This is a genomic window from Achromobacter mucicolens, from assembly GCF_902859725.1.
Lineage (GTDB): Bacteria > Pseudomonadota > Gammaproteobacteria > Burkholderiales > Burkholderiaceae_B > Achromobacter > Achromobacter mucicolens.
Genome location: NZ_CADIJP010000021.1, coordinates 1 through 54731, shown reverse-complemented (window position 1 = coordinate 54731; position 54731 = coordinate 1). Strand labels below are relative to the sequence as shown.

Here is a 54731-nt window from a genome sequence, read left to right as displayed (position 1 = left end):
GGCGACGAATTCTGTACGGACGATGCCGCCTATCAGCAGTTCCGCCAGATGGTCCGCAATCCGCAATGGCAGGCCGAATTTTTGGCCAAGACCATCCCCGAGCGGCTGGCCATGGCGCAGCAGGCGCGCGGCGAAAGCCAGGCGGCCAACCAGACGAAGTCCATGGAGATCATGGACGTCAACGCGGGCGCCATCGAATCGATCTTCCGCGAATCGGGCGTGCGCGTGCTGGTGCATGGCCACACGCATCGCCCCGCGCGCCACGTGCTGCAGGTCGACGGCGAAAAACGCGAACGCTGGGTGCTGCCCGACTGGGACTGCGACCACGTGTCGCCTCCGCGCGGCGGCTGGCTGGTCATCGACCGCGACGGACTGCAGTTCTACGATCTGGAAACGGAAGCGTAGACGCCGCCGTACCGCGCAAGTCAAACACAAGGGCCGCTTGAAAAAGCGGCCCTTGTGTTTTCTGCGCCCCGCCGTGGCGGGAAGGCATCAGCGTGTGAAGATCCACGCGGCCACGACGCCGCCGAAGATGATCCGGTACCACGCAAAGACACGGTACGTGTGGTTGGCCACGAAGCGCAGCACAGCGCGCACCACCACCATGGCGCTCAGGAATGCGGCGATAAAGCCCACGGCGATGCCGGACAGGTCATGCTGGGTCAGGAGGCCAAAGTTCTTGTACATGTCGTAGGCCGCCGCGCCCAGCATGGTCGGCATGGCCAGGAAGAACGAGAACTCGGTGGCCGTCTTGCGCTGGATGCCTGCGATCATGCCGCCGATGATGGTGGCGCCCGAGCGCGAGGTGCCGGGAATCATGGCAAAGCACTGGGCCACGCCCACGCCCAGCGCCTGCTTCCAGGTGATCTGCTCCAGCGTGTGGGCCGATGCGCGTTCGTCGGACGCGGTGTCGTCCGCCGCGCCCGGCGCGTCGCCCGGCGTGTGGCGCGTGCGGCGTTCGACGTACAGCATGATCAGCCCGCCCAGCACCAGCGTCACCACCACCACTGCCGGGTGGTAGAACACCGATTTGATGGTCTTGATGAAGATCGCGCCGATCACCGCCGCGGGCAGGAAGGCCAGGATCAGGTTGCGGGTGAAGGCGACCTCGCTGGGCACGCCGGTCAGCGTGCCGCGAATGAGCTGGAGCAGTCGGGCCCGGAAGACCCACATCACGGCCAGGATGGATCCCAGCTGGATGACCACCTCGAACACCTTGCCGTCGCCCGAATCGAAATTCAGCCAGTCGCCGACCAGGATGAGGTGGCCCGTGCTGGACACGGGAATGAATTCCGTCAGGCCTTCCAGGATGCCCAGGATGAATGCTTTGATCAGATAGAGCGCGTTCTCGGTCACGGGCTGGGGTCTCTTTCTGTTAGTCGTTGGCTAGGGAGGATTCGTCAGGGAAATGCTCTTGCGGGCGCTTTTCGACGCGCACGAGCGCGATGCGGCGGCCGTCCATTTCCAGGACTTCGAAACGGAAATGCTGGTGGTGGATCTGGTATTCGCAGACGTCGCCCGGCTTGGGCAGATGTCCGAAGCGTGAGAGCAGATAGCCCGCAAGTGTGGAGAAGTCCTGGGCGTCGTCGACCAGGCCTTCGGTTTCCAGCACCTGTTCGACGTGGTGCAGGTCGGCCGCCCCATCGATCTTCCAGGTGTTTTCGCCGTCCGCCACGATGTCGGGTAGTTCGTCCTCGTCGGGGAATTCGCCGGCGATGGCCTCGAAGACGTCGATGGGCGTCACCAGGCCTTCGATGGCGCCGAACTCGTCGGCCACCAGCACGAGCTGGCCGCGCGAGCGCTTGAGGGTGTCCATGAGACGCAGGATGCCGATCGACTCGTGCACGATGATGGGATCGCGCAGGCGGTTGCGGCGCACCCTGCCCTCGGTGATCAGGTCGGCGATCAGGTCCTTGGCGCGGCCGATGCCCAGCACTTCGTCGAACGAGCCGCGGCACACCGGGAAAAAGCTGTGGGGCGCCTCGGTGAGCTGGCGGCGGATGTTCTCGGGATCGTCGTCGATGTTGATCCAGGACACGTCGGTGCGCGGCGTCATGATGGACCGGATGGAGCGCTCGGCCAGGGTCAGGACCCCGCTGACCATGTTGCGTTCCTCGACCCCGAAGGCCTGGACGGACGGGCCGTCGGCGTGCGGCAGATCGGGTTCGTCGCTGGCGGGCGGCCGCTTGCCCAGCATGCGCAGCACGGCCGACGCCGTGCGTTCGCGCATCGGACGGCGCGCGTCCAGCTTGAGCAGGTTGCGGCGGGCCACCTGGTTAAGCGCTTCGATGGCGACCGAAAAACCGATGGCAGCGTACAGGTAGCCTTTGGGCACCTTGAAGCCGAAGGCTTCGGCCAGGAGCGAAAAGCCGATCATCAGCAAGAAGCCCAGACACAGCACCACCACCGTGGGGTGGGCGTTGACAAAGCGCGTCAGCGGCTTGGAGGCGATCAGCATGATGCCGATGGCGATGATGACCGCGATCATCATGATGGCCAGGTGATCCACCATGCCGACGGCGGTAATGACCGAGTCCAGCGAGAACACCGCATCCAGCACCACGATCTGCGTGACGATCACCCAGAAGCTGGCATAGACGCGCGGGCCGGAAGCGCCAGCGTGCCCGCTGCCTTCCAGGCGCTCGTGCAGTTCCATGGTGCCTTTGAACAACAGGAACAGGCCGCCCACCATCAGGATCAGGTCGCGCCCCGAGGGCGACAGGGGACCGATATTGAACAAGGGGGTGGTCAGGGTGACCAGCCAGGACATGACGGACAGCAGGCCCAGGCGCATGATCAGCGCGAGGCTCAGGCCCATGATGCGTGCGCGATCGCGCTGCGCGGGCGGCAGCTTGTCCGCCAGGATGGCGATAAAAATCAGGTTATCAATGCCCAGGACGATCTCTAGGACGACCAGGGTAAGCAAGCCGACCCACGCAGCGGGGTCCAGCAGCCACTCCATCAGGAGCTCCAGAAGTTACACGACCGGTAATCGTACATGGAAAATCCGTGACATGCCGGTGACGTATCCCCTCCGTAAGCCTGATGGACAGAGGCTTTGGCCCGAAAGGACTAAGGCTTGCAAGCGCCTGAACGGGGCGGCAAGCAGGCTTGCGCAACCGGTGCGGCGGCGCTGCCCCCCGAGGGGGCGTTTTTCATTTTGGGGCGGCCCGGCAATGAAAAAGCCGGCCCCCCGGCCGGCTCTTGCTTGTCTCAACAGACCCGTCGGCGTATCAGCCGCCGACTTTCAGCGTGCCCTTCATCATGGCCCAGTGGCCGGGGAAGGAGCAGAAGAATGCGTAGTTTTCGCCCGCGGCGAGCTTGGAGACATCGATCTTGACGGAGTCGGATTCGCCGCCGCCGATGACCTTGGTGTGGGCGATGACACGGGAATCGCCCGCCTTGACGTAATCCTGTGCGAGGCCGGCGCCCATGCCGTCGGTGGCGACGCCCTGCTTGTCGGCTTCCTTGGTGAGCACCCAGTTGTGGCCCATGGCGACCTTGGCCATCTTGCCGACGTGCTTGAGGGTGACCGTGAATTCCTTGCAGCTCTTGTCGACGACGATTTCCTTGACGTTGAACTGCATGGCGTCGTTGCTTTCGACGGTGGCTTCACATTGCGCGGCCAGCACGGGCAGGCTGGTGGCAGAAAGAAGGATGGCGAGGGTGGCTTTTGCCAGCATGAAATTCTCCGATGACACAGCGGTCGATGCACGTACGCCAGCCATATGCAGACGCCGTTGCCGCCGCGGACCAGTGTAGGACCGCCTTCCCATCGATCGCTTGACATCCATCAAGCCCTACCCCGCATACCCCTCAAAACTAAGGAACTTCCCCTACATTTCGTAGGGCTATTAAGCATTCAAAAGGCCAAATTGACAAACCGCAATCCGCCGCCGGGTGCATGTTCGTAGGATGCCTGTAAGCAAACACGACGAATAGAGTTCAGCATGCGCGGCAGTACCGAAGTACACCACCGGGTCGCACGATACGTTCAAGCCGCGTTGATTGCATTTTGGCTTTCCTGTCTGTTCCTGGCGCAAGCGGCGCAGGCGCAACGCCTGCCTGAATTCCTGGCCGCCACGCCCATCACCGAGGTCTTTCCCGGCGCCGACCGCACCGGGCCCGTCGAAGGCAAGCCCGCCGCCGCTCGCGTCTATGCGGGCGGCAAACAACTGGGCCTGGTCTATCTCACCACCGACGTGGTCAACACCCGCGGGTACTCCAGCAAGCCGATCGACGTGCTGGTGGGGCTTTCAGACAACGGCCGCATCATGGGCGCAAAGCTCGTCGAGCACCACGAGCCCATCGTGCTGATCGGCATTCCCCAGTCCAAGGTCGATCACTTCATCCAGGGCTACGTCGGCCTGAACTTCGTCGAGTCCCCGCCCCGCCACGGCGCGCCGCCGCCCGTGGACATCGTCAGCGGCGCCACCGTCACGCTGATGGTGATCGGCGACACGATCACCCGATCGGCCATCGCGGTGGCGCGCGCGCACGGCATCGACAAGTCCGGCGCGGCGCGCCCGGCGGCGCAACCGGCCGCCACGCGCGTCGTGGACGAGGACAAGGACACGGTGCAGAGCTGGCAGGAGCTGCTCGACGCGGGCGCCGTGAAGAACCTGCGCCTGACGCCCGACGACGTCAATCAGGCGTTCCTGCGATCCGGCCGCAAAGACGCCGCCGAACACGGCGAAGGCGGCCTCGACGACACCTTCATCGATCTGTATGCGGCGCTGGTCAGCGCACCGTCCATCGGCCGCAGCCTGCTGGGCGACATCGGCTGGCAGCGCCTGAAAGAACGCCTCAAACCCGGCCAGCAGGCCGTCCTGGTAGCGGGCAACGGTCTGTATTCCTTCAAGGGATCGGGCTACGTGCGCGGGGGCATCTTCGACCGCATCGAGGTCATCCAGGACGAAAGCGCCTTCCGCTTTCGCGACCGCAACCACCAGCGTCTGGCCGACGTCAACGCCAAGGGCGCGCCGGCGCTGCGCGAAGTCGCCCTCTTTGTGGTGCCCGAAGACGCGTCCCTCGACCCGGTCAAACCCTGGCGCCTGCAACTGATGGTGCAGCGCGTGCTCAGCGTGTCGGACAAGGCGTTCGTCACGTTTGATCTGCCCTACGAACTGCCCCAGGCCTATACCCGCTCCATCGCCCCCCCGGCCGCCTCCGCGCCCAGCCCGGCGCAAGCCTCGCCCGCGTCCGCGCCCGAGGCCGATTCCGCGCCCGCGCTATGGAAACAGATCTGGCACGGCAAGGCCGGCCAGATCGCCATCCTGACCGTCGCCCTGACGGTGCTCGTCGGCATCTTCTTCTTCCAGGACCAGCTCACGTCGCGCCCGCTGCTGCACGACCGCCTGCGCCTGGCGTTCCTTGCCTTCGCGCTGTTCTGGATCGGCTGGTACGGCCAGGCGCAGTTGTCCATCGTGAACGTGCTGACGTTCTTCTCTGCCCTGCGCACCGACTTTCGCTGGGAATACTTCCTGATGGACCCGCTGGTGTTCATCCTGTGGTGCGCCACCGCCATCTCCATGGTGTTCTGGAACCGCGGCGCGTTCTGCGGCTGGCTGTGCCCGTTCGGCGCGCTGCAGGAACTGACCCACCGCCTCGCCCGGCGGCTGGGCGTGCGCCAGCTGAAGATCCGCCACGGTGTGGCGCAGCGGCTGTCCACGTTCAAGTATGTGATCTTCCTGCTGCTCTTCGGCTTCTCGCTGTATGACCTGGCGGTCGCCGAGCAGCTCGCCGAAGTCGAGCCCTTCAAGACCGCGATCATCCTGCACTTCGTGCGTCACTGGCCCTTCGTGCTGTTCGCCGTGGCGCTGCTTGTCGCGGGCCTGTTCATCGAGCGCTTCTTCTGCCGTTACCTGTGCCCGCTGGGCGCTGCCCTGGCCATCCCCGCCCGGCTGCGCATCTTCAACTGGCTCAAGCGCTACCGCGACTGCGGCAACCCCTGTCAGCGCTGCAACATCGAATGCCCCGTCCAGGCCATCGACCCATCCGGCGAAATCAACCCGAACGAGTGCATTCAGTGCCTGCATTGCCAGCTGCTGTACCACCACAAGCAGAAGTGCCCTCACCTGATCCAGAAGCAGGCCAAGCGCGAACGGCGCCCGACGCCGCCCCCGGAGCCGGCGGTGCACGAAGTCGTTCTGCACCGCATGCCCAGCCCTAACACGGCGAATCGCCCCAACCCGGAATCGTGAAACACGATTTTCGTACCGCGGCGCACCGCGCCGCCACTACCTAGGAGTTATCCATGTCCGACAAGACCCCCGAAAAAGCCGGCCTTACCCGCCGCAGCTTCCTGGGCACCGCAGCCATCACCGGCGCGGCCGGCCTCGTTGCCGGGGCGCAGATGTCCACCGCGCACGGCAAGGACGCCAAGTCCGGCAACGGCGGCGTGCTCGGCCACGTCGCGCCGGGTGAACTGGACGAATACTACGCGTTCAACTCCAGCGGCCAGTCGGGCGAGGTCCGCGTGCTGGGCCTGCCGTCCATGCGCGAACTGGTGCGCATCCCCGTCTTCAATCAATGCAGCGCCACGGGCTGGGGCCGCACCAACGAAAGCCGCAAGATCCTGACCGACGGCCTCACGCCCGAAACCCGCGAATTCCTGAAGGACAAGGGCGGCGTATTTCCCAACGGCGACGCCCACCACCCCCACCTGTCGTTCACCGACCAGACCTACGACGGCCGCTACCTCTTCATCAACGACAAGGCCAACAACCGCGTCGCGCGCATCCGCCTTGACGTGATGAAGACCGACAAGATCACCGAGCTGCCCAACGTGTCGGGCGTGCACGGCCTGCGTCCGCAACGCTATCCGCGCACCGGCTACGTGTTTGCAAATGGCGAGCACATCATTCCCCTGCCCAACGACGGCAAGGTGCTGGACGACCCGAAGAAGAACTTCTTCTCCGTCTACACGGCGCTGGACGGCGACACGATGAAGGTGGCGTGGCAGGTGCTGGTCGACGGCAACCTGGACAACGGCGATGCCGACTACCAGGGCAAGTATTCGTTTGCCACCTGCTACAACTCCGAGAAAGGCGTCACCGTTGAAGAGATGTCGGCCAACGAGCAGGACTGGGTCGTGGTCTTCAACATCAAGCGCATCGAGCAGGCCGTCAAGGACGGCGACTTCAAGACGATGGGCGGCGTGCCGGTCGTCGATGGCCGCCACGGTTCCAAGTACACGCGCTACATCCCGGTGCCCAACTCGCCCCACGGCTGCAACGCCGCGCCCGACGGCATCCACCTCATGCTGAACGGCAAGCTGTCGCCCACCGTGACCGTGATCGACGTGCGCAAGCTGGACGATCTGTTCGCCGACAAGATCAAGCCGCGCGACTGCGTCGTGGCCGAACCGCAGCTTGGCCTGGGCCCGCTGCACACCGCGTTCGACGGACGCGGCAATGCCTACACCACGCTGTTCATCGACAGCCAGATGGTCAAGTGGAACATCGACAAGGCCAAGCGCGCCTACAAGGGCGAAAAGGTCGACCCGATCATCCAGAAGCTGGACGTGCACTACCAGCCCGGCCACAACCACTCCACCATGGGCGAAACCAAGGAAGCCGACGGCAAGTGGCTGGTGTCGCTGAACAAGTTCTCCAAGGACCGGTTCCTGAACGTGGGCCCGCTCAAGCCCGAGAACGACCAGCTCATCGACATTTCCGGCGATGAAATGAAGCTTGTGCATGACGGCCCCAGCTTTGCCGAGCCGCACGACATGTGCCTGGTGCACCGCTCCAAGATCAACCCGATCAGCGTCTGGAAGCGCGACGACCCCATGTGGGAAGACGCCCGCCAGATCGCCAAGAAGGACGGCGTGTCGCTGGAAGACGCCGCCAAGGTCGTGCGCGACGGCAACAAGGTCCGCGTGTACATGATGGCGGTCGCGCCCATGTTCAGCCTGAAGCAGTTCGAGGTCAACCAGGGCGACGAAGTCACGGTGTTCGTGACCAACATGGAAGTGATCGAAGATCTGACGCACGGCTTCACGCTGGAAGGCCATGGCATCGCAATGGAAATCGGACCCCAGGCCACGTCGTCCGTGACGTTCAAAGCCGACCGCCCGGGCATCTACTGGTACTACTGCCAGTGGTTCTGCCACGCGCTGCACATGGAAATGTCCGGCCAGATGATCGTGCACCCCAAGAAGTCTGCGTAACGATCCATGGCTGCCATCGCAACCTTGCGACTCGCGGCATGGGCCGCGGCCGGCTTCGTGCTGGCCGGCTTCGGCCCGGCCCTGCACGGGGCCGCCGCGGCCGCCACGCTGGACGTGGCGGCGGGCGCGGACCTGGCGCAGGCCGTCGCCGCGGCGCAGCCAGGCGACACGCTGCGTCTGGCGCCGGGGTCTTACGCGGGCGCCGTCGTCATCGACAAGCCGCTCACCCTTGAAGGACCGCAGGACCGTTCCGCGATCATCGCCGGCACGCGCCAAGGACGCACGCTGTGGGTCAAGGCCGCGGACGTATCGCTGCGCCATCTGACCGTCACGCGCTCGGGGCTGGATCTGCCCGCCATGGACGCGGGCGTTTTCCTGGACCGCACCGCGCATCGCGCCGTGGTGGAACACAACGACATCCTGGACAACCTGTTCGGCGTGTATGTGTGGGGTCCGCAAGATGCGATGGTGCGGGGCAACCGCATCGTGGGCAATCAGGAACTGCGCGTGGCCGAGCGCGGCAATGGGGTGTCCCTGTGGAACACGCCCGGCAGCGCGGTGGTGGACAACGACATTTCCGCCGGCCGCGACGGCATCTTCGTGAACACCAGCAAGCAGAACCGCTTCACTGGCAACCGCTTCCACGACCTGCGCTACGGCGTGCACTACATGTACACGAACGACAGCGAGATCAGCGGCAACGTATCCACCGGCAACGACATCGGCTTTGCCATCATGTATTCGCACCGCTTGGTCGTCACCGGCAACGAGGCGGTGAACAACGTCGAGCAGGGCCTGATGATGAACTACGCCAACGACTCGGACATCTCGGGTAACACCGTCGATGGCGCGGCCAAATGCGTGTTCATCTACAACGCCAACAAGAACCGCTTTGCGGACAACCATTTTTCCAACTGCGACATCGGCATCCACTTCACCGCGGGCTCCGAAGGCAACCGCATCTCGGGCAACGCCTTCATCAACAACCGCAACCAGGTCAAGTACGTGGGCACGCGGGTGATGGAATGGTCGGACGGCGGCCGCGGCAACTACTGGAGCGACAACACTGCCTTCGATCTGGACGGCGATGGCATCGCCGACACGGCCTACCGTCCGAACGACGTGGTGGACCAGCTGCTGTGGCGCGCCCCGGCCGCGCGCATCCTGCTCAACAGCCCCGCCATCTCGGTGGTGCGCTGGGCGCAATCGCAGTTCCCCGCGATCCTGCCGGGCGGCGTGATCGACAGCGCTCCGCTGATGAAGCCCGCCAGGCCGCGCGGCGCAAAAACCGGCGCGACGCGCGCCGAGGACATCCAATGAGCAATCCACTGGTGACGCTTTCGGGCGTCAGCAAACACTATGGCGACCACCGGGCCATCAGCGTCCTGGACCTGGACCTGCGCGAAGGCGAATGCGTGGCCCTGGCCGGTCACAACGGCGCAGGCAAAAGCACGCTGATCAAGCTGATCCTGGGACTGATCCGCCCCACGCACGGGCGCGTCACGCTGTTTGGCCAGGACGCGCACAGCCCGGCTGCCGCGCGCCTGAGAGACCGGATCGGCTACCTGCCTGAAACCGTGGCGCTGCATCCCGCGATGACGGGCGCCGAAACCCTGGCGTTCTATGCGCGTCTGAAGCGCCAGCCCTTGAAGCGCAACGCGGAACTGCTTGAAAAAGTGGGCATTTCCGGCGCGGCGCATCGCCGCGTGGGCGGGTATTCCAAAGGCATGCGCCAACGGCTGGCGCTGGCGCAGGCGCTGCTGGGCGCACCGCGCGTCCTGCTGTTCGACGAGCCCACCACCGGCCTGGACCCCGCGTCGCGGCTCAAGTTCTACGAGATCGTGCATGAATTGCGCGCCAGCGGCGCAACCATCCTGCTCAGCACGCACGCCTTGTCGGAACTGGCTGGACATGCCGACCGCATCGTCGTCATGAAGGCGGGCGTGAAGATCGCCGACGGCGGCATGTCCGCGTTGCGCCGCGATACCGGCCTGCCGATCCGCATCAGCGTGACGCTCGGGCCGGACGATGCGTCCGCCCCGCCCTCCTCGGCCTGGCGGCAGGTCGAGGCCGGCCGCTATGAGCGGCTGTGCCACGAATCGGACAAGGTCGAGGCCATCCGCAGCATCGGCGCCATCCGGGTGCCCATCGGCGACCTGGACATCCAGGTTCCCGGGCTGGACGACATCTACGCCCACCTGCTTGAACGGGAAGACGCATGAACGCCGTAAGCACAATCATCGGCAAGGAAATCCGCGACGGCCTGCGCAACCGCTGGGTCCTTGCCACCTCTGTCCTCCTGGCCGCGCTGGCGCTGGCGCTGGGCCTCTTGGGAAGCGCCCCCACCGGCGCAGTCAAGGTCGATCCCTTGACCGTCACGGTGGTCAGCCTGTCCAGTCTTTCCATCTTCCTGGTGCCGCTCATCGCCATGCTGCTGGCCTATGACGCGATCGTCGGCGAGGTCGACCGCGGCACCATGGCCCTGTTGCTCAGCTACCCGGTGTCGCGATGGCAGGTCATCATGGGCAAGTTCATCGGCCACCTGGCCATCCTGGCCATTGCCACCGGCGCGGGCTACGGGTCTGCGGGGCTGGCGCTGCAATGGGTCTATGGCGGCATGGATGCCGGCGCGTGGCGGCCCTTCGCCATGCTGATCGGGGCCAGCGTGCTGCTAGGCGCGAGCTTTCTGGCGATGGGCTACCTCATCAGCACGCTGGTGCGCGAACGCGCGACGGCCGCGGGCATCGCGCTGGGCGTGTGGCTGTTCTTTGTCGTCATCTACGACATGGGCCTGCTGGGCGTGCTGGCGGCGGACCAAGGCCGTCACGTCACGCCGGGCATGCTCAACGCGCTGCTGCTGGCCAACCCGTCCGACGTGTACCGCCTGCTGAACCTGACGGGCTTCGAGAACATCTCCATGTACGCGGGCATGGCTGGCGTCAGCGACCAGGCCCAGATGCCCGTGCCGCTGCTGGTGGCGGCGCAATTGCTGTGGATCGCGGTGCCGTTCCTTCTGGCCGCCTTCTGCTTCCGGAGGAAACAGCTATGACGCTGCAACGTTGGGCCGCCATCGGGGCCATCATGCTGGCGCTTTCGGCCTGCGGCGGCGACGAACCCGCCGCGCCGCCGCCCGCGCCTCAGGCAGTGTCCGCCGATGCCGTCGGCCACTACTGCGGGATGATGCTCAAGGACCATGCGGGGCCGAAGGGCCAGATATTCGTCAAGGGCCGCGGGGCGCCGGTGTGGTTCTCGTCGATCAAACAAGTCTTTGCCTACACCCGGCTGCCCGAGGAACCCAAGGGGCTTGCCGCTATCTACGTCAACGACATGGCGGCCGCGGGGCCTGATGGCGCCGCCGACCCGAAAGCCTGGGTGGACGCCCGCCAGGCGTTCTATGTCATCGGTTCCAGCTTCCTTGGCGGCATGGGCGCCGAAGACGCCATGCCGTTCTCGGATCAAGCCCGGGCGCTTGCCTTCGCCCAGACTCACGGCGGCCGCGTCGTGCGCTTTGCCGACGTGCCCGAGGACTACGTGTTTGCCCAATAGCGATCGGCCGCCGCCCTGCCTCGAAGCGTCCCAGCCCCTCGCGCCCTTTCAGTAGATAACGCCATGAACCGTCCCACCCGCCGCCGCTTCCTCGGTATCGTCGCCGCGTCTTCCGCGCTGACCCTCGCCCCCAGCTTTTGGCGCCGCGCGCAAGCGGCCATCGCCCCCACGCGCTGGCACGGCGTGGCGCTGGGCGCCGATGCGGAACTGCGGCTGTACCATCCCGACCGCCAGGCGGCCGAACGGCTCATCGAGCGGGCGCTGCAAGAGCTTCGGCGGCTGGAAGGGGTATTCAGCCTGTATCGCGACGACAGTGCGCTGTCGGTCCTGAATCGCCAGGGGTATCTGGCCGATCCGCCGTCTGATCTTGTCCGGCTGCTGAGCGAAAGCCGGCACTACGCCGATCTGACCGGGGGCCTCTTCGATCCCTCCGTGCAGCCCCTGTGGCGTGTGTACGCCGATCACTTCGCGCAGCCGGGGGCATCGGCGGCCGGGCCGACGCAGGCCGACATCGCAGCGGCCCAGCAGCGCGTGGCTTACCAAGGCATCGAGATCGACCCGCAACGCATCCGCCTGAAGCCGGGCATGGCGCTTACGCTGAACGGCATCGCCCAGGGCTACATCACGGACCGCGTGACGGACCTGCTTCGCAATGCCGGGCTGGAGCGCGCGCTGGTCGATATGGGCGAAATCCGCGGCCTGGATGAATCTGCCGGCGCAGCGGGCTGGCGCGTCGGGCTGGCGGACCCGTTGTCCCCGGAACAGATCCTGACGCAGGTGCCCATCAGCAACCAGGCGCTTGCCACGTCCGGCGGCTACGGCACGCCGTTCGATGCCGAGGGGAGGTATTCGCATATCTTCGATCCGCACAGCGGCCGGGCGCGGCCGCTGTACCGCAGCGTGTCGGTCATGGCGTCCACGGCAACCGCGGCCGATGCGTTGTCGACCGCGTTCTCGAACATGCCGCTGGACCGCACCGCGCAGCTGGTGCGCCGCCTGGGCCTGCAAGCGTGGATGGTGCTGCCCGACGGGCAATTGATTACGCAGACCGGCGACGCCTGATCGCCCCGTCCGATAAAAAGAAAACCGGCCACGAGGGCCGGTTTTTCATTGCGCCGCGCCGATCAGGCGGCGGACGGCGGGTTCAGCGTGGCAAGCATCTGCGTGAAGATCTTGGGGCTGGCGGCCAGCACGTTGCCGCTGTCCATCCAGCCTTGTTCGCCGTCGAAATCGGCGACCAGGCCACCGGCTTCCAGGACCATCAGGCTGCCCGCGGCCAGATCCCAGGGCTTGAGCCCGACGCCGCAGAAGCCGTCCAGGCGGCCGGTGGCCACGTAGGCCAGATCCAGCACGGTGGAACCCAGGCGGCGCACGCCCGTGGCGCCTTCGGCCATCTGGCGGAAACGCTGCGAACCCTGTTCGGGGTCGCCGGCGTTGGGCCAGTGCGCGCCCAAGAGCGCGTCGTGGTAGCGGGTACGGCCCGAAACGCGCACGCGGCGGTCGTTCAGGAACGTGCCGCTGCCGCGGCTGGCCGTGAAGAGTTCGTTGCGCGAGGGATCATAGATGACCGCTTGCGTGACCTGGCCGCGCTGCGTCAGCGCGATCGACACGGCGTAGTTGGGCAGGCCGTGGATGAAGTTCGTGGTGCCGTCCAGCGGATCGATGATCCATTGGAATTCCGCCTGGTCAGGACCCTGCAGGCCGAACTCCTCGCCCAGCACGGCGTGGTCCGGATAGGCCGCGTGCAGCGTTTCGACGATGGACTCTTCGGCGGCCCGATCGACTTCCGTGACATAATCGCGCGGACCCTTGCGAGCCACGCTGAGTCGTTCCAAATCCATGCTGGCACGGTTGATAATGGTGCCGGCACGCCGGGCCGCCTTGATGGCGATGTTGAGCATCGGGTGCATAAAATTCCGTACGTATGCGATGAGTTGGCTTGATGATAGGCCGCTTGCCGCCCCCCGCCGCGCCGTCGCCCCCACGGGGAAATCGACCCAAAAAACCAGGAAGGCACGAAGCCAAACGTGCCATTTTAAATGACTCAAGCATTTTCACGTGTTCGCTTCGTAATGGTGAACCCCAGCCACCCCGGAAACGTCGGTTCCGCGGCCCGCGCAATCAAGACAATGGGCTTCTCGGAACTGGTCCTGGTGGACCCCAAATTCCCGGATGTAACAAGCCAGCCCGAGGCCGTGGCGCTGGCCAGCGGCGCGCTGGACGTGCTTGAAAACGCGCGCATCTATCCGACGCTGGAGGAAGCCCTGGCGCCCGTCACGCTGGCGTTTGCGCTGACGGCCCGGGTCCGGGACCTGGGTCCTCCACCTTGCGACATCCGGCAGGCGGCCGAACTGGCCTGCGCACATCTGGCGGACACGGCCGAGGGCGTGGCCGCCGTGGTGCTGGGCACCGAGCGCGCCGGCCTGACGAACGCGCAGATCGCGCTGTGCCACCGTATCTGCCATATCCCGGCCAATCCCGAGTACAGCTCGCTGAACGTCGCCCAGGCGCTGCAATTGGCCGCCTGGGAGCTGCGTTACGCCCTGCTGGTGGACCAGGGGGCCGAGCTGCTGCCCCGTTCCACCGCCCAGGAGCCCGCGCGCGGCGCGGCCCCGGCCTCCAGCGAGGCGGTCCAGGCCTTTCTGGCCCACTGGGAAGAAGCGCTGGTCGGCGTGCAATTCCTGGACCCCGCCCATCCCAAGAAGCTGATGCCGCGCATGCGCCATATGTACTCGCGCCTGTCGCTCACCCGCGACGAGGTGGACATGATGCGCGGCGTCTGCACGGCGATGCTGAACGCGGTCAAAAAGAAATAACGCGTCGGGCGCGGCACTGCCGGCAGCAGAACCCGCCACAAAACATCGGTCACGCAAACAAAAAAAGGGACAGGCATTGCCTGTCCCTTTTTATCTGGCCCGTCCGCCGGCAGATCGCCGGCGGCCATGCCGATCAGTCCACCTTGGCGCCCGAGGCCTTGACCACGGGGGCCCACCCGTCGACTTCCGACTTGATGAACTGGCCGAATTCGGCCGGCGTGGTCTTCACACCCACGGCGCCCAGCTTTTCAAAGCTGGTCTGCACAGAGGGCTTGTCCAGCGCCTGCTGCATGGCGGCGTTGAGCTTGTTGATCACTTCCGGCGGCGTGCCGGCCGGGGCCAGCAGGCCGAACCAGGACGACACGTCGAAGTCCGCAAAGCCCGATTCCTGCATGGTCGGCAGGTCCGGCGCGCTCTTGGAGCGCTCACGCGTGGTCACGGCCAGCGCGTTCAGCTTGCCCGACTGGGCGTGCGGCCAGGCCGACGGCATGTTGTCGAACATGAACTGCACCTGGCCGCCGATCAGGTCGGTCATGGCCGGGGCGCTGCCCTTGTACGGCACGTGCAGGACGTCGATGCCCGCCTTCATCTTGAACAGCTCGCCCGCCATGTGGATGGAGGTGCCGCTGCCGGACGAGGCGAAAGCCAGCTTGCCCGGATTCTTCTTGGCGTAGTCGACCAATTCCTTCACGGACTTGACCGGCACCTGGGGATTGACCACCAGGATGTTCGGCACCTTGGCGCCCAGGGCGACCGGTGCGAAGTCCTTCGTCAGGTCGAACGAGACGTTCTTGTACAGGGTCTGGTTGATCGCGCTGGTCACCGCCACGAACAGCAGCGTGTAGCCGTCGGGCGTGGCGCGCATGACCTGGTCGGTGGCGATATTGCTGCCGGCGCCCGGCTTGTTTTCAACCACGAACGACTGGCCGAGCGACTCGGTCAGTTCTTTGGCCATGATCCGGGCGATCACGTCGGTGGTGCCGCCAGCCGAGAAACCGACCACGATACGGACGGGCTTGTCGGGATAGGCAGCGTGGGCGGAACCCATTGCAAATGCGCTTGCGGCGGTGGCCAGAAGGGTGGCGGCCAGACGCCGCATGCCAGGCTTGTGACCTGTAGTCATAGTGTCTCCGTGCAGGTACTGTCCATTAGATGGACGATTCGAATTATTGGATGAACGCATTCTGCGCTATACATGCGGATGGCATCAAGGTAGAGTCCACCCTACGGACAATGGTTTTCCCTCGTCCGTTCGTTGATAACCCTTAGTTTTCAGAGATTTGCATGCAAGACAGCGATGCCGCGTCCGCCGGCCCACGCACGCTACGCCGTGGTTTGGCCGTACTGGCCGCCCTGCGTGACCAAGGCCCGGACGGCCTGAGCGTGACCGACATTGCCCGGTTGACCGGCATTCAGCGTCCCACCATCTATCGGTTGCTGGCAGCGCTGCTGGACGCCGGCCTGGTTTTGCCGGTCACGGGCACCAAGAAGTACCGCGCCCAGCTCGCCGTCGACCCGGACACGCGTTCGCGCGACCCGCGCGTGCGCCAGCTGCTGCCTGTGCTGCGACGCCTGGCCGACCGCACCGGCGACGCCGTGTTCCTGGTGGTGCGCGAAGAAGACGATTCGATCAGCCTGCATCGCGAGATCGGCAGCTATCCCGTGCAGATCCTGGCCACGTACGCAGGCAAGCGCCAGCCGCTGGGCGTGGGATCGGGCGGCATGGCGCTGCTGGCCGCGCTGCCCGACGACGTGGCGCGCGGCATCGTCGAGCGCAACTCAGGCAGGCTGGACGAGTACGGCGGCATGACGCCGCAAGAGATGTTCCGCCTTATCGAAAACACCCGTGCGCGCGGCTATTCCGTGGTGGGCAACCATGCGGTACGCGGCGCCCTGGGCGTGGGTTGCGCGCTGCTGGACGCGCAGGGCGCGCCCCTGTTGGCGGTCAGCGTCACGGCCATCATCGACCGCATGCCGGCGCAGCGTCAGCGCGAGATCGCGGGCTGGATCAAGACGGAACTGGCGCGGCTGGCGATGCCGGCCTGAACCGGGGATCGGCCGCGTCGCGTTCATGCACTGAAAAAAGCCACGAAGCCGCGACGAAAAAAAATGGGAGCCCCGCGAGGCTCCCATTTTCATGCCTGACGCCCTGCGTGTTCCGTTCAGGAAGCCGCGGCGCCGGTTTTGGGGTTCTGGATCTCGCGCAGCGGGATCGGAGCTTGGAAACCGGCCTCTTCGAGCGCGCGGCGGATTTCCTGGTACAGGCTCCAGCGCAATTCCCAGTACTTGCCCGACTCGGCCCACACGCGCACGTTCACGGTGACGCCGTTTTCCTTGTAGTCGAACACCTTGACCTGCGGCGCGGGATCCTTCAACGCATCGGGACGCGCGTCCACGATCTGCTGCAGTTTGGCGACCACAGCATCCAGATCGTCGCCATAACGCACCGGCACCGGGATATCCAGGCGGCGCGTCTTGTTGCGGCTGTAGTTGGTGATGGTGGCGTTCCATACCGTGCTGTTGGGCAGCGTGAGATGAATGCCATCGCCCTGCACGAGACGCGTGAGAAACAGGCCCACCTCCTCGACCGTGCCGTCAGCGCCAGAACTGAGGGCGATGTATTCGCCGGCGCGGATGGGGCGCAGGATCAGCAGCATGATGCCGGCCGCGATGTTCTGTAGCGTGCCCTGCAGGGCCAGACCGACGGCAAGACCGGCGGCGCCCAGCACCGCGATCAGGCTGGCCGTCTGCACGCCAAAGCGCGCCAGCACCGCAATCACCGTGAAGATGCGTACCGCCCAGATCACGGTCGTGGAGAACATGGGAACGATCGTGGGATCGATCTTGGGCGACCTCGTGGCGGCCCGGCGAACCCAACCGCCCAGTAACGACGACACCCACCAGCCGATGCCCAGAATAAGCAAGGCAACCAGCAGATTGATGCCCATATCCATCAGCCTGGGCGCCCACAGATAGAACTCTTTTACGGCCTCATCCATGGAGGAACCTCCTGCGAAAAAAAATCGACGGAAGAATGTATCAGAAGCGGCTTGCGCAAAACGGCGCGGCGCCTGGCGGGAGTGTCAGGCTTTGTAAAGAGAACCGACCTGCAGCATAGGTCTTCCGCCGCCAGCAGGCAAAGCCGCGTTACGCAGGCACGATGCGAAAGTGGTTGTCCCAGGAGACATCGCGCGTCGGCGGCAGGACTGGTTTCTCCTTGCCTTGGGCGTCGGTGCGGATCATCGCGCCCAAACCGCTCGTGACCAGAAAGCCCGCTTGCGCGGCGGGCGCGACGCCGCAGCCGTCGGCAAGCGCCGTGGTCCCCAGGCATTTGCCGCTGGCGGCATCCCAGTAGATCACCTGCCCGCCGACCGGGCTGGACGTGGCCACGATGCCGCCTGCGGCATCGACCGCGACGGAGCCGACGTAGTTGCGCATGTTGCGCAGCGTCTCGGGAGGCCCTTCGAAGAGTTCAAGCGCCGCGCCGCGGCGGTGCCGTCCGACCAGCGCGGGCCGGTCGGCGGCCGGCCCCATGTATTGGCAACCGAACCACACCGCGCCATCGGCCGCCAGCGCCAGATGCCGGATCGACAGCCGATGCAGCGAAGGCGCGAGCTCCACCTTTTCCAGCAGTAGGCCGGTGGCCGCGTCGATATACGCGAGCGACGGCCGCATGGTGTCCAGGTTCAATTCCAGCTTGCCGTAGTCCGGATGCGTCAGGATGCCGCCATTGGCCACGCATAGCGTCTTGCCGTCCGGCAGCAGCACGACTTCGTGCGGACCGATGCCGCCGGAATCGAACTCGCCCACGCGCCGGTAATTACCACCCGGCGTGGCGTCGTACAGACCCAGCACGCCGCGCCCAGCCTCGAAGTCGTTTTCCGTGGCGGCCAGAAGCCGCCCGCCTTGCACGAACGCGCCGTGGCCAAAGAAGTGGCGGTCATCAGGCAGCGCCAACGCCACCGGCTCGCCCCCGGCCAGCGAAAACCCCAGCGCGAAGAAACCCGGCTGGCGGCCGAATACGACCGCGCGGCCTGCGGCGCCATCGATCGCGAAACTGTGCCCGCGGGCGGGCATCGGGATGGCCAGGCGGTCGCGGCCGGTCTCGTCCAGCACCACGGCCTCGTCGCGCCCGCCGCGCTTGCGCGCGGTCAGGTACAGCGGCCCGCCATCGGCTGGCATTGCGGCGCGCGCGGCGGCGGGCGGCAATCCAAGCGCGGCAGCCAGCGCCAGGAACCGGCGCCGGTCAATCACCATCGAGCGCATTGAATCCAATGGTCACGCCCAGCGCAGGCGCCAGGTTCTCGTCAACGATGGCCTTGGCGTTCTTGAGCGTCAGCGATGCCAGCCCCAGCAGACGGCGTCCCTCTTCACTGGCCAGCGCCGCATCCAGCGGAACCGGCACATCGCGCAGCGTCTGCGCCGCGCTGGACAACTCGCCCCGCACCGACGCATCCATCCAGCCCTCGCCCGCCGGCAACGGGTATGCGCCCGCCGCATAGAACGCCTTGAGCGCATCCACGTTGGCGGCCAAGAGGCTGGTCGACAGATTGCTGCGCCAGAACGCAGCCCGCTTGGGCCGCGCGGCCTGCGGCGAATCGCCCAGAACGGGTTCGATCTTGACGTCGCGCGCGAACTGCAGTCCGGTCGACAAGGCCTTCATGGCCTCGGCCGCCACCTCCTGCGAACTGCGGTACAGGTCATTGCCTGGCTTGGGCGCGGCGAACTGACGGCCGAACGCGCCCTGCGGGCTCCAGGCCTCGCCCACATCGCGCGAGATGCTCGCCACGTTGGATGCGATGGCCGTGGCATAGCCGCAAGCGTAGGCAAAACCGGGCGCGCCGGTCTGCTTGAGCAGATCCGGTTCGCCATAGAGCACATATTCCAGCGCGGGCAGCCCTTGCACCGCCACGCTGCGTCCGGCCAGCGCGCCGGGCTGGAGCAGCGCGTCGTCCTTGGCCGCGATCAGCGCCTGCACCTGGCGGGGCATCACGCCACGCGTATCGGGCCAGAACGCCAGCCGCTCGAAGCGGTTGGCCTGCACCAGCGGGCCGAAGCGCAGGATCTCGACCCCCGACCACGCGTGCGCCAGCGTGCCGAAGGCATCGCCGACGCGCTTGGCGCCCACCGCGTCAGGCTTGGCGCACCAGGCGCCCAGCGCCCCTTCCAGGGCCACGGCGGCGTCCGTCATCTTGGCCACCGCGGGCCGCGCGTAATCGCGCGCCAGGCGTTCACCCAGGTCGGCGGGCAATGCGGCCTGCGCGGAAACCGGCGCAGACAGCGGTGCCGCCAGCATCAGCGCCACGGCCGCGGCGCGCTTGAACTGAAGGCGGACAGAACGGGCCATCACAGCGACTCCAGGAAGCGGATCAGGTCCGCGCGTTCGTCGGGCGTCATGTTCACGACGCGGTCGCGCGCGGGCTTGGCCGCGCCGCCATGCCACAGCACGGCTTCCAGCAGCGTGCGGGCGCGCCCGTCATGCAGCCAGGTGGCGTTGGGATTGACGGTCTTGGTCAGGCCGATGCCCCACAGCGGCGGCGTGCGCCATTCGCGGCCGGTGGCCATGCCGTCGCTCACGCCGTCGGCAAGGTCGTCGCCCATGTCGTGCACCAGCATGTCGGTGTACGGCCAGATGAGCTGGAAGCGGTGTTCCGGCTGCTTGGCATTGCGGCTGGTCACGTACTTGGGCACGTGGCAGGCCACGCAATTGGCCTCGTAGAAGAGCTTCTTGCCGGCCAGCACGCGCGCGTCGTCCGCATCGCGCCGCTGCGGCACCGCCAGGTTCGTCGAATAGGTGGTGATGAAGTCCATCAGCTTGGCCGGCACTTCCTCCGGGCCGAAGCGCGGCTGCGCGCCATGCGGCATGTCCAGGCATTGCGGCTGCGCGGCGGTGCAGTCGCCGGAATGCTTGGGGAACATCGGCGTGGACAGGCCCATGTCATTGGAGAACGCCGCGGCGCTTTGCTGCTCGACCGTCGGCTGTCCGGCTTTCAGGTTGAAGCGGCCCAGCGCCCGCTCGCCGGTGCGCGCGTCGGTGACCCAATTGGCTTTGCCGACGATGCCGTCGCGCTTGTCCGCGCCGATGTTCGCCAGGATGTCGGCCTCGTGGATCGATTCCAGCAGGCCCAGGCCGATCATCGGCGGCGCCAGCCGCGGCGAGATCTGCGTGTCCGCGCGCATGGGCCCGTAGCCCAGGTTCTCGATGCGGTAGGTGGGCTTCATCAGCGTGGCGGTCTCGCCGCCGCGCAGCGCGACCGGCACGGGTTCGTACTCGATCTCCATGCGGCCCTCGGCGGGCAGGCCCGCGACCGCGAAATTCTGAAGCTGCACGCCGTAGACGGGTTCCGGCAAGGCTGCGATCTCGCCGGCACCCAGTTTGGGATGCCCCCGGTCCGCGCCTTGAGGCACGGCCAGGCGCAGCAGCAAGGCGACGGCGTCGGTGCGTTCCAGCGGATCGAAGCCCGGCACCGTGCCGCGGCCGTCCTTGGTGTGACAGGCCTGACAGGAGCGTGCATTGAAGAGCGGTCCCAGGCCGTCGGACGCCTGCGTGGAGGCTGGCGCGGACACCCAGTCCTTGCGGAACAGGCCGTTGCCGACCTGGAATTCCTGGCGGCCTTCGAAGCTCATGTTGGCCGACGGCTGGGAAAAGATGTCGGCGTTGATGAGCTTGTTGGTCGTGGCGGCGCCGGCCTGCATGGTCTCGAACGATTCGATCTTCGAGAAATCCTGCGTGGGCGCCGTAATGGCGGTGACGCGCTTCTGGTCTTCGGGCGTCAGGTCGTCACGCCCGCCGGAAGCGGCGGGCGCGGCGGCGGCGCCGGCATGGGCCGACGCCGCCAGTACGGCGGCTAATACGAGTTTCACTTGAATACGGCGTCAGGTTTGTCCAGGCTGTCGGAACCTTCGATGGCGACCTTGCCCAGGTCCAGCAGCGTAATCACGCGCTCCAGGCTGCGCGTCTGCGCCACCAGGCTGTCGATGGCTGCCTGCACCACCGCGTTGCCCTCCTTGTTGCCGTCCGCGATCATCTGGTCATAGGTCTCGACCGTCTCGGCGCGGGTCTTCATGGCCTGCATGGCCGCGACCGTGGCGTCCAGCTTGGCGCGCACCTCGGCGTCCAGCTTGGGATCCTTGGCCTTGACCAGTTCCGACAGGCTCGCGCCCGACACGGTCTTGCCGTCGATGCGGGTGTACGAACCCAGATAGACATTGCGGATGCCGATCTGGTCGTAATAGTGCGAGTTGTGCGTGTTGTCCGAGAAGCAATCGTGCTCTTCCTCGGGATCGTGCAGCATCAGGCCCAGCTTCATGCGCTCGCCCGCCAGTTCGCCGTACGACAGGCTGCCCAGCCCGGTCAGCATGGCGATCAGGCCCGCCTTCGGATCCTCTTCTACGGCCTTGCGCGCGGCGCCGTCCTTCTTCCAGTTGCCCACCATTTCTTCCAGGTCGGTCACCAGCAGGTCCGTCACGGCCTTCAGGAATTCGATGCGGCGTTCGCAGTGGCCGCCGGTGCACTGCTTGGGATCGAAGTCGGTGTGCGGGCGGTTGCCCGAATGCCGCTCCTGCGGCGTGCCCTTGCGGTCCTTGGGCGCGGCGCCGGTGCCGTTCAGGTCCTGGCCCCACAGCAGGAATTCGATCGCGTGATAACCCGTGGCCACGTTGGCTTCGTTGCCGTCGGCCTCGTGCAGCACTTCGGACAGCAGCTCGGGCGTGATCTTGCTGACGTCGACCGTCTTGCCGCCCACCGAGATCTTGGAATTGGCGATGACGTTGACGGCGTAGAACGCGTTCTCGTCGTTCTCGGTGCCGTAGGACGCGTCGACATAGTCGATCAGGCCTTCATCCAGCGGCCAAGCGTTCACGCGGCCTTCCCAGTCGTCGACGATGGGGTTGCCGAAACGGTAGGCCTCGGTCTGCTGGTAGGGCACGCGCGCCACGATCCACGCTTCGCGCGCGGCCTTCAGGGTGTCGGCGCTGGGCTTGGCGACCAGCGCATTGATGGCCTCGCGCAGCTTCTTGGCTGCCGTCAGCGAATCCTCGTAGCCGGCCAGCGCCAGATCGGAATACGTGGCGACCACGGCCTTGGGCTCGACGGCGGCCAGCGCCGTTCCGCCATACACCGCAGCAGCCAGCACCGCCCCCAAAAGCAACTTGCGCATCGAATCTCTCCCGTAATCCGGACGGCTCGCCCCCGCGGCGGACCGTTCCGGCTTGAATTTTGTAGATGCGAGTGTAAACAATTTTCGTTTGTTATTCAGGCCCTGTTCAGATAGCTGACAACTTTTTGAACAAAAAAAGTATGCTGCGGCAGGCCGCAAATGGTCTTGCCGGCCCCGTTTTCAATCTGGAATTCGCCCTATGGAATTGCGCCAACTCCGTTACTTCGTCCGCGTCGCCGAACTGGGCAGCATTGGCCGGGCCGCGAGAGACCTGGGCGTGGTCGCCTCGGCGCTCAGCCAGCAGATCAGCCGGCTGGAAAGCGAGCTGGCCACGCGGTTGCTCACGCGCAGCACCACGGGCGTGACCACCACGCCCGCCGGCGCGGCCTTCCTGCGGCAGGCGCAGTTGACGCTGCGGCACGCGGAAAGCGCCGTCGCGGCCGCGCGCGAGGCGCGGTTGGCCGGTACGGTCAGCATCGGTTTCGCGCCCACCACCGCGTCGCTGCTGGCGCGTCCGTTCTATGCCGCCATGACCGAGCGCTATCCCAATGTGCGCCTGCATCTGGTCGAGGGCCTGTCGGGCAACCTGGGCGACCTGCTCAACGCCCGCCGGCTGGATCTGGCCGTCCTATTTCAGAACGACAGCGCGCAAGGCCGCAGCGTGGTGCCGGTGCTGGACGAACGCCTGTTCCTGCTGGCCCCGCGCGGCATGATGGAGCGTCCCGATGGCGAACCCGTCCGCATGGCCGATCTGGCGGGGCTGCCGCTTGCCGTCACCAGCAAGGCGCATGGGCTGCGCGCGTGGGTCGAGGCGGCTTTCGAGCGGGCCGGCATCGAGCCCTGGATCGGCGTCGAGGTCGACGGCCTGACGACGCTGATGGACCTGGTTCAGGCCCATCCGATCGCGACGATCCAGCCCGGCGCTGCCGTGGCCCGCGTCGAAACCGGGCTGCTCAGCATGCACCCCATCGACGACCCGTATCTCTTTCGCCGCAACCAGATCTACTGCATCAGCGACGACGAGCTCTCGCCCGCCGCGCTGGCCGCGCGCGTTGTGCTGCTGGACGCCATGCGCGCGCTGGTCCGGCACGGCGGCTGGCCAGGCGCCACCCTTCTCGATTCGTGATGCCCCCATACGCTTAGGATCCCTAGGCGGTCGGTTTTCTAGAAGATAAATTGATCCACATCAAGTCGCGACAGCGTGTCGCGGCGATTTACCTTCACGAAATCCGATGACCACTACTCCGAATCGTCCCGGCCAGCTGGGCATTTCCTCCATGCGCCCCCACTGCTCCGACGCCGAGTGGCAAGCCCGCGTGGATCTGGCGGCCTGTTACCGGCTGGTCGAGCTCTACGGCATGGCCGACATGATGGCCAACCACATCTCGGCCCGTGTGCCCGGCGAGGACAACGCGTTCCTCATCAACCCCTACGGCATGATGTACGAGGAGATCACGGCCTCCAGCCTCATCAAGGTGGACCTGGACGGCACCATCCTGTCCAAGCCCGACTTCGGCGATCTGAACTACGGCATCAACAAGGCCGGTTATGTGATCCACAGCGCGGTGCATGCCCACCGCCACGAAGTGGACTGCGTCATCCACACCCACAGTTGGGCGTCGATGGCCGTGTCGTCGCTGGAATGCGGCCTGTTGCCGCTGACGCAGACCGCCATGCGCTTTCTGAAGATCGGCTACCACGATTACCAGGGCGTGGTGCTGGGCACCGACGAACAGGCCTCGCTTCTGGCCGATCTGGGCCAGGGCGAGGCGCTGATCCTGCGCAATCACGGCGCGCTGACCGTGGGCCGCACCGTGGGCGAGGCCTTCAACTGGATGCACCGCCTGGAACTGGCCTGCCGTTCGCAACTGGCGGCCATGGCAACGGGCGCCCGGCTTCAGCCCGTGCCGCAACCGGTGCTGGAAGAAACCTGGAACAACTACCAGCCTGGCACCCGCCGCCCCTACGGCGTCATGGAGTGGCCCGCGCTCTTGCGCAAGCTGGACCGGATCGATCCCGGCTACCGCGACTGACCTTCCGATTTTTCAGCGTCCCGGCCGGCGTGGCGGCACGGGGCCCTCATCACACGACAACGACCACGCGAGGAGACATCATGAAAACTGCCCAAGCCCTGCTCGCTTGCGCGGCGCTGGCGGGCGCCTGTACCGCGCCCGCCGCCATCGCCGCAGGCTATCCCGACCGGCCGGTCAAGGTCATCGTGGCCTTCTCGCCCGGCGGCACCACCGACACGCTCACTCGCAGCGTCACGAACACGCTCACGCAGAAGCTGGGCCAGCCCTTCGTCGTGGAAAACAAACCCGGCGCGGGCGGCAACATCGGCACCGAGTACGTGGTGCGCGCCGCGCCCGACGGCCACACGCTGATCGTGAACTCGGTCGGCCCCATCGCCGTCAACCCGTCGCTGAACAAGCTGTCCTACGATCCGCTCACCGACCTGGTGCCGATGGTGCAGATCGCGACCGTGCCCAACGTGTTGGTCGTGCCGCCCTCCTCGCCCGCCAAGGACATCCAGGGCTTTCTGAAATACGTGAAGTCGGCGCGCGAGCTCAACTACAGCTCCACCGGCGTGGGCACCTCGTCGCACCTGTCCAGCTACATGCTGATGGACGAACTGAAGGTGAACGCCACCCACGTGCCGTACAAGGGCGCGGACGCCGTGAACGACCTGCTGGCCGGCCGCATCGACTTCATGTTCGCCACCATTCCGTCGGTGATCGGGCACATTCGCGCCGGCAAGCTGCGCGCGCTGGCGGTCAGTACGCAGCAACGGTCCGCCACCCTGCCCGAACTGCCGACCATCGCCGAATCCGGCTATCCGGGTTTTGACGCGGGTTCGTGGTTTGGCTTCTTCGCCCCCAAGGGCACGCCGCAGCAGGTGGTTGATCTGGTAAACCGCGAAGTCAACGCGACGCTGCCCGCCTTGAACGAGCAGATGCTGCGTGAAGGCGCCGAGCCGGTGGGCGGCACGCCGGCGCAGTTCGCCACCTTCATCAAGAGCGAACACGACAAGTGGGCCGTGCTGGTCAAGAAGTTCGATCCGCAGGCGCATTGACGCGCTGGGCCGCAAGCGGCAAGCCGCTAGGCGAGGTCCGCCGCCTCCAGCTTCCACCCCAGCGCGTACAACCACGCCGCGGCGGGATCGGCATCAAAGGCCGCTGCGGCCCCATCGCGCAAGGTTCGCGCCGCGGCTGGCGTGCTGGCCTCGACGACAAACAGGGGCGACAGCACGCGGCCGCTGGCGGACTCTCGCGGCAGCGGCGTGCTGAGCGCCGCGTCGGGCACCAGCAGACAAGACCGCACGAAGCCGTCGACCTCACGCAATTCCGCGCCGGCGTTGCGCGCCCGCCCCACCGGCGCACCCGCGCAGCCCACCGGCAAGGGCAGCACCACAAGCTCGCTGCCGCTGCCCGCGCCGGTCACCGCTTCCACCGCGCACACGCGGCGCATCGGATCGCGCATGCGGTCCAGGTTGGCCACCGACCAGGCGGTCTGGCGCTCGAACGCGGCGCGGTAAGCCGCCGTGGTGAACGCACCCAACGACTGCGTGCGGTACAGGCCCAGATACTTGCGCCCGCCCTGCACGGACACATAGCGCGCGCCCGACAGGAAGCCAGGAATCCGCACGCGTTCCTCGACATGCTCTCGGTCGTACCAGCGGTTGAAATCGGGTTCATCGGCGGGATCGACGTCGGTCGCGACGAAAAGCAGCCCGTTGGGCACAAGCGGGAATTCGGAATCAGGCGTCATGGCGGCAGGGGGTCGGGATGAGCAAGGCCTCATCTTCGGGCGCAGGCCGCCGCGCGGCAAACCAATAAATCTTTCGCCCGACAACAGAATTACTGAAAGCGATCCGGGGTTTTCACCCTTGCCAACGGGCGGATTCCGCCTGCGGGGCCACCACCGCGGCCGTGAACTGATCCGACGCGCGACAGGCCAGCTCGGCGACCAGCCGGATGGCGTCGGACCCGCCGCTTTCCAGGTAGCTCACCACCAGCAGTTGCGGCGGCGCCGGCAGATCGGTGCGGATCACCTGGATCTCGCCGCGAGCCACGTATTCGTAGATGGGGGGCAACGGCACAAGCGCGCGGCCGAACCCGCTGCGCACCAGCCGCGCCAGCGCCGAGATCGAGCTGACGAAATGCACCTTGCCTTGCGGCATGCCCACCTCTCGGTACAGCGCCTTGAGCGCCTCGTGCGGCTGCGAGCCCGGGCTCATCGTCAGCACCGGCTCGCCGAGCAGGTCATGCACCGTCATGGCGTCTTCACCCCCCGCCGGCCCGACCCAGCCCATTTCCATTGGCAGGCACGGCATGCTGATGATGCCCGTGTCGTTCAGCACATCCGTCTGAAACGCGATGTCCAGCGTGCCTTCGCGCAGGCCGCGATGCAGGGCACGCGTGGTTTCCGACGTGAGCTGCACCTCGATGCCCGGATACGTCGACCGCAGGTTCGTCAGAAAGCCGATCAGCCACGTATGCACGACGGTTTCGATCGCGCCGATGCGCACCAGGCCGGCTACCTCGTCGCCCCGCTTGCCCAGCGACAGGATCTGCTGGCGGATCTCGAGCAGGCGCTCGCCGTAGTCCAGCAGCCGTGTGCCGACCGCCGTGAGCTTCAGCTCCTTGGCGTCGCGTTCGAACAGGCGCGCGCCGATGTCTTCTTCCAGCGACGCGACGCGGTTTGCCACCGCCGCCTGCGTGATGTGCAGGCGGTCGCTGGCGGCGCGGAAACTGCCCAGCCGGGCTGACCACAGAAAGGCTTCGACAAAACGCGTGTTCATGGGCCAGATGCTACTGCCATCCCGGCGGACGCGCGCATGCCGACCCCACGGCAAGCCGCTATGTCCCCTTATGTGGTGCGCCTTGCACCATTTTGGTTCACGGCGGGCACCAGCCTGAAGCGGCAAGCGGGCGTGCCACGGGGCAAACCCTCCCGCGCGCAACCTGGCACGGGTATTGCTTGATGACTGGTATGCAAGCTTGTCTACAAGCGCCCCCACTCAAGCAGCCCAGGAGCCCCACATGATCGATCGCAACGCACCCTACGCCTTCAACGCCACCCGCCGCCGCCTGATCCAGGGGGCCGCCATGGGCGCCGCGGCGCTCGCCGCCCCGGCGCTGGTGCGCGCGCAGTCGGGTCCGGTCATCCGCATCGGCTTCTGGCCCGTGGCCGCGGGCCTGCCGTTCTACGCCGCCATCGAGAAAGGCTACTTCAAGGAAGCGGGCCTGAACGTCGAGGCGCTGAAGTTCGCCGGCGCGCAGCAGGTCATGGAAGCCATGCTCGCGGGCCGTGCCGACGGCAGCGCCAACGGCACGGGCTCGGCCAACCTGGCCATCGGCGAGATCGCCTCGCCCGGCCTGTTCAAGATTTTTGCGTCCAACCCCAGCAACGTAAAGAACGTGCTGGACGAGTTCATCGTCGCGAAAGACAGTCCCATCAAATCCATCGCAGACCTCAAGGGGAAAAAGGTCGGTTCTGGTCCCGGCATCCAGAATTCCACGCTGGCCAAGGCAGTACTGGAGCGCGCCGGCGCAACCGGAGCAACCGTGGTCGAGTTGGCGATCAGCCAGCACGTCGCCGCGGTTGCCGCCGGCCAGTTGGATGCGTGCTACACGCTTGAACCCACGGGCACGGTGGGCCGCCTGAACGGCACGACCCGCGTGCTGGAAACGGGCGTGATCGCCAAATACGTGCTGGGCGACCCCATGGCGCCGTGGTTCGGCGGCTCGGCCTCGCTCACCACCGCCTTCCTGAAAAAGCATCCCGAGGAAAGCAAGAAATTCATCGCCGCGTACGCGCGCGGCATCGAACTGATCCGCACCAAGCCTGCCGAGGCGCGCCCGTTCCTGAAGGGCTACACCGCCATCGAAGGCCCGATGACCGAGGAAGTGCCACTGGCCGCCTACACGATGCACAACGAGTTCACGCCGAGCGACGTGCAGTACTTCCAGAAGTTCTTCGACCTCTTCACCGACAAGGGCATCTTCGCGCAGAAGGTCGACGTCTCGACCATGCTTTACAAGGGCTGATCCATGACCGCGACCACGGCTACGGGCGCCACGCCCGCCCCTTCTGCGGCCTCCACCGCCGCGCCGCCCAAGGCGCAGCCGGCCATGTCCAAACCGCCGCGCAAGTTCAACAGCGCACGCCTGCTTCCCCTGATCGGCCCGCTGGCGCTGTTCATCGTGTGGGACCTGGTGTTACGGCTGCAGCTGGTCAGCCCCGTGCTGCTGCCCACGCCCAGCGCCACCATTGTGGCGCTCGTCAAGGGCATGGCGGGCGGACCGCTGCTGGCCGACTTCCTGTCCTCGCTGAACCGCACGGTGCAGGCCTTTCTGATCGCCGGCGTGATCGGCGTGCCGCTGGGCGTGCTGTTGGGCAGCAATGAAAAGGCCTACCGCAGCGTCGAGTTCCTGGTGGACTTCTTCCGCTCCACGCCGTCCTCCGCGCTGATCCCGCTGTTCCTGATGATCTTCGGCGTGACCGACATGAACAAGATTGCCATCGCCGCCTTCGCGGCCGTGCTGGTGATCCTGTTCAACAGCGCCTACGGCGTCATCAACGCCCGCAAGCAGCGGGTGATGGCGGCGCGCGTGATGGGCGCCTCACGCTGGCAGATCTTCAAGGACGTGCTGATCTGGGAAAGCCTGCAGCCCACCTTCGTCGGCCTGCGCAGCGGCGTGTCGATGGCGCTGGTCATCGTGATCGTCGCGGAGATGTTCATCGGCTCGGACAGCGGCCTGGGCAACCGGATCATCAATGCGCAGCAGGTGCTGAACGTGCGCGAGATGTACGCCGCGATCCTGGCGGCCGGCGCGCTGGGCTATGTGCTCAACATTCTCTTTCTCGTGCTGGAAAAGCGCGTGGTTCACTGGAGCGGCCGATAATGTCCACCGTCATCAATCCCGCCATCGCGCCCGGACCGGCCGCCGCGCCCTTTCAACCGGGCCCGCTGGGCACGCACATCACCATCCGCGGCCTGACCAAGTATTTCGCCGGCTGGCCGCTGTATGAAGACTTCAACCTGGACATTCCCAAGGGCAAGATCGTATCGGTCTTCGGTCCCAACGGCTGCGGCAAGTCCACGCTGATCAACATGATCGCGGGCCTCATCCCCATCGATTCCGGCGAGATCCTGTTCGACGGCAAATCGCTGGCGCAGACCAAGATCGGCTACGTGTTCCAGAACTACCGCGAAGCCATGTTCCCGTGGCTGCGCACCATCGACAACATCGCCTATCCGCTGCGGCTGGAAGGCCGCAGCAAAGCTCAGGTCGACGCGCGCGTCGAGGAACTGGTGGCCTCGTTCGACGTGAAGTTCGATCTGAACCGCTATCCCTACGAACTGTCCGGCGGCCAGCAGCAGACCGCCTCGATCATGCGCGCGCTGGCGCCAGGACCCGAGGTGCTGTTCCTGGACGAACCGTTTTCGGCGCTCGACTTCGAGATGACGCTCTTCATCCGCGAGAAGCTGCAGGAAGTCTTCCTGCAGACTGGCACCACCATGCTGCTGGTCTCTCATGACCTGGAGGAAGCCGTCTACCTGGCCGACCAGGTGCTGCTCCTGACCAAGCGCCCCACGCGCGTCGCCGAGATCCTGGACTACACGGATCCGCGCCCTCGCACGGTCGAGACGCTGTCCGAGCCCAGCTTCATCCAGATGAAGAAGCTGAGTCTGGAGATCTTCCAGCGCGAAGTGCGCAAATAACCCACGCCATCACCGGGAGCATCCGCCATGACACAGGAAACCATCGACCAATACGTGCGCAGCGCGCTGGCGCTGTCGGGGTATGCACTGCGCGAGTCCGCCACCGAGCAGGTCGCGCAGCAGTTCGCCCGCATCCACGACATCGCCGCCGCGTTTGCGGACGAGCCGCTGCCGGTGGAACTGGAATCGGCTTCGGTGTTCCGCCCGTGACCGGCCCCGCTCACGATATCGCCCGCCAGGTGCGCAGCGGCGAACGCAGCGCCGTGGCGGTGCTGGACGCCACCCTCGCCCGCGTGCGCGAGCGCGATCCCCGCTACAACTGCTTCACGGCTCTGACGGAAAGCCGAGCGCGGCAGGAAGCGCTGGCCATCGATGCGCGCCGGGCGCGCGGCGACACGCTGCCGCCGCTGGCCGGGGTGCCTTACGCCGTGAAGAACCTCTTTGATGTCGCCGACGAAGTCACGCTGGCCGGCGGACGCGTCAACGCGTCCAATCCGCCCGCCAGCCGCGATGCGCTGCTGGTGGCGCGGATGCGCGAGGCGGGCGCCGTGCTGATCGGCGCGCTCAACATGGACGAGCACGCCTACGGCTTCACCACGGAAAACACGCATTACGGCGCGTGCCGCAACCCGCACGACACGGCCCGCATCGCGGGCGGCTCGTCCGGCGGCAGCGCCGCCGCCGTGGCCGGCGGTCTGGTGCCGCTGACCCTGGGGTCGGACACCAACGGCTCGATCCGCGTGCCGGCCTCGCTATGCGGCGTCTTCGGCCTGAAGCCCACCTTCGGCCGCCTGCCGCGCACGGGCTCCTTCCCCTTTGTCGGCAGCCTGGATCACCTGGGGCCCTTCGCGGGCACCGCCGGCGATCTGGCCGCAGCCTACGACGCGTTGCAAGGCCCGGACGAGGCCGACATCGCCTGCGCGCAGCGCCCCGCCACGCCCACGTTGCCGGCCCTTGCCGAGGGCGCGGGCGCGCTGCGCGTCGGGGTTCTGGGCGGCCACTTTTCGGAATGGGCCGGACCGCAAGCGCGCCGCGCCGTTGAGATTGCCGCGCGCGCGCTGGGCGCCACCGATGTGGTCGACTTTGCCGCCGCGGCGCAGGCCCGCGCCGCCGCCTTCGTCATCACCGCGGCCGAAGGCGGCGCGTTGCACCGCCGCCGGCTCGTCACGCACTACGACTACTACGAACCGCACTCGCGCGACCGCCTGGTGGCCGGCAGCCTCGTCCCCGCGGCCTGGGTGCAGCAGGCGCAGCGCGTTCGCCACCGCGCCTATCTCGAAGCGCTCGCCCTCTTCGAACACTACGACGTCCTCATCGCCCCGGCCACGCCCGTCAGCGCCACGCCCATCGGCGCGGACTGGCTGACGCTGGCGGGCAACCAACTGCCGGCCCGCGCCAGCATGGGCCTGCTGACGCAACCGATTTCCGCCATCGGCCTGCCGGTCTGCACCGCGCCCACGTGGCCGGAACTGGACGAGGACGGCCATCTGCCGCTGGGTGTGCAGCTTATCGCCGCCCCGTGGCGCGAGATCGACTGCCTGCGCGCGGCGCACGCACTGGAACAGGCCGGCGCAGCCCGCGTCCGGCCAGTCTGACCGACCACCCTGCCCCACCACCCGCAACGCCTGGAGCCTCGACATGGACACCGCCTTCGCCGCCATCGACATGCCGCGCACGCTGGCCGACTCCGCGTACACCACGCTCAAGCGCGACATCCTGGATTTCCGCCTGGCCCCGGGCGACCGCTTCACCGAGACCGAGATCGCGGATCGCCTGCACATCAGCCGCACGCCCGTGCGTGAGGCGTTGTTCCGGCTGGAGCGGGAAGGCTACCTGGAGGTGCGGCAGCGCAATGGATGGCTGGTCAAGCCGCTGGATTTCGAAACGCTGGATCATTTCTATGAGCTGCGCAGCGTGCTGGAAGCGGCCGCGGTGCATGCGCTTTGCGCGCCGGGCCAGTCGCCCGATCCGCTGCTTGCGCTGCGCCCGCTTGCCGAGACGTGGCTGGTGGACGAAAGCGAGCGTTCCAGCGATTGCGAATGGCTGGCGGATCTGGACGAACGCTTTCACGTCGAGCTGGTGGCGGCCGCCGGCAACCCGGAGATCGCGCGCGTGCACCGCGCCGCCACCGAGCGGATCCGCATCGTGCGGCGGCTGGATTTCACCCAGCCCGACCGCATCGGCACCACGTACCGGGAACACGCCGCGATCCTGTCTGCCGTCCTGGCGCGCGATGCCGCAGGCGCGGCCGAGCTGTTGCGCGCGCATATCCAGGACAGCCAGAACGCCGTGCGCAAGATCACGCTGCACCGGCTGTACTCGACCCGCCGCGCCAAGGCCGCGTGAAGGTGAAGAACGCCGCCGCGCCCGGCGCGCGGCTCAGCGCCCTCGCGGCCTCAGCCGGCGCGCAGCCAGCGATGCAGCACGCGCGAGATGAATGGAATGCAGAAAAACACCATGATGGGCGTCAGTATCACGCTCGTGATTAGCACGCGCCAGAACACCGGCAGGATATTCAAGTGTTCGCTCACCAGCATCGAGAACACCAGCAGCACCGGAAAGTAGGCCAGCCAGATGCTGACCGCCTGCTTCCAGCGCGGCGGCGTGCTGGCCTTGGGCGCAAACCAGCCTTCCGTGCCCTTCACGCGATGCTCGTGGCTCGCCCGCACCAGGCTGGCGCCGCGCTCCAGCCACATGCGGCGCGGCAGGGATTTCTCCCACCGGTTCAGGCTCGCCTCGTCCGTGAAGCGCAGCAAGATCTGATATTCGTCGCCGCCTTCGGGCGGCTGCAGCACGCCAGATCCCAGAAACCCCGGAAAGCCCGCCGCCAGGATTTCGCCCTGGCGCATCCAGGACAGGAAATCGCTATAGCGTTCGGGCGCGATGTGCCGCGTCACCATCATGGTGACCGGAACGGAAACGGCGGATGCGGACATGGTGATACTCCTGGGGCAGCGTGCAGCGTGTTATGCACGTTAACCCTAGCAAACGGCGTGCCAGCCTTGCAGTGCAGCAATCCCGCCTTGCGAGGGCATCCGTGGTCCGGCGCGTGGATATTTGCGCACCGCAACACACCCCATATTGGTGATTACCCCTACCTCACGCACCAAGCTGGTGCATATCGGAGATACGCAGCAATGGACATCAACCTGCCCGACGTCGTGGCCGAGGTCACCGCGGTTGTCGAACGCTATGAAGCGGCGCTGGTTTCCAACGACGTGGAAGTGCTGGACACCTTGTTTTGGAACAGCCCTCATACCCTGCGTTACGGCGCCGGCGAAAACCTCTACGGTTACGACGAGATTCGCGCCTTCCGCGCTCAGCGTTCGCCGCAAGGCCTGGCAAGACAGGTCCTGCGCACCGCCATCACCACCTATGGCCGGGGCTTCGCCACCGCCAACCTGGAATTCCAGCGCGACGGCAGCGCCCGCACCGGCCGCCAGAGCCAGACGTGGATGCGCACCGCCGACGGGTGGCGCGTCGTTGCCGCCCATGTCAGCCTGATGACGTGACATCGTCAATCGCCCGCGTACCGTCAAGGCGCTTGGGAGCCTGCGGGTAAGGCCAACATTGCCAAACGCCATGTGAATATTCGCAAACGGCATTGAGCCCGGACTTCTGCAGGTCTACACTGGCCGTTCCCTTTTCCTTGTTGGAGCCCCTGCTCATGAGCACATACAAGATTGCGGTTTTCGTCGGAAGCCTGCGCGCCGCCTCGATCAATCTGCGCGTGGCGCGTGCGCTCGAAAAGCTGGTTCCGGCCGACTTCAAGTTCGAGTATGTGAGCCTTGGCGACATCCCGCTGTACAACCAGGACAACGAAAACAACCTGCCCGCCCCCGCCGCCAAGCTCAAGCAGCAGATCGCCGACGCGCAGGGCATCCTGTTCGTATCGCCCGAGCACAACCGCTCGGTCCCGGCCGCCATCAAGAACGCCATCGACTGGGGTTCGCGTCCGTGGGGCCAGAACTCCTGGACCGGCAAGGCCGTCGGTATCCTGGGCGCATCGCCCAGCGCCGCGGGCACGGCCATGATGCAGCAGCACCTGCGCAACATCCTGGCCGCCGAAGGCGCCAACGCGCTCACCACGCCGGAAGCCTTTCTCCAGTATTCCGAAGGCCTCGTCGACGACCAGTTCACCATCACCAACGAAGGCACCCGCAAATTCCTGCAGGGCTGGGTGGACCGCTACGTCGACTGGATCAAGAAAATGAACGCCTGATCTGCCGCCGACGCCGGCCACGCCCCGCGCGTGCCGGCGCCGATCGCCCGATCTACCTCCGGGCGATCAAGCCCCTCGATGCGTCGAGGGGCTTTTTTTATGGTTGGGTGTCAGACACCATCGCATTTTCCAGCTCGCCCCCACTTATCCCCTCCAACTGTGGAGAAAGGTGAGGACAGCCTTGGGGCAGATCCAAAATTCCCTGTCTCGCCAAGCACTTGCGATGCGCGGTCAATAAATGCGCAATCATCCATATGGACGATTTCTGGCGGAGTTATCCCCGCTTTTCGGTGCTGTGGGGACCCTCAGGGCGACGGCGCACGCCCAAGTGTGGATTGTCCCCGCGTTCTGTGGACAAGGATGAGGACAGTATGAGGGCAGGTGGAAAATCCTGTTTCATATCAATGCCCTGCAGAGCGTGGTCAAGAAAGGCCCAAACGCGGTTTAACCGTGCTGGGGTTGTCCCCGCCAAATGTGGATAAGCCTGAGGACAGTCTGCGGGTACTCTGCCAAAAGCCTTGTAGATCATCGACTTGCAGGGTGCGGGCAAGAATCGCTCACCGCGCCGCCGCCGCAGAGCGCGGGATGAGGATGAGATGGGACGGTGGACAAGCGGACAGGCTTGTCCCCATGGAATGTGGACAAGCCTATGAACAGTCGCACAACAAGTGCAGAAACTCGTTATGCGACAGTCACTTGCGAGGCGTGGTCAAGCAATGACCAGCGGCGGGATCAGGAATCGCCTTCCAGGCGCATGCCGATCTTCAACCCTACCTGCCAGTGCGCCACCTTGCCGTCCTTGATGTGGCCGCGCACTTCGGTCACCTCGAACCAATCCAGGTTGCGCAAGGTTTCGGACGCGCGCTCGATGGCTTTCGCGATCGCATCGTCGGTGGACTTGGTGGAAGAGCCCACCAACTCGATCTGCTTGTAGACATGATTCGACATAGCTCGTCTCCGCATATGGGGGTGAGTCGTGAATCGTCGGTGCTTTCGCCGTGTTCCGGCGCTTACGACCGGCAATCCATTCGAACATACAGGATACCTGCGCAGCGATAAGGTGGTGTTACGAGTTCCGTCGCGCGGTCTCGACCGGCGACGGAATCGCTTTTGCAATGCGAAGCAAAGGAGATCACCCCTGACCGAAAGACCATCGAGCGCGCGAAGCGGGACAAGCGCGAAGGCAAATCAGCATCCACGCAAGCCGGCGAAAAAGCAGGCAGCAGGCGGGCATCATGCGGCGCATTGATATGGCGGACTGACAAGGCGAACGGATGCGGCGTGGATATACCGCTGCCATTCTTGAACGTGCGGCTAGCCCGCCTCGAATGCCTTGAACCGTTCCTGCAGAAATTCCCGCAAGCGCCGCACCGCGGGCGATAGCAGCATGCGATGCACGCACAGCAGATAGAGCGGCGACGGCTCGCTGCCATACCCGGCCAGCAATTCGACCAACCGGCCCGCGCGCAAGTCGCTCAGCACGTCGTAGCGCGATTTGTACGCGATGCCGTGCCCAGCCAGCGCCCAACGCCGCACCAGGTCACCGTCGTCGCCCACGCGATCGCCTTTGACCGGAATGGTGAGGCTGGTCCCCTCATGCTCGAAGGTCCAGCGATCGTGCAGCGTTTCGCCCAATACGAACGACAGGCAGTTGTGGCGGCGCAAGTCGGCCGGCGTTTGCGGCACGCCGTGCCGCGCAAGGTACGCGGGCGCCGCGCATACGACACGCCGGTTGTGTTCGGATAGCGGCAGTGCGACCAGACTGGAATCGTTCGGCGTGCCGTACCGCACGGCGATGTCGACCGGTTGCCGGTACAGGTCCGCCAGCCGGTCGCTGATGCGTAGCTGGAAGTTGACGCGCGGGTGCTGGCGCTGGAATTCGTCCAGCCACGGCAGCAGCACGTGGCGGCCCAGGTCGGACGGGATCGATACCGACAAGGTGCCGGCAATGTCCGTCTTGTCGCGCGCCATTGCGTTCTTGCCGGCTTCCAGAGTGGATATCGCCGAGCGCGCATACTCCAGATAGCGTTCGCCATCGCTGGTCAACCGCAGGCTGCGCGTGGAGCGCACGAAGAGCCGCGTTTCCAACTCTTCTTCCAGCCGCTTGAGGGCGGCGCTGGCCACGGCTGGCGTCAGGTCGAGCTCGCGCGCGGCGGCGGAAAAGCTGCCCAGATCCGACGCGGCAACAAAGATCTTCAAATCCTCGAATCGGACCACTTCGCCCTCATTTTCAAAAATTTATTGAAACTGCCTGCGATGCTAGCCCGTTTTTCATCGGTTCGGAGTGGGTAATCATGCATTCATTCCCCAACACGCAAGGAGTTCCCGCATGAAAATCGAACTGAACGGCAAGAAGGCGCTTGTCACCGGATCGTCCGGTGGCATTGGGCTGGCGATTGCCATTGGACTGGCCGAGGCCGGCGCGCAGGTCGTCCTGCACGGCCGCAATGCAACCAAGCTGGCGCAAGCCGCTGAGACCGTCACGCAGCAAGTTGCAGACGCCCAGGTCACGACCGTGCAGGCGGACCTGGCCACCGCGGACGGCGCCGCCTCGGTATGCGCCGCGCATCCCGACGTGGACATCCTGGTCAACAATGCCGGCACCTTCACGCCCAAGTCCTTCACCGAAATCACCGACGACGACTGGCAGTCCATGATGGACACCAACGTCATGAGCGGCATCCGGCTGTCGCGCTACTACCTGCCGCGCATGCTGGCCGCCAACTGGGGCCGAATCGTGTTCATTTCCAGCGAATCCGCCGTGCAGATTCCCGCCGAGATGATCCACTACGGCGTCAGCAAGACCGCCCAGCTCGCGGTCTCGCGCGGCCTGGCCGAGCTGACCGCCGGCACCAACGTCACCGTCAACGCCGTGCTGCCCGGCCCCACCCGGTCCGACGGGGTCGCCGACTTCTTCGCGGAAATGGCCAAGGAGCAAGGCGTCTCGCAAGCGCAGATGGAGCGGGACTTCATCGCCCAGCATCGTCCCACCTCGCTGCTGCGCCGGCTGGCCACCGTGCAAGAAGTGGCCAACATGGTCGTCTACACCTGCTCGACCCAAGCGTCGGCCACCAACGGCGCGGCCCTGCGCGTGGACGGCGGCGTAGTCCGCTCCATCATCTGAATCCCTGAACCGCCGGACGCTCCCGCCATGAAAGCCATTGCCTACTTCAAGAACCTGCCCGCCGACAACGCCGACGCCCTGCAGGACATCACCGCCCCCGAACCCGTGCCGGGCGACCACGACCTGCTGGTGGACGTGCACGCCATCTCGGTCAACCCCGTGGATGTCAAGATCCGCGCCAACCGCAAGCCCAAGGACGGCCAGCCCGAAATCATCGGCTGGGACGCCGCCGGCATCGTGCGCGCGGTCGGCGCGCGCACCAGCCTCTTCAAGCCGGGCGACCGCGTCTGGTATGCCGGCGCCCTGACCCGTCCGGGCGCCAACAGCGAACGCCATGTCGTGGACGAGCGCATCGTCGGCCACATGCCCAAGAGCCTGGATTTTGCGCAGGCGGCCGCCCTGCCCCTGACCACGATCACCGCTTGGGAACTGCTATTCGACCGCTTGCGGGTCCTGGACAACGCCGCGCCCAGCCAGCGCAGCCTGCTCGTCATCGGGGCGGCCGGCGGGGTTGGCTCGATCCTGGTGCAGCTGGCGCGACAGCTCACCGGCCTGACCGTGATCTGCACGGCCTCGCGTCCCGAGACCCAGGCCTGGGTGCGCGACCTGGGCGCGCATCACGTCATCGATCACACCCAACCGCTGGCCGGCGAACTCAAGCGCATCGGCTTTGACAATGTGAGCTACATCGCCGGCCTGACGCACACGGACGCGCATTTCCCGCAGATGGCCGAAGGGATTGCGCCGCAGGGCAAGATTGCGCTGATCGACGACCCGGCCGCGATCGATGTGCGGCTGCTCAAGGGAAAGTCAGCCTCGCTGCATTGGGAATTCATGTTTGCCCGGCCGCTGCACAACACGCCCGACCTCATCGCGCAGCACGAACTGTTGAATCAAGCTGCCCGCCTGATCGACAACGGCACGCTGCGCACCACGCTGGGCGAGCACTACGGCAAGATCAACGCGGAAAACCTGCGCCGCGCCCACGCCTTCATCGAAAGCGGCAAGGCGCGCGGCAAGATCGTGCTGGAAGGGTTCTAGAAACGCGGCGATCCCGAGCGGGATCGCGTGCGCCGGCGCCCCGCGCCGGGCGCGATCAGGCCAGTCAGCCTCGGCCTTCGCGCTTGGCGCGCGCGTGCGGGTCGTTGATTTCGGCTTCCAGTTCGGCGATCAGCCACTGGAACCAGCCGTTTTCCGTGCGGGCATAGACGGCGGCCGCCGGCGTCTTGCCTTCGCGCCAGCCCGGCTGGTGCGTGTCCATCCAGGCCGACAGGCTCTTGTGCGGCGCCAGCAGACCGGACAGCCAGGACCACACATAATCGGGCACGTTGCGGCGAAAACCCTTGGCGCTGGCGTAGATGGTGGGCTCAAGCGGCAGGTTGCCCGCGCGAGCCAGCTTGGCCTGTGTCCGGCGAAGCGTCTCGACCGCAGCCTGCAATTGTTCGGTGCTGAGCTTTTTCACGTAACGACTCCTGATTCTGGTTTGAGCGGATTATCGCCGCAGGGTGCGGCGGTTACCAAGCTGCCATTCACTTTTTCCGCGCTGGCGCAAGCCCCAGCAGAAGCGTGGCGGCAAAACGCTCTCCAGGTTCCAGCACCTGCATGCCGGTCCGGGTATCGCCGGCCGCCGCCAGATTGAAGGCATCGGCCACGTTGCTGACCGGTTCCACACAAAGAAAATCCGAGCCCGGCGCCGTGTACACAACCAGATGCGCGAACGCCGGGTCGGCATGCAGCGCCAGTTCGTGGCCGTCGGGCCAGTGCAGCGTCGCGCGGCCCTGCCATTGCGACAGGTACGTGTCGCAGCCCTCGGCGGACTGGCGCAGCTCTCGCACCGTCGTCGTCTTGCTGCCCGTGGGCAAGCCATTCTCGTCCGACGGCCAGATGCGCCGGGCGTGCAGCGTGACGCGCTGCGCCGTGAAATACGGATGGATGCCCATCCCGCACGGCATCGGCGTGTCGCCTCGATTGGTAATGGCCATCTTCAGGCTCAGCCCGCGGCTGTCCAGCCGCCAGCGCTGCACGCATTCAAACGGCCAGGGCCACCCCAGCACGCCGGCCGGCTGCTCCAGCACCAGATCGACACTGTCGGGCGTCAGATTGCGAACCTGCCAGGACTGGAACAGCCCCGAGCCATGAATCGCCTGCGGCCGGTTGGGCACGGACTGCAATGCGTAGCGGGCGCCATTGAACGTGAAAACGCCATCGCGGATCCGGTTGGAATACGGCGCCAGCGGGTAGGATCCGGCGCGCGGCCATCGGCCCGCCGGCCATTCGGTGGCGGTCAGCGGCACGATCCAGTCGTGTCCGCCGGTGGACAGCCGCGTCAGCCGCCCGCCGCCGCCGGGCGCGAACTCGGCCTGGTGGTCGCCGCTGGAAATGGAAACGCGCTCGCTGGCATCCAGCACGTCAGGAACGGCAATATCGGGCATGGCGTTGAAACTCCCGCGGCGTCCACACGCGCCACGCCGTGCAGATTGTGCCCGGCGGCGCGTTGGGGCTGCAAGTTGGCGTAGCCGGGGCGCCGCTCACGCGCCTCGGGCATCCCACCCATAAGTCCCACCCCAAACAGCAATGCCGACCGTGATCCAAAGTCAAAGGGCCGAATCCCTTGCTTCAAAGGATTCGGCCCCACTTGCTAGGTGCCAGCCCGCTTGCCTTAAGGCAAGCCAGCCAGTTCTTAAATCGGTTTGATCATTGTCGCCTGAGGACCTTTCTGTCCTTGGCCGGCGACGAACGTCACGCGCTGGTTCTCTTCAAGAGATTTGTGCCCGCTGCCCTGAATCTCAGAGTAGTGAGCGAAGAGGTCCTTACCGCCCAGCTCCGGCATGATAAAGCCGAAGCCCTTGTCGTTGTTGAACCACTTCACAATACCAGTTTCAATCTTCAATGTAAGTCCTAGATTTTCCAGGGAAAAGTATCCCTGTACGCACTATGGGTCATTAACGGCCACAAAGATACGACCGTTACTAAATGACGCATGTGCCTGCGATGCCACTAAACGCAATCTTGGAAGCCCTGGGCGCTACGCTTCTTGCTCCCGCAGGCCCGGGCGACCGTCGCCGTGTCAGCCACCGACATCAATCAGCGGCCGCCAACCGGCCGGCGCGTATCGGCCTTGCCGTCCTTGCTGCGCCGGAAATTCGTGTCCAGCGCGCCGTTGTAGTTTTTCCGGCTGGAAGACGATGAGCCATCGCTATAGCGGGTGTCGTAACCGCCCGTGTAATTCTTCCGGCTTGAAGAGGAAGAGCCGTCGCTGTAACGGGTATCGTAGCCGCCGGTGTAGTTTGACCGGCTGGTGGAGTTGCTGCCATCGTTATAGCGGGTGTCAAAACCGCCAGTGTAGTTTTTCCGGCTGGTGGAGGTCCTGCCATCGCTGTAGGTCGTATCGAAGCCGCCTTGGTAGTTGGAGCGGCTCGACGACGTGGTGCCATCGTCGTATCTGCAATCTTCCCCGCCTTGGTAATTGGCTCGGCAGCTGTCTGCCTGCGCGCCCGCGGCGGCGAGCAAGGAAAGCACGACGAAAGACAGCAGGGATTTGACTTTCATTTTGTTCCCGATGGCGTGGAGGTCAATGTCATCGCACCGCGTTGTTGTGCGGCCAGGCGACCAACATAGCGACATTTGCCGCGAGCAACTGCGCATCCATTTCCAAATGCGATTTCAGCCGGTTTCGGGGCGATTCAGCCTATTTCGTGTGCGCATCATTCGTCCATGTGCCCCGTCATGCGAAAAATCGCAACCCGCCGCCAAATCGCCACCCGACGGCTCGGCGGGGACTTGCCCGCCCCGATACAATCACGGGCATGAATTCTGCACTGCAAAATACCGCCGCCGACGCCCACGCGGGCCACACCCCCATGATGCAACAGTACCTGCGCCTCAAAGCCGAGGCCGGGCCGTTGCTGTTGTTCTATCGCATGGGCGACTTCTATGAAATGTTCTACGAAGATGCCGAGCGTGGCGCGCGGCTGCTCAATCTGACACTGACCAAGCGGGGCTCGTCCAACGGCGTGCCCATCCCCATGGCTGGCCTGCCGGTGCATGCCATGGAGCAATACCTGGCCCGGCTGGTGGCCATGGGCGAGTCCGTCGCCATCTGCGAGCAGATCGGCGATCCGGCCGCGTCGAAGGGGCCGGTCGAGCGCCGCATCGTACGCATCGTGACGCCCGGCACCTTGACCGACGACGCCCTTCTGCCGGCCAAGGCGGATCGCGCGCTGGCGGCCATCTGCGTCAGCGGCAGCGCTCGCGCGCCGCGCGCGGGGCTGGCGTGGCTGAATCTGGCCAGCGGCGAATTCCGGGTGACCGAATGCGCGCCCGCGCAGCTGGAATCCGAATTGCACCGCATTGCGCCGGCGGAGATCGTTTGCGCCGACACCGCGGAGTTCGACTTTCCGTTCGAGGGCGCCCGCTCCCGCGTGCCGGACTGGCACTTCGAAAGCGACGGTGCGCGCGCACACCTGCTGGCGCATTTCAAGACGGACACGCTGGCGGGCTTTGACATCGAAGACATGCCGGCCGGCATCTGCGCGGCCGGCGCCTTGCTGCGCTATGCCGCGCGCACGCAGTCGCAGGCACTGGCGCACGTGCAAAGCCTGTCGGCCGAGCGGCCCGGGCAGTTCGTGCTGCTGGACCCGGTCACGCGGCGCAACCTGGAACTGACGCAGACGCTGTCGGGCGAAGACTCGCCCACGCTGTTTTCGCTGCTGGACGGCTGCCGCACGCCGATGGGCAGCCGCCTGCTGCGCCGCTGGCTGCATCACCCCTTGCGCGAAAACGACCAGGCGCTGGCGCGCCAGCAGGCCATTTCGGCGCTGCTGGCCGGGCGCATGGACGTGGAGCAGACCTTTGGCTCGGCCGGTCTGCTGGAAGCGCTGCGCGCCGCCCTGAATGCCTTTCCCGACATCGAGCGCATTGCCGCGCGCCTGGCGCTGCGGTCGGTGCGCCCGCGCGAACTCGCCAGCCTGCGCGACGCGCTGCAGGCCTTGCCCGCGCTTGCCGACCTGGTCGAACCGATGTCCGCCTCGCCGCGCATCGGCGAACTGATCTCGCATCTGTCCGTGGACCCTGCCCTGGCCGCCCTGCTGGTGCGCGCCATCGCGCCTGAGCCTGCCGTGGCGATTCGCGATGGCGGCGTACTGGCCGCCGGCTTTGACGCCGAACTCGACGAGCTGCGCGCATTGGCCGCGGACGGCGGAGACTTTCTCGTCCAGCTCGAAGCGCGCGAGCGCGAGCGCACCGGCATCAGCAACCTGCGCGTGGAGTTCAACCGCGTGCATGGCTTCTATATCGAGGTCACCAAGGGCCAGACGGCGAAGGTGCCTGAAGACTACCGCCGCCGCCAGACGCTCAAGAATGCCGAGCGCTACATCACGCCCGAGCTCAAGACCTGGGAGGACAAGGTGCTGTCCGCACAGGACCGCTCGCTGGCCCGCGAAAAATGGTTGTTCGAGCAATTGCTCGACGTGCTGGCCGAGCACGTGCGTCCGCTGTCTGACTGCGCCGCGGCGCTGGCCGAGCTGGATACGCTGGCCGCGCTGGCCGAACACGCGCAGCGCCACGACTGGATCGCGCCCGAGCTGTCCGAGCAGGCCGACATCGACATCGAGGCCGGCCGCCATCCGGTGGTGGAACGCGCCATCGAACGCTTCACCCCCAACGGCTGCCGTCTGGATCCCGCGCGGCGCATGCTGCTCATCACCGGCCCGAACATGGGCGGTAAGTCGACGTACATGCGGCAGGTGGCGCTGATCGTGCTGCTGGCGCGCATTGGCAGCTTCGTGCCGGCCTCGCGCGCCCGGATCGGCAAGATCGACCGCATCTTCACCCGCATCGGCGCCGCCGACGACCTGGCGGGCGGACGCTCGACCTTCATGATGGAAATGACGGAGGCCGCGGCCATCCTGTCGGCCAGCACGCCCAACAGCCTGGTGCTGATGGACGAAATCGGACGCGGCACGTCCACGTACGACGGCCTGGCGCTTGCGTGGGCCATTGCGTGCCGTCTGCTGTCGCACAATCGCGCGCTGACGCTGTTTGCCACGCACTACTTTGAACTGACCCGCCTGCCCGCCGAGCAGCCCACGGCCGCCAACGTCCACCTGGCCGCGGCCGAGTCGGCGGGCGGCATCGTCTTCCTGCACGAAGTGCGCGAAGGCCCCGCCAGCCGCAGCTACGGGATTCAGGTGGCCCAGCGCGCGGGCGTGCCCGCCGCCGTCATCCGGCAGGCGACGCGCGAGCTCGAACGCCTGGAAGCGCAAGGCGCCCCCACGCCGCAGCTGGGGTTGTTCTCGGCTGCGGCCGAGGCCGACGCCCAGGCGTATGCGCAGGCCGAACGTGCAGACACCATCGAGGCGCTCGACTCCCTGCGCGAGGAGCTTTCCGCCATCGATCCCGACAGCCTCACCCCGCGCGAAGCGCTGGATGCCCTTTACCGCTTGAAGAAGCACCTCCAATGAACCTCGACCATCCGCTTGCGCTCCTGGGCAATCAAAGCCCCAACGACTTCATGCGCCGTTACTGGCAGAAGAAGCCGCTGCTGATCCGCCAGGCCATTCCGGCGTTCAAGCCGCCCGTCACCATCGCGGCTATCAAGAAACTCGCGCGCCGCGACGACGTGGAGTCGCGCCTCATCTGGCGCGAGAACGGCGAATGGCAGATGGAAAACGGCCCCTTTGCGCGTCTGCCCAAGGACAACGAGGGCGACTGGACGCTGCTGGTGCAGAGCGTGGACTTGCATAGCGATGCGGCCGCCGAGCTGATGGCCCAGTTCCGGTTCATTCCGGACGCCCGCCTGGACGACGTGATGATCAGCATCGCCAGCCACGGCGGCGGCGTCGGCCCGCATTTCGACAGCTACGACGTGTTCCTGCTGCAGGCGGCGGGCGAGCGCGAATGGCGCTATGGCCGCCAGAAGGACCTGTCGCTGGAACCGGACTTGCCGCTCAAGATCCTGAGCAACTTCCAGCCCGAGGAAAAGGCGGTGCTGGCGCCCGGCGACATGCTGTACCTGCCGCCGCAGGCCGCCCACGACGGCATTGCCATGGGCGATGGCTGCATGACGATCTCCATCGGTTTCCGGGCGCCGACGCAGGCGACGCTGGCGCGCGGCCTCCTGGAAGCGGCCGCGGACCAGGTCATGGCCCGCGTGGGCCTTCTGGGTGGTCCCTACGGCGAACCCGCCCTGCCCGGCCCGAAGCTGTCGGCCGTGTACCGCGATCCGGCCCAGCCGGCCGTGGATACGCCCGCGGCGCTACCCGACGCACTGGTGGCCGCCACGCTGGAAACGGTGGAAAAGCTGCGCTTTGACGACGCGCTGGCGTCGCGCTTTCTGGGGTGCTGGCTGACCGAGCCCAGCAACCTCAGCGTGTTCGACGCGCCCGAGGGGATGGACGTCGATCTGGAGGACGACTGGCCCGCTTCGGGACGTCTGGTGCTGGACCGCCGCAGCCGCATGCTCTATCGCGGCAAACAGCTGTTCATCAACGGAGAAACCGCAATGACGCCCGCGGATGCGGCGTTGCGCCTGCTGGCCGATTCACGTAGCCTGGATTGTGCGCATCCCGCCTGCGCCCGACTTTCCGACGAAGCACGGGCATGCTTGGCCGATTGGCTGGACTCGGGCTGGATTCATTACCGAGCCGAGTAGTATCTGGAAACGTTCGCGTATCCGTGTCACACAGAAAGAAATCAGGTCTGTGAACCGGGTCACATCAAGAAAGACATAACACCAAGCTGAAAGGTTTGTTGCCGTTGGGATGCGAACGATTTAACTTTCCTACGCGATCGGCCTGAACCTTCCTGTAGCCTGAGTTCTGGTTTCCCCTAACGGGGTTTCAAGAGTCGTCATCTACAGGAGTTCAAATAATGATGAGCAAAACCTTGATTATTGCCTCGGTGCTGGCCGTCGCGCTCAGCGCTTGCAACAAGAAGGAAGATGCCCCGGCGCCGGCGACCAGCCCGACTCCCGGCGCCACCACGCCCGCGCCTGGCGGCACGCCGCCGGCCTCGCCCGCACCGGCGACCCCGGGCACGACGCCTGGCTCCGGTTCGACCACCCCGGGCGGCTCGACCACCCCCGCGTCGTAATCCTTCAGGCACGAACCCCCGCACTGAAGACGCAAAAAAACCCTGGCATGTGATGCCAGGGTTTTTTTGTGCCTTGCCGGAACGTAAGCGACGGCGAAGTCCGCGCTTGCCGCCGGCCGGGCATGGGCACCCGACCCGGGGGCCCTGCCGGCGGCCGCTGCGCGTGAGCGCGCGGCCCGGCGATTCAATTACATCTTGTCCTTCAGGACGCTCAGCAGGCGCTGCGCGGTCGGGCTGCTGTCAGGCGTACCGTTGGCGTCCAGGACCGAGACGGTCGTCTGTTCGCCGTTGCCCACCAGGTGGATGCGGTACTGAGCTGCCTGCGCCTTCTTGTCGCCAGAGAACATGCGGCTGAAGAAGCCGGGCTGTTCCATCTTTTCGCCGGTGTCGGTGTCGACATAGCGGACGAAGTAGTCGCCGGAGGAACGATCGCGGTCATCGACTGCGAAGCCGCCGCCATCGAGCGCCACGCCGACACGACGCCAGGCGCGGTCGAAGGATTCGCTGACGATGAGCGACGCGCCCTGGGCACGGACGTCCTGCTGCACGGCGGGACGCTGCGGCGAGGCCTCGGCCTGCTGCACCAGCTTGCGGGCATTGTCGACGTCGGTACCCAGGAAGACCATCATGCGCGCCAGCATCGCGGCGTTCAGGCCCGGGTCTTCCTTGCCGTTCTGCCACTGCACCTGGCCGCCGTCGGAGCCGACACGCTTTTCGAGCATCTGGCGGTGGCTGACGTAAATTTCGGTGTGACCGTTGACGCGTTCGACGCGGGTGCGGAATTTCTCGCGCTCGCCGCTATCCCACGCCGATTCCAGCACCGCCCCCAGCGCCTGGCGCAGCCAGCTTTCGGGGATCTTGGCGCGGTTCTCGGCCCAGTCGGTTTCGATCAGGCCGGCACCGGGATTGTTGGTGGCGACGGTAAAGCCGCTTTCGGTCCAGAAGTCGATCAGGCGGGGGAAAACCTGCTCGGGCGGACGGTCCACGACGAGCCAGCGCAGATCGCCGTCGCGTTCGACGCGCATGTCCGAACGGTTGGGAAGCACGTTGCTGGTCTTCGGGGCGCTGGCCTGGGCCACACCCTGTTGCTGGAATTCAGAGAAGGTGGTGGAACCCGAGGCCGGCGCGCGGTAGCGGGGATCGCTATTGGCCTGCGTTAGGTCGGGCGGGATGCTGAGAGGCTCTCCACGCTGGTTTACCGCGCTCTTGTAGTCGACCGATTCTTCATTGCCCAGGAATTGGTTGACCTCGGAGCACCCGGCCAGCAACACCAGAGACATCAATGCCGACAAACCGGCATGACGTTTGTTCATACGTTTCCTCACGATATTTAGAGCAGTCCCGTTTCCTGGAGCGCATTGCGCACCGTTGCGTGATGCTGCGCGCTCAGTTCGACCAGCGGCAGCCGGTAGCCCAGCGCGCTGCGGCCCATTTGGGCCAACGCCCATTTGACGGGGATGGGGTTGGCTTCGACGAACAAAACCTTGTTCAGACGCGCCAGGAACGCGTTAAGTTCACGGACCTTGGGCACATCGCCCGCGAGGGCGGCGGCACAGAGGTCGCGCATGAGCTTGGGCGCCACGTTGGCCGTGACGGAAATGTTGCCGCGCGCGCCCAGCAGGATCAGGGCCGCAGCGGTGGGATCGTCGCCGCTGAAGACTTGGAAGCTGGCAGGCGCTTCGCGCAGCAAGAGGCCGCCGCGGGCGATGTCGCCGGTGGCGTCCTTGATGCCGATGATGCCCGGCACCTGCGCCAGGCGCAGGATCGTCTCGTTGCTCATGTCGGCAACGGTGCGGCCCGGCACGTTGTAAAGAATGGTAGGCAGGTCGACGGCTTCGGCGATGGTGCGGAAGTGGCGGTACAGGCCTTCCTGCGACGGCTTGTTGTAGTACGGAACGACCGACAGGCCGGCCTGCGCGCCCACTGCCTTGGCGTGGCGGGTCAGGTGGATGGCTTCGTCGGTGGAGTTGGCGCCCACGCCGGCAATGACCGGGATGCGGCCGGCGGCATGTTCGACGGCAACGCGGATGAGTTCCGCGTGTTCTTCCATGGAGACCGTGGGCGACTCCCCGGTGGTGCCCACCACCACCAGCGCGTCGGTGCCTTCCTGGACATGCCAGTCGATCAGCGACCGGTAGGCAGCGTAGTCCAGGCTGCCATCGGGTTGCATTGGGGTGACCAAGGCCACCATGCTGCCCTGGAAATTAACGCCTGCGGCGGTAGCAGGGGATGCCATAGATGTCGGGCTCCAAAACCCCACGGCGGGATTGCCACAGGGCCTGATTCAGTGAAACCGCTGAGTTTAACGGATATTGGGTGGAATCTTACAGAAACCACTGAACGATCGTCGTTCCCAGCCCGAGCACCGGTTGCATCAATAACCAGAGCACATCGGTGACCAGCAGGACAATGACGATGATCAATCCATAGGGCTCGATTTTCGAGTATTGCCAGGCCAGGCGATTGGGCAGGAGGCTGAAGAGAACGCGTCCGCCGTCCAGCGGCAGGATGGGCAGCAGGTTCAGCGCCATCAGCACCAGGTTGACGTTGACGCCCGCCACGGCCATTTCGAACCAGAAGCTTTCGTGCAGGCCGCTTTCCATGAAGAGCCGCAGCGACAGGGCCCACAAAATGGCCATGAACAGGTTGGCGGCCGGTCCAGCCAGCGCGACCCAGGCCATGTCCTTTTTGGGACGGCGCAGGCGGCCGAAGTCTACCGGCACCGGCTTGGCCCAACCGAAGAGCAGGCCGGGGCTGCCCATGAGCTTGGAGGCCAGCAGGATGGCGACCGGCACCAGCAGCGTGCCGACGGGGTCGATGTGGCGGGCGGGATTCAGGCTGACCCGTCCGGCCTGGTAGGCGGTCGGATCGCCCAGCATGCGCGCCACGTAGCCGTGCGCCGCCTCATGCAGGGTGATGGCGAAGATAACCGGTATCGCGTAGACCGCAATGGTTTGGATGATGTCATTCATGGCGAACCGGATTGTAGATGAGCCGCGCGCCAGCGCGGCGCGTCTCGTGCATCGTGGCGAGGGGGAATATCAGACAAGTCCGAGGGTAGCGGGATCGCCGCGGCCCAGGCGCACGACGACCGGCTCGTCGCCGGTCAGGTCGATCACGGTGGTGGGCGCTTGCGGGCAGGCGCCCGCATCGATGATGGCGGCCAGATCGTGGTCGTAGCGCTCGCGGATTTCCTCGGCGTCGTTCAGCGCCTCGGTTTCATCCTTGGGGATGAGCGTGGTGGACAGCAGCGGCGAACCCGCCTGTTCCAGCAAGCCCAACAGGACGGCGTGATCCGGCACGCGGATGCCGATGGTCTTGCGCGAGGGGTGCGACACGCGCCGCGGCACTTCCTTGGTGGCTTCGAGGATGAAGGTCCAGGGGCCGGGCGTCGCGGCTTTCAGCAGCCGGTATTGCTTGTTGTCGACGCGGGCGAAGTGGCCGATTTCGGCCAGATCGCGGCACAGGAGGGTGAGGTGATGACGTTCGTCCAGACCCCGAAGGCGGCGCAGCCCGTCGGCGGCGCTTTTGTCGTCCAGGCGGGCGACGACGGCATAACTGGAGTCGGTGGGCACAGCCACCAGGCCCCCGTCATTGAGCCATTGCGCGGCTTGCTTGAGCAGCCGCGGCTGGGGATTTGCGGGGTGGACAGAGAAATACAAAGCCATGGGTTTATCCTAACATCCTTGAAGGCCGCCCAATAGCGCGGCGATGCAAAATGGCGGTAATGACGATCCGCCCGGAGAACCAGTATGCGCCTCGATAATTCGCGCCAGAGCGACAATGTGGAAGACCGCCGTTCCAGCGGCCCACGAATCGGCGGCCGCGGGACCATTGGCATAGGCACGATAGTACTTGCCTTGGTGGCGATGTACTTCGGCGTGGATCCGCGCGTGGTCCTGGACATGGCGGAAGGCCCGGCCGTGCAGGAGCAGGCGCCCGCCTCGGCCCCGCCAGCCAACGATCCCCAGGCCGTTTTCGTGTCCAAGGTCCTGGGCGAAACCGAAGACGTGTGGACCGGCATCTTCCAGAAGGAATTGAACCGCCAGTACGTCGAGCCCAAGCTGGTGCTCTTTCGCGGCGCCACGCCCACCGCCTGCGGCACCGGCCAATCCGCCATGGGCCCCTTCTACTGCCCAGGCGACAGCAAGGTCTATATAGACCTGTCGTTCTTCGACGAACTGCAGAACCGGTTCAAGGCCCCCGGCGATTTCGCGCAAGCGTACGTGATTGCGCATGAAGTCGGCCATCATGTGCAGCACCTGCTGGGCATCTCGGACCAGGTGGACCAACTGCGCCGGCGCAACCCCTCGCAGGCCAATGCGTTGTCGGTTCGGCTGGAACTGCAGGCGGATTGCTTTGCCGGCCTCTGGGCGCAGCGCGCGGATGCCGCGCGCAACATTCTGGAAGGCGGCGACGTCGAAGAAGCGCTGGCGGCCGCCACCGCGATCGGCGATGACCGCCTGCAAAAGCAGAGCCAGGGATACGTCGTGCCCGATGCCTTCACGCACGGCAGCTCCGCGCAGCGCGTGCGCTGGTTCAAGCGCGGCCTGGAAAGCGGCAGCATCAAACAGTGCGACACATTTGGCGCAACGTCTCTGTGACGCCCGGCGCTGCGCGGCCCTCGCCCGCTCCGGGCCGCACAGCGCCAACACCTGTATATCCATCCAGGCCGCAGACCCCGGCCGTCTTCATCTTGTAAGATTACGCCCCCTCGCAATGCTGCGCGCGCGTGTCTTCACCGCGGCGCGGCGGGGCGCAGCGCATGCCGCATGCACGTTTTGCCTCGCGCGCCCCCAGACCCTAGATTCGTTTCCATGGCCAACAAGTTCGAACCGCTAATCACCGTTGATGAGGTGCAAGAGATTCTTGCCGAACCCAAGGAAACCGCCAAGCCGATCCTCTGGCTGCCGAAACCCGCCGCGGGCAATGCCCAGTGGATGGAGTTCAGCTGTCCATGCAAGATCAAGGGCGAGGTGCGCGAAGACGTGATCTTCCGCGTCATGTACCGGGGCGCCCGCACGGCGGTGCATGGGCAGGCCACCATCTTCCTGACCGAGGCGTTCTGCGCCAGTCTCTTCGTGGGCCCGCACCGGGTATATGGCGTCGATACCGACGACTCGTTCCACACCAGCCTGGTGGGCGCGGACCGGCCGCAATATCGCAAGCCGCTTGCCGACCGCAGCCATGAACACATCTGGGTCGAGGAAGGCGAAGGCTATGCCGAGCCCATCGTGCCCGCGCTGGACACCATCGGCGCGCTGATGCAGTATTTCCTGCCGCGAGCGAACCTGACGCTGGCCGGCGGCTTTGCGCATCCCCTCAAAGGCCGCCAAATCGAACTGATCCTATGAGCAATTTTCTGGAAGCCTCCGGCTGGACCGTCCTGCCGGCGGGCGTACACGCCATTCGCGCCGTCTCTCCCATGACGTTGGGCCTGGACGGCCAGCACGCCGCCTTTTTCATCGCGCATCCCGATGAGTCGTCGTTCTACCTGACCGACGCCTGTGAGACCGCCATGCATGCCTCCACCTTTGGCATCGACGTGGCGGCCAAGCGCATCGACATCCTGAACGAGACGCCGGGCGTCACGCTCGCCCATTTCGACCGGTCCGGCGCCATCGTGGCCGAAGGTCCGATCGAGCAGTTGCAGGAAGCGCTGTGGGACGCGGTAAAGCTGGCGATGGCCTTGTCGTTCAATTGCGCGAAATGGATGCCGCGGTTCAGCCAGCTGCGATTCCGCGCGCAGGTGGGCCGCGCGCTGGCCGAAGGCGTGGGCGTGAACCGCATGGTCAAGGGCGCGCGCGCCAAGGGCAGCAGCGGTCACACGGCGGACTTCGCGTACGCAGTGCGCGCGGCAGGCAGCACCGCCCTCACCTACATCGAGCCGATCGCCCTGAAGGCGGGCAAGAAGATGGACTGGACGCAGGTCTACCAGACCCACGGCAAGATGTCGGATGTGAAGATGGCTGATGCGCGCAACTCGCGCATGGTGATTCTGGAAGACGGCGCATCGGCCGAGGAATTCAAGAAGGCCGTGACGATCCTGGAGCAGTCCGCCACCGTGCAGACGCTGGCCAAGACCCGTGACTGGCGAGAGGTGTTTTCCGCCTAGCCGTCTCAGGACGGCGTGTTGGTCAGGCCGTCGACGATTTCGCGGCCGTGCACGATGGCCGCATGCACGGCCTCGCGCGGACTGTAGACGAAGCCGCCGCCGGCAAACTGGGGCACGGGGTACTCGTCGCCGCCTTCGAGTATGGCGCCTGCCTGGACAACCATCACCGAGGCAGTGAAGACAGGGCCGCTGGCTTCGGCCGGGGGCTCGATAGCGCCGCCGCCGCGGGACACCTTGGCCGTGAGGCGGTATCCCTTGTAGATCAAGTTGTTCTGATGCACTTCGGTAGTCCTCTATCTGCCGTCGAGCATACTCCGTGATTTCATGACAATCCGGATAAGTTTTGTAACTCAAGCAGAAAATAGAAACACTGTTGCGCCAACGCAGGCGTGTCCCCGTTTCTCAAATGTTGAGAAGCAAATCCGCTTTCAAGCCTGAAAGGTAGCGCCGGCGCGGCTTGCGAGCCGGCGCCGGCGCTGCACGCATCGGCGCCCGCCGCCAATTCCAGGGGATTACCCTAGGGTCTGTTGCGAAAGCGCATCCTCGGACATATTCATCCCTGTCGCGCGCATGTAGTCGTCCAACCGCCAGCCCTTGCCGAGCAGGATCATGCGGGTATGCAGGTCATCGCGCACGCGGGGCGCCACGTCGCGCCCCAGGTAGGTGAGCTGTTTGCAGCGCAGGTCCACGTAGCCCAGCGCATAGTGGCGCGACAGTCCCATCCACAGGCGGTGCGCGCCGACAGACTGGCGGGCGCCGCTGAGGATGCACAGGCCCGCGTCCAGCGCCCACCGGTACACCGCGGTGGCCAGGCCCATGCCTTGGTAGGGCGCGGCGTACTTCGAATGCGGCGCGCGCACGTAGGGATCGGCGCGCCGGCCCACTTCGATCAGCCGGTTGAACACCGTATAGCCCGCCAGCCGGTCCCGCCGCACGTCCACCACATACACGTAATACTCGCCGTCGGCCTCGCGATAGCGAAGCACGATGCCAGGAATGTCGGTCTTGACCTCCGGCAATCCATGCAGGCGGTCCATCGGACGATTCATGCGGTTGTGGATGGCATCGAGCTCCTTGTCCACTTCTTGGGGACTATGGTTAACGTCGATGCGCAGTTCCGTCACGATCGACATGACGTGACGGAACGCGTGCAAGGCCAGCGTAGGCAAGGCCACCTCCTATACAGGGTTGAAGAACGGTCCGTGAGGGACGGGAGACGTAAAAAAAGCCGCATCCGCGGCTTGAAAAGTTGTGTGCGGGTGCACCGCCGGTCAGGGCGGTGAATGGGGCCAGGCGAGGAATCGATCACGCTGCTGCATGCGCGTCCCTTTGGGCTGCGGGCTGGTCGCCCGCCAAGCCAAAAAATGCCGGGAATTGCCGTTCGCCCTTGGCCGTGATGCGCAATGCGCGCGAGTCCAGGTCCTTTGCGACCCAGCCGCGCGCGAGCAGCGCATCGAGCAGCGCCGCGCCCAAGGCGCCGCCCAGATGGGAACGCCGTTCGCTCCAGTCCAGGCACGCACAAGCGAAGCGGCGGCGGCGCTGGCGCGCCAGGGCCACGTCGACGCCCACTTGCGCGAGCGACGCTTCGCCTAGCGGCGTGAGCACATAGTCGCGTCCGTCCGGCGTCAGCCAATGCCGGCCCAGCATCGCGTCGTGGATGCGCACGGCCAGCGTGCCGGCCATGTGGTCGTAGCAGGTGCGGCTATCGCGCAGCGCGGATGGCGTGGTCGGCTTGAACGGCGCGCGCTCGGCGCCCGCCACCACCAGCAGCGCTTCCAGCGCGTGGCCGACATCGCCGCTGGCCAGGCGGTAGTAGCGGTGCTTGCCCTGCACGGCCATTTCCACCAGGCCCTGATCGCGCAGGCGCTGGAAATGGCTGCTGGCCGTGGACGCGCCGATGTCGGCGGCCGCGGCCAGTTCCGTGGCGGTGCGCGCGCGGCCGTCCAGCAACAGGCACAGCATGCGTGCGCGCGCGGGATCGGCGATGGCGCCGGCCACGGCGGACAGGTTGATGTCGGCGAACTCGGAATCCATGATTCGATATCGGCCAAAGTGTTGTGTGTAGGGCGTAAGCATACTTCGCCGCATCGAAACTCGCATCACTCGCCCAGACCATGTCCGCCTCCCCTCCCTTTTTTGGCTGGAAAGTCCTTTGCGCCACCTTCGTGCTCGCCGTCTTCGGTTGGGGCGTGGGTTTTTACGGTCCGCCGGTATTCCTGCACGCCGTCGTCCAGCGCACCGGCTGGAGCGTCGCGCTGGTATCGGGCGCGGTCACGCTGCACTTCCTGGCCGGCACGGTGGTGGTGGCCAACCTGCCACGTCTTTACCGCCGCGTCGGCGTCGCCCGCACGACCGCCGGCGGCGCGGCGCTGCTGGCCGTGGGCGTGGCCGGATGGGCGGTGGCGCAGACTCCCGCGCAGCTGTATGCCGCCGCCGCGTGCAGCGGGATGGGCTGGGTGACGTTGGGCGCCGCCGCCGTCAACGCCCTGATCGCCCCCTGGTTCGTGCGGCGGCGTCCGGCCGCCCTGGGCATGGCCTACAACGGCGCCAGCGTCGGCGGCGTCGTCTTTTCGCCGCTATGGGTGTTCCTGATCGCGCACGCCGGCTTTGCGCAGGCGGCGTTGTGGGTCGGGCTGGCGATGGTCATTGTCATCGGCGTGCTGTCGCACAAGGTGTTTTCGGTGACGCCTCGACAGCTTGGCCAGGCCCCGGACGGCGACGCGGGGGGCAAGCCGCCCACAGCCACGCAGACCGCG

General features: G+C 65.9%; 56 protein-coding genes (1 of these 56 running past the window's edge). 30 read left to right on the top strand and 26 right to left on the bottom strand.

Going from position 1 to position 54731, the window contains the following annotated elements; translation table 11 throughout:
* Positions 1–405 carry the 3' portion of a UDP-2,3-diacylglucosamine diphosphatase gene (locus HV786_RS22860; protein WP_128828723.1) on the top strand. The gene continues 369 nt to the left of window position 1, outside the view, so the window shows 405 of its 774 coding nt (coding positions 370–774); the start codon falls outside the window, past its left edge; the stop codon is at positions 403–405.
* An 87-nt stretch (positions 406–492) separates the two neighbouring features.
* Here the strand turns inward: HV786_RS22860 and HV786_RS22855 are convergent, their stop codons facing one another.
* The 3 genes from HV786_RS22855 to azu all read right to left on the bottom strand — a co-directional run bounded on the left by HV786_RS22855 (position 493) and on the right by azu (position 3683).
* Positions 493–1356 (bottom strand): undecaprenyl-diphosphate phosphatase, encoded by an 864-nt coding sequence (locus HV786_RS22855; protein WP_128828724.1) that lies wholly within the window; start codon positions 1354–1356, stop codon positions 493–495.
* A 19-nt stretch (positions 1357–1375) separates the two neighbouring features.
* On the bottom strand, positions 1376–2962 hold the full coding sequence (locus HV786_RS22850; RefSeq protein ID WP_062839210.1) for a TerC family protein: 1587 nt from the start codon (positions 2960–2962) through the stop codon (positions 1376–1378).
* A 271-nt stretch (positions 2963–3233) separates the two neighbouring features.
* Complete coding sequence (gene azu / locus HV786_RS22845) at positions 3234–3683, bottom strand: azurin (RefSeq protein ID WP_128828725.1); 450 nt, start codon at positions 3681–3683, stop codon at positions 3234–3236.
* A gap of 267 nt (positions 3684–3950) precedes the next feature.
* On the opposite strand from azu, the gene HV786_RS22840 reads away from it, so the two are divergent.
* The 7 genes from HV786_RS22840 to HV786_RS22810 all read left to right on the top strand — a co-directional run bounded on the left by HV786_RS22840 (position 3951) and on the right by HV786_RS22810 (position 12781).
* The gene (locus HV786_RS22840; protein WP_175211898.1) at positions 3951–6203 is read left to right on the top strand and encodes a NosR/NirI family protein; all 2253 of its coding nucleotides are present in this window, start codon (positions 3951–3953) and stop codon (positions 6201–6203) included.
* Between the two features lie 53 nt (positions 6204–6256).
* Positions 6257–8173, top strand: a complete 1917-nt coding sequence (gene nosZ, locus HV786_RS22835) for a TAT-dependent nitrous-oxide reductase (RefSeq protein WP_056323503.1) — start codon at positions 6257–6259, stop codon at positions 8171–8173.
* A gap of 6 nt (positions 8174–8179) precedes the next feature.
* Positions 8180–9493, top strand: coding sequence for a nitrous oxide reductase family maturation protein NosD (locus tag HV786_RS22830; protein ID WP_175211897.1), 1314 nt, complete (start codon positions 8180–8182; stop codon positions 9491–9493).
* Positions 9490–10395, top strand: coding sequence for an ABC transporter ATP-binding protein (locus HV786_RS22825; RefSeq protein ID WP_128828732.1), 906 nt, complete (start codon positions 9490–9492; stop codon positions 10393–10395). Before HV786_RS22830 ends, HV786_RS22825 begins: the two co-directional genes overlap by 4 nt.
* Positions 10392–11222: an ABC transporter permease gene (locus HV786_RS22820; protein ID WP_056323496.1), complete on the top strand. Its 831-nt coding sequence runs from the start codon at positions 10392–10394 to the stop codon at positions 11220–11222. The genes HV786_RS22825 and HV786_RS22820 overlap by 4 nt, the downstream gene beginning before the upstream one ends.
* Positions 11219–11719 (top strand): nitrous oxide reductase accessory protein NosL, encoded by a 501-nt coding sequence (locus HV786_RS22815; RefSeq protein ID WP_128828733.1) that lies wholly within the window; start codon positions 11219–11221, stop codon positions 11717–11719. Before HV786_RS22820 ends, HV786_RS22815 begins: the two co-directional genes overlap by 4 nt.
* A gap of 63 nt (positions 11720–11782) precedes the next feature.
* On the top strand, positions 11783–12781 hold the full coding sequence (locus HV786_RS22810) for an FAD:protein FMN transferase (protein WP_128828734.1): 999 nt from the start codon (positions 11783–11785) through the stop codon (positions 12779–12781).
* 62 nt (positions 12782–12843) lie between these two features.
* Here the strand turns inward: HV786_RS22810 and HV786_RS22805 are convergent, their stop codons facing one another.
* Positions 12844–13629, bottom strand: coding sequence for an inositol monophosphatase family protein (locus tag HV786_RS22805; RefSeq protein ID WP_056323489.1), 786 nt, complete (start codon positions 13627–13629; stop codon positions 12844–12846).
* Positions 13630–13758: 129 nt separating this feature from the next.
* On the opposite strand from HV786_RS22805, the gene HV786_RS22800 reads away from it, so the two are divergent.
* Complete coding sequence (locus HV786_RS22800) at positions 13759–14535, top strand: RNA methyltransferase (protein ID WP_128828735.1); 777 nt, start codon at positions 13759–13761, stop codon at positions 14533–14535.
* A 133-nt stretch (positions 14536–14668) separates the two neighbouring features.
* Here the strand turns inward: HV786_RS22800 and HV786_RS22795 are convergent, their stop codons facing one another.
* Positions 14669–15658, bottom strand: a complete 990-nt coding sequence (locus tag HV786_RS22795; RefSeq protein ID WP_056323484.1) for a Bug family tripartite tricarboxylate transporter substrate binding protein — start codon at positions 15656–15658, stop codon at positions 14669–14671.
* Positions 15659–15819: 161 nt separating this feature from the next.
* On the opposite strand from HV786_RS22795, the gene HV786_RS22790 reads away from it, so the two are divergent.
* Entirely contained in the window at positions 15820–16581 is a 762-nt protein-coding gene (locus tag HV786_RS22790) for an IclR family transcriptional regulator (RefSeq protein ID WP_056323481.1), read from the top strand.
* Between the two features lie 116 nt (positions 16582–16697).
* On the opposite strand, the gene HV786_RS22785 is transcribed toward HV786_RS22790, so the two are convergent.
* The 5 genes from HV786_RS22785 to HV786_RS22765 all read right to left on the bottom strand — a co-directional run bounded on the left by HV786_RS22785 (position 16698) and on the right by HV786_RS22765 (position 22694).
* Complete coding sequence (locus tag HV786_RS22785) at positions 16698–17534, bottom strand: mechanosensitive ion channel family protein (protein WP_056323479.1); 837 nt, start codon at positions 17532–17534, stop codon at positions 16698–16700.
* A 148-nt stretch (positions 17535–17682) separates the two neighbouring features.
* On the bottom strand, positions 17683–18792 hold the full coding sequence (locus HV786_RS22780; protein WP_175211915.1) for a DUF1513 domain-containing protein: 1110 nt from the start codon (positions 18790–18792) through the stop codon (positions 17683–17685).
* Complete coding sequence (locus tag HV786_RS22775; protein ID WP_175211896.1) at positions 18782–19882, bottom strand: imelysin family protein; 1101 nt, start codon at positions 19880–19882, stop codon at positions 18782–18784. Before HV786_RS22775 ends, HV786_RS22780 begins: the two co-directional genes overlap by 11 nt.
* Positions 19882–21399 carry a di-heme oxidoreductase family protein gene (locus HV786_RS22770; protein WP_128828736.1) on the bottom strand — a complete coding sequence of 506 codons (1518 nt, stop codon included), beginning with the start codon at positions 21397–21399 and terminating at the stop codon, positions 19882–19884. Before HV786_RS22770 ends, HV786_RS22775 begins: the two co-directional genes overlap by 1 nt.
* Positions 21396–22694, bottom strand: coding sequence for an imelysin family protein (locus tag HV786_RS22765; protein WP_128828737.1), 1299 nt, complete (start codon positions 22692–22694; stop codon positions 21396–21398). The genes HV786_RS22770 and HV786_RS22765 overlap by 4 nt, the downstream gene beginning before the upstream one ends.
* A 199-nt stretch (positions 22695–22893) precedes the next feature.
* Between HV786_RS22765 and HV786_RS22760 the strand changes: the two genes are divergently transcribed.
* The 3 genes from HV786_RS22760 to HV786_RS22750 all read left to right on the top strand — a co-directional run bounded on the left by HV786_RS22760 (position 22894) and on the right by HV786_RS22750 (position 25767).
* Positions 22894–23820, top strand: a complete 927-nt coding sequence (locus HV786_RS22760) for a LysR family transcriptional regulator (RefSeq protein WP_152385017.1) — start codon at positions 22894–22896, stop codon at positions 23818–23820.
* Positions 23821–23926: 106 nt separating this feature from the next.
* Positions 23927–24727, top strand: a complete 801-nt coding sequence (locus tag HV786_RS22755; protein WP_128830298.1) for a class II aldolase/adducin family protein — start codon at positions 23927–23929, stop codon at positions 24725–24727.
* Between the two features lie 80 nt (positions 24728–24807).
* Positions 24808–25767, top strand: coding sequence for a Bug family tripartite tricarboxylate transporter substrate binding protein (locus HV786_RS22750; protein ID WP_128830297.1), 960 nt, complete (start codon positions 24808–24810; stop codon positions 25765–25767).
* A gap of 26 nt (positions 25768–25793) precedes the next feature.
* Here the strand turns inward: HV786_RS22750 and HV786_RS22745 are convergent, their stop codons facing one another.
* Both HV786_RS22745 and HV786_RS22740 read right to left on the bottom strand, forming a co-directional pair.
* Positions 25794–26462 (bottom strand): DUF4286 family protein, encoded by a 669-nt coding sequence (locus HV786_RS22745; protein ID WP_175211895.1) that lies wholly within the window; start codon positions 26460–26462, stop codon positions 25794–25796.
* A 112-nt stretch (positions 26463–26574) separates the two neighbouring features.
* Entirely contained in the window at positions 26575–27495 is a 921-nt protein-coding gene (locus tag HV786_RS22740; RefSeq protein ID WP_128828738.1) for a LysR family transcriptional regulator, read from the bottom strand.
* 241 nt (positions 27496–27736) lie between these two features.
* Between HV786_RS22740 and HV786_RS22735 the strand changes: the two genes are divergently transcribed.
* The 6 genes from HV786_RS22735 to HV786_RS22710 are packed head-to-tail and all read left to right on the top strand — an operon-like array spanning position 27737 to position 32769.
* A complete protein-coding gene (locus HV786_RS22735) occupies positions 27737–28744 on the top strand; it encodes an ABC transporter substrate-binding protein (RefSeq protein ID WP_175211894.1) in 1008 nt (335 codons plus the stop codon).
* 3 nt (positions 28745–28747) lie between these two features.
* Positions 28748–29602, top strand: a complete 855-nt coding sequence (locus tag HV786_RS22730; protein ID WP_128828740.1) for an ABC transporter permease — start codon at positions 28748–28750, stop codon at positions 29600–29602.
* Complete coding sequence (locus HV786_RS22725) at positions 29602–30423, top strand: ABC transporter ATP-binding protein (RefSeq protein ID WP_128828741.1); 822 nt, start codon at positions 29602–29604, stop codon at positions 30421–30423. Before HV786_RS22730 ends, HV786_RS22725 begins: the two co-directional genes overlap by 1 nt.
* Before the next feature lie 27 nt (positions 30424–30450).
* A complete protein-coding gene (locus HV786_RS22720; protein WP_056323446.1) occupies positions 30451–30633 on the top strand; it encodes a DUF4089 domain-containing protein in 183 nt (60 codons plus the stop codon).
* Positions 30630–32018 carry an AtzE family amidohydrolase gene (locus HV786_RS22715; RefSeq protein ID WP_175211893.1) on the top strand — a complete coding sequence of 463 codons (1389 nt, stop codon included), beginning with the start codon at positions 30630–30632 and terminating at the stop codon, positions 32016–32018. Before HV786_RS22720 ends, HV786_RS22715 begins: the two co-directional genes overlap by 4 nt.
* A gap of 43 nt (positions 32019–32061) precedes the next feature.
* Positions 32062–32769 (top strand): GntR family transcriptional regulator, encoded by a 708-nt coding sequence (locus tag HV786_RS22710; RefSeq protein WP_128830224.1) that lies wholly within the window; start codon positions 32062–32064, stop codon positions 32767–32769.
* Between the two features lie 50 nt (positions 32770–32819).
* Here the strand turns inward: HV786_RS22710 and HV786_RS22705 are convergent, their stop codons facing one another.
* A complete protein-coding gene (locus HV786_RS22705) occupies positions 32820–33359 on the bottom strand; it encodes an antibiotic biosynthesis monooxygenase (protein WP_128828742.1) in 540 nt (179 codons plus the stop codon).
* 201 nt (positions 33360–33560) lie between these two features.
* Here HV786_RS22705 and hpxZ point away from each other — a divergent pair, with 201 nt between their 5' ends.
* Both hpxZ and HV786_RS22695 read left to right on the top strand, forming a co-directional pair.
* Positions 33561–33935, top strand: a complete 375-nt coding sequence (gene hpxZ / locus HV786_RS22700; RefSeq protein WP_128828743.1) for an oxalurate catabolism protein HpxZ — start codon at positions 33561–33563, stop codon at positions 33933–33935.
* Positions 33936–34090: 155 nt separating this feature from the next.
* Entirely contained in the window at positions 34091–34645 is a 555-nt protein-coding gene (locus tag HV786_RS22695; RefSeq protein WP_128828744.1) for an NADPH-dependent FMN reductase, read from the top strand.
* 732 nt (positions 34646–35377) lie between these two features.
* On the opposite strand, the gene HV786_RS22690 is transcribed toward HV786_RS22695, so the two are convergent.
* On the bottom strand, positions 35378–35593 hold the full coding sequence (locus HV786_RS22690) for a dodecin (RefSeq protein ID WP_062842102.1): 216 nt from the start codon (positions 35591–35593) through the stop codon (positions 35378–35380).
* 366 nt (positions 35594–35959) lie between these two features.
* Positions 35960–36862, bottom strand: a complete 903-nt coding sequence (locus HV786_RS22685; protein WP_128828745.1) for a LysR family transcriptional regulator — start codon at positions 36860–36862, stop codon at positions 35960–35962.
* A gap of 112 nt (positions 36863–36974) precedes the next feature.
* Here HV786_RS22685 and HV786_RS22680 point away from each other — a divergent pair, with 112 nt between their 5' ends.
* Positions 36975–37769: an SDR family NAD(P)-dependent oxidoreductase gene (locus HV786_RS22680; RefSeq protein WP_128828746.1), complete on the top strand. Its 795-nt coding sequence runs from the start codon at positions 36975–36977 to the stop codon at positions 37767–37769.
* Positions 37770–37796: 27 nt separating this feature from the next.
* Complete coding sequence (locus HV786_RS22675) at positions 37797–38810, top strand: zinc-binding alcohol dehydrogenase family protein (protein ID WP_175211892.1); 1014 nt, start codon at positions 37797–37799, stop codon at positions 38808–38810.
* Positions 38811–38874: 64 nt separating this feature from the next.
* Here HV786_RS22675 and HV786_RS22670 read toward each other — a convergent pair whose 3' ends face one another.
* From HV786_RS22670 to HV786_RS22655, 4 genes are all read right to left on the bottom strand, one after another.
* Entirely contained in the window at positions 38875–39231 is a 357-nt protein-coding gene (locus tag HV786_RS22670; protein WP_056323418.1) for a hypothetical protein, read from the bottom strand.
* A gap of 67 nt (positions 39232–39298) precedes the next feature.
* Complete coding sequence (locus HV786_RS22665; protein ID WP_128828747.1) at positions 39299–40201, bottom strand: aldose epimerase family protein; 903 nt, start codon at positions 40199–40201, stop codon at positions 39299–39301.
* 248 nt (positions 40202–40449) lie between these two features.
* A complete protein-coding gene (locus tag HV786_RS22660) occupies positions 40450–40659 on the bottom strand; it encodes a cold-shock protein (protein WP_062842107.1) in 210 nt (69 codons plus the stop codon).
* 194 nt (positions 40660–40853) lie between these two features.
* On the bottom strand, positions 40854–41318 hold the full coding sequence (locus HV786_RS22655) for a hypothetical protein (RefSeq protein ID WP_128828748.1): 465 nt from the start codon (positions 41316–41318) through the stop codon (positions 40854–40856).
* Positions 41319–41575: 257 nt separating this feature from the next.
* Here HV786_RS22655 and mutS point away from each other — a divergent pair, with 257 nt between their 5' ends.
* From mutS to HV786_RS22640, 3 genes are all read left to right on the top strand, one after another.
* Positions 41576–44230: a DNA mismatch repair protein MutS gene (gene mutS, locus HV786_RS22650; protein ID WP_254599505.1), complete on the top strand. Its 2655-nt coding sequence runs from the start codon at positions 41576–41578 to the stop codon at positions 44228–44230.
* Entirely contained in the window at positions 44227–45420 is a 1194-nt protein-coding gene (locus HV786_RS22645; RefSeq protein ID WP_128828749.1) for a ribosomal protein uL16 3-hydroxylase, read from the top strand. The genes mutS and HV786_RS22645 overlap by 4 nt, the downstream gene beginning before the upstream one ends.
* A gap of 218 nt (positions 45421–45638) precedes the next feature.
* Positions 45639–45860 carry an endopeptidase gene (locus HV786_RS22640; RefSeq protein ID WP_175211891.1) on the top strand — a complete coding sequence of 74 codons (222 nt, stop codon included), beginning with the start codon at positions 45639–45641 and terminating at the stop codon, positions 45858–45860.
* A gap of 188 nt (positions 45861–46048) precedes the next feature.
* On the opposite strand, the gene bamC is transcribed toward HV786_RS22640, so the two are convergent.
* The 4 genes from bamC to HV786_RS22620 form a co-directional block, all read right to left on the bottom strand.
* Positions 46049–47173, bottom strand: a complete 1125-nt coding sequence (gene bamC, locus HV786_RS22635) for an outer membrane protein assembly factor BamC (RefSeq protein WP_128828750.1) — start codon at positions 47171–47173, stop codon at positions 46049–46051.
* A 17-nt stretch (positions 47174–47190) separates the two neighbouring features.
* Positions 47191–48096, bottom strand: coding sequence for a 4-hydroxy-tetrahydrodipicolinate synthase (gene dapA, locus HV786_RS22630; RefSeq protein WP_056323399.1), 906 nt, complete (start codon positions 48094–48096; stop codon positions 47191–47193).
* Between the two features lie 88 nt (positions 48097–48184).
* Positions 48185–48832, bottom strand: coding sequence for a site-2 protease family protein (locus HV786_RS22625; protein ID WP_056323397.1), 648 nt, complete (start codon positions 48830–48832; stop codon positions 48185–48187).
* Between the two features lie 69 nt (positions 48833–48901).
* Complete coding sequence (locus HV786_RS22620) at positions 48902–49528, bottom strand: L-threonylcarbamoyladenylate synthase (RefSeq protein WP_056323394.1); 627 nt, start codon at positions 49526–49528, stop codon at positions 48902–48904.
* Between the two features lie 84 nt (positions 49529–49612).
* Here HV786_RS22620 and ypfJ point away from each other — a divergent pair, with 84 nt between their 5' ends.
* From ypfJ to HV786_RS22605, 3 genes are all read left to right on the top strand, one after another.
* Positions 49613–50464, top strand: coding sequence for a KPN_02809 family neutral zinc metallopeptidase (ypfJ, locus tag HV786_RS22615; RefSeq protein ID WP_128828751.1), 852 nt, complete (start codon positions 49613–49615; stop codon positions 50462–50464).
* Positions 50465–50677: 213 nt separating this feature from the next.
* A complete protein-coding gene (locus tag HV786_RS22610) occupies positions 50678–51214 on the top strand; it encodes a hypothetical protein (protein ID WP_056323388.1) in 537 nt (178 codons plus the stop codon).
* A complete protein-coding gene (locus HV786_RS22605; RefSeq protein WP_128828753.1) occupies positions 51211–51975 on the top strand; it encodes a DUF1828 domain-containing protein in 765 nt (254 codons plus the stop codon). Before HV786_RS22610 ends, HV786_RS22605 begins: the two co-directional genes overlap by 4 nt.
* 5 nt (positions 51976–51980) lie before the next feature.
* Here HV786_RS22605 and HV786_RS22600 read toward each other — a convergent pair whose 3' ends face one another.
* The 3 genes from HV786_RS22600 to HV786_RS22590 form a co-directional block, all read right to left on the bottom strand.
* Positions 51981–52256, bottom strand: coding sequence for a hypothetical protein (locus HV786_RS22600; RefSeq protein WP_128828754.1), 276 nt, complete (start codon positions 52254–52256; stop codon positions 51981–51983).
* 231 nt (positions 52257–52487) lie between these two features.
* A complete protein-coding gene (locus HV786_RS22595) occupies positions 52488–53144 on the bottom strand; it encodes an N-acetyltransferase (RefSeq protein ID WP_128828755.1) in 657 nt (218 codons plus the stop codon).
* A 136-nt stretch (positions 53145–53280) separates the two neighbouring features.
* Positions 53281–54009, bottom strand: a complete 729-nt coding sequence (locus tag HV786_RS22590) for an ArsR/SmtB family transcription factor (RefSeq protein WP_175211890.1) — start codon at positions 54007–54009, stop codon at positions 53281–53283.
* Between the two features lie 80 nt (positions 54010–54089).
* Here HV786_RS22590 and HV786_RS22585 point away from each other — a divergent pair.
* Positions 54090–54731: MFS transporter (locus HV786_RS22585; RefSeq protein WP_175211889.1), on the top strand; the 642-nt coding region annotated here is incomplete at its 3' end.

What these genes read in the sequence shown, in the direction of transcription:
- HV786_RS22815 (WP_128828733.1), top strand. Translation starts at nt 11,219, where the DNA reads ATGACGCTGCAACGTTGGGCCGCCATCGGGGCCATCATGCTGGCGCTT.
- HV786_RS22695 (WP_128828744.1), top strand. Translation starts at nt 34,091, where the DNA reads ATGAGCACATACAAGATTGCGGTTTTCGTCGGAAGCCTGCGCGCCGCC.
- HV786_RS22810 (WP_128828734.1), top strand. Translation starts at nt 11,783, where the DNA reads ATGAACCGTCCCACCCGCCGCCGCTTCCTCGGTATCGTCGCCGCGTCT.
- ypfJ (WP_128828751.1), top strand. Translation starts at nt 49,613, where the DNA reads ATGCGCCTCGATAATTCGCGCCAGAGCGACAATGTGGAAGACCGCCGT.
- HV786_RS22820 (WP_056323496.1), top strand. Translation starts at nt 10,392, where the DNA reads ATGAACGCCGTAAGCACAATCATCGGCAAGGAAATCCGCGACGGCCTG.
- dapA (WP_056323399.1), bottom strand. Translation starts at nt 48,096, where the DNA reads ATGGCATCCCCTGCTACCGCCGCAGGCGTTAATTTCCAGGGCAGCATG.
- HV786_RS22760 (WP_152385017.1), top strand. Translation starts at nt 22,894, where the DNA reads ATGGAATTGCGCCAACTCCGTTACTTCGTCCGCGTCGCCGAACTGGGC.
- HV786_RS22730 (WP_128828740.1), top strand. Translation starts at nt 28,748, where the DNA reads ATGACCGCGACCACGGCTACGGGCGCCACGCCCGCCCCTTCTGCGGCC.
- HV786_RS22665 (WP_128828747.1), bottom strand. Translation starts at nt 40,201, where the DNA reads ATGCCCGATATTGCCGTTCCTGACGTGCTGGATGCCAGCGAGCGCGTT.
- HV786_RS22745 (WP_175211895.1), bottom strand. Translation starts at nt 26,462, where the DNA reads ATGACGCCTGATTCCGAATTCCCGCTTGTGCCCAACGGGCTGCTTTTC.
- HV786_RS22790 (WP_056323481.1), top strand. Translation starts at nt 15,820, where the DNA reads ATGCAAGACAGCGATGCCGCGTCCGCCGGCCCACGCACGCTACGCCGT.
- HV786_RS22605 (WP_128828753.1), top strand. Translation starts at nt 51,211, where the DNA reads ATGAGCAATTTTCTGGAAGCCTCCGGCTGGACCGTCCTGCCGGCGGGC.
- HV786_RS22775 (WP_175211896.1), bottom strand. Translation starts at nt 19,882, where the DNA reads ATGGCCCGTTCTGTCCGCCTTCAGTTCAAGCGCGCCGCGGCCGTGGCG.
- HV786_RS22850 (WP_062839210.1), bottom strand. Translation starts at nt 2,962, where the DNA reads ATGGAGTGGCTGCTGGACCCCGCTGCGTGGGTCGGCTTGCTTACCCTG.
- HV786_RS22740 (WP_128828738.1), bottom strand. Translation starts at nt 27,495, where the DNA reads ATGAACACGCGTTTTGTCGAAGCCTTTCTGTGGTCAGCCCGGCTGGGC.
- HV786_RS22765 (WP_128828737.1), bottom strand. Translation starts at nt 22,694, where the DNA reads ATGCGCAAGTTGCTTTTGGGGGCGGTGCTGGCTGCTGCGGTGTATGGC.
- HV786_RS22780 (WP_175211915.1), bottom strand. Translation starts at nt 18,792, where the DNA reads ATGGTGATTGACCGGCGCCGGTTCCTGGCGCTGGCTGCCGCGCTTGGA.
- HV786_RS22720 (WP_056323446.1), top strand. Translation starts at nt 30,451, where the DNA reads ATGACACAGGAAACCATCGACCAATACGTGCGCAGCGCGCTGGCGCTG.
- HV786_RS22620 (WP_056323394.1), bottom strand. Translation starts at nt 49,528, where the DNA reads ATGGCTTTGTATTTCTCTGTCCACCCCGCAAATCCCCAGCCGCGGCTG.
- HV786_RS22690 (WP_062842102.1), bottom strand. Translation starts at nt 35,593, where the DNA reads ATGTCGAATCATGTCTACAAGCAGATCGAGTTGGTGGGCTCTTCCACC.
- HV786_RS22750 (WP_128830297.1), top strand. Translation starts at nt 24,808, where the DNA reads ATGAAAACTGCCCAAGCCCTGCTCGCTTGCGCGGCGCTGGCGGGCGCC.
- HV786_RS22755 (WP_128830298.1), top strand. Translation starts at nt 23,927, where the DNA reads ATGACCACTACTCCGAATCGTCCCGGCCAGCTGGGCATTTCCTCCATG.
- HV786_RS22710 (WP_128830224.1), top strand. Translation starts at nt 32,062, where the DNA reads ATGGACACCGCCTTCGCCGCCATCGACATGCCGCGCACGCTGGCCGAC.
- HV786_RS22640 (WP_175211891.1), top strand. Translation starts at nt 45,639, where the DNA reads ATGATGAGCAAAACCTTGATTATTGCCTCGGTGCTGGCCGTCGCGCTC.
- nosZ (WP_056323503.1), top strand. Translation starts at nt 6,257, where the DNA reads ATGTCCGACAAGACCCCCGAAAAAGCCGGCCTTACCCGCCGCAGCTTC.
- azu (WP_128828725.1), bottom strand. Translation starts at nt 3,683, where the DNA reads ATGCTGGCAAAAGCCACCCTCGCCATCCTTCTTTCTGCCACCAGCCTG.
- HV786_RS22675 (WP_175211892.1), top strand. Translation starts at nt 37,797, where the DNA reads ATGAAAGCCATTGCCTACTTCAAGAACCTGCCCGCCGACAACGCCGAC.
- HV786_RS22825 (WP_128828732.1), top strand. Translation starts at nt 9,490, where the DNA reads ATGAGCAATCCACTGGTGACGCTTTCGGGCGTCAGCAAACACTATGGC.
- HV786_RS22680 (WP_128828746.1), top strand. Translation starts at nt 36,975, where the DNA reads ATGAAAATCGAACTGAACGGCAAGAAGGCGCTTGTCACCGGATCGTCC.
- HV786_RS22840 (WP_175211898.1), top strand. Translation starts at nt 3,951, where the DNA reads ATGCGCGGCAGTACCGAAGTACACCACCGGGTCGCACGATACGTTCAA.
- HV786_RS22795 (WP_056323484.1), bottom strand. Translation starts at nt 15,658, where the DNA reads ATGACTACAGGTCACAAGCCTGGCATGCGGCGTCTGGCCGCCACCCTT.
- hpxZ (WP_128828743.1), top strand. Translation starts at nt 33,561, where the DNA reads ATGGACATCAACCTGCCCGACGTCGTGGCCGAGGTCACCGCGGTTGTC.
- HV786_RS22645 (WP_128828749.1), top strand. Translation starts at nt 44,227, where the DNA reads ATGAACCTCGACCATCCGCTTGCGCTCCTGGGCAATCAAAGCCCCAAC.
- HV786_RS22705 (WP_128828742.1), bottom strand. Translation starts at nt 33,359, where the DNA reads ATGTCCGCATCCGCCGTTTCCGTTCCGGTCACCATGATGGTGACGCGG.
- HV786_RS22610 (WP_056323388.1), top strand. Translation starts at nt 50,678, where the DNA reads ATGGCCAACAAGTTCGAACCGCTAATCACCGTTGATGAGGTGCAAGAG.
- mutS (WP_254599505.1), top strand. Translation starts at nt 41,576, where the DNA reads ATGAATTCTGCACTGCAAAATACCGCCGCCGACGCCCACGCGGGCCAC.
- HV786_RS22590 (WP_175211890.1), bottom strand. Translation starts at nt 54,009, where the DNA reads ATGGATTCCGAGTTCGCCGACATCAACCTGTCCGCCGTGGCCGGCGCC.
- HV786_RS22805 (WP_056323489.1), bottom strand. Translation starts at nt 13,629, where the DNA reads ATGCACCCGATGCTCAACATCGCCATCAAGGCGGCCCGGCGTGCCGGC.
- HV786_RS22655 (WP_128828748.1), bottom strand. Translation starts at nt 41,318, where the DNA reads ATGAAAGTCAAATCCCTGCTGTCTTTCGTCGTGCTTTCCTTGCTCGCC.
- HV786_RS22625 (WP_056323397.1), bottom strand. Translation starts at nt 48,832, where the DNA reads ATGAATGACATCATCCAAACCATTGCGGTCTACGCGATACCGGTTATC.
- HV786_RS22725 (WP_128828741.1), top strand. Translation starts at nt 29,602, where the DNA reads ATGTCCACCGTCATCAATCCCGCCATCGCGCCCGGACCGGCCGCCGCG.
- bamC (WP_128828750.1), bottom strand. Translation starts at nt 47,173, where the DNA reads ATGAACAAACGTCATGCCGGTTTGTCGGCATTGATGTCTCTGGTGTTG.
- HV786_RS22735 (WP_175211894.1), top strand. Translation starts at nt 27,737, where the DNA reads ATGATCGATCGCAACGCACCCTACGCCTTCAACGCCACCCGCCGCCGC.
- HV786_RS22785 (WP_056323479.1), bottom strand. Translation starts at nt 17,534, where the DNA reads ATGGATGAGGCCGTAAAAGAGTTCTATCTGTGGGCGCCCAGGCTGATG.
- HV786_RS22830 (WP_175211897.1), top strand. Translation starts at nt 8,180, where the DNA reads ATGGCTGCCATCGCAACCTTGCGACTCGCGGCATGGGCCGCGGCCGGC.
- HV786_RS22800 (WP_128828735.1), top strand. Translation starts at nt 13,759, where the DNA reads ATGACTCAAGCATTTTCACGTGTTCGCTTCGTAATGGTGAACCCCAGC.